At 45.9% G+C, this 57,671-nt stretch carries 56 protein-coding genes, 16 tRNA genes, 1 riboswitch and 1 other annotated feature (1 of these 74 running past the window's edge); of the genes, 53 read left to right on the plus strand and 19 right to left on the minus strand.

What is annotated here, in order from left to right; translation table 11 throughout:
* The first annotated feature begins 1 nt into the window (after position 1).
* The 16 genes from QP775_RS23375 (at position 2) to QP775_RS23450 (ending at position 1,523) form a co-directional block, all read left to right on the plus strand.
* A tRNA-Asn gene (locus QP775_RS23375) sits at positions 2-77 on the plus strand.
* A gap of 3 nt (positions 78-80) precedes the next feature.
* Positions 81-173 (plus strand) — tRNA-Ser (locus QP775_RS23380).
* 7 nt (positions 174-180) lie between these two features.
* A tRNA-Glu gene (locus tag QP775_RS23385) sits at positions 181-255 on the plus strand.
* Positions 256-343: 88 nt separating this feature from the next.
* Positions 344-419, plus strand: a tRNA-Val gene (locus tag QP775_RS23390).
* Positions 420-425: 6 nt separating this feature from the next.
* A tRNA-Met gene (locus QP775_RS23395) sits at positions 426-502 on the plus strand.
* A gap of 10 nt (positions 503-512) precedes the next feature.
* A tRNA-Asp gene (locus QP775_RS23400) sits at positions 513-589 on the plus strand.
* 39 nt (positions 590-628) lie between these two features.
* Positions 629-704: transfer RNA gene (locus tag QP775_RS23405), tRNA-Phe, on the plus strand.
* Positions 705-716: 12 nt separating this feature from the next.
* Positions 717-792 (plus strand) — tRNA-Thr (locus tag QP775_RS23410).
* Positions 793-796: 4 nt separating this feature from the next.
* Positions 797-882 (plus strand) — tRNA-Tyr (locus QP775_RS23415).
* A gap of 4 nt (positions 883-886) precedes the next feature.
* Positions 887-960: transfer RNA gene (locus QP775_RS23420), tRNA-Trp, on the plus strand.
* A gap of 38 nt (positions 961-998) precedes the next feature.
* A tRNA-His gene (locus tag QP775_RS23425) sits at positions 999-1,074 on the plus strand.
* 8 nt (positions 1,075-1,082) lie between these two features.
* Positions 1,083-1,157 (plus strand) — tRNA-Gln (locus QP775_RS23430).
* 3 nt (positions 1,158-1,160) lie between these two features.
* Positions 1,161-1,235 (plus strand) — tRNA-Gly (locus QP775_RS23435).
* 4 nt (positions 1,236-1,239) lie between these two features.
* Positions 1,240-1,314: transfer RNA gene (locus QP775_RS23440), tRNA-Cys, on the plus strand.
* 36 nt (positions 1,315-1,350) lie between these two features.
* Positions 1,351-1,427: transfer RNA gene (locus QP775_RS23445), tRNA-Arg, on the plus strand.
* A 14-nt stretch (positions 1,428-1,441) separates the two neighbouring features.
* A tRNA-Leu gene (locus QP775_RS23450) sits at positions 1,442-1,523 on the plus strand.
* Between the two features lie 336 nt (positions 1,524-1,859).
* Here QP775_RS23450 and QP775_RS23455 read toward each other — a convergent pair.
* Positions 1,860-3,377: a flotillin lipid rafts scaffold protein FloT gene (locus tag QP775_RS23455; protein ID WP_239333115.1), complete on the minus strand. Its 1,518-nt coding sequence runs from the start codon at positions 3,375-3,377 to the stop codon at positions 1,860-1,862.
* 116 nt (positions 3,378-3,493) lie between these two features.
* A complete protein-coding gene (locus QP775_RS23460; protein WP_285109149.1) occupies positions 3,494-4,009 on the minus strand; it encodes an NfeD family membrane protein in 516 nt (171 codons plus the stop codon).
* Positions 4,010-4,268: 259 nt separating this feature from the next.
* Between QP775_RS23460 and QP775_RS23465 the strand changes: the two genes are divergently transcribed.
* The 7 genes from QP775_RS23465 (at position 4,269) to QP775_RS23495 (ending at position 8,974) form a co-directional block, all read left to right on the plus strand.
* Positions 4,269-4,571 (plus strand): LiaF transmembrane domain-containing protein, encoded by a 303-nt coding sequence (locus tag QP775_RS23465; protein ID WP_239333119.1) that lies wholly within the window; start codon positions 4,269-4,271, stop codon positions 4,569-4,571.
* Positions 4,572-4,612: 41 nt separating this feature from the next.
* Positions 4,613-5,281, plus strand: a complete 669-nt coding sequence (locus QP775_RS23470; RefSeq protein ID WP_239333121.1) for a PspA/IM30 family protein — start codon at positions 4,613-4,615, stop codon at positions 5,279-5,281.
* A 7-nt stretch (positions 5,282-5,288) separates the two neighbouring features.
* Entirely contained in the window at positions 5,289-5,780 is a 492-nt protein-coding gene (locus tag QP775_RS23475) for a PspC domain-containing protein (RefSeq protein ID WP_239333123.1), read from the plus strand.
* Position 5,781: 1 nt separating this feature from the next.
* On the plus strand, positions 5,782-6,459 hold the full coding sequence (locus QP775_RS23480) for a PspA/IM30 family protein (protein ID WP_239333125.1): 678 nt from the start codon (positions 5,782-5,784) through the stop codon (positions 6,457-6,459).
* A 112-nt stretch (positions 6,460-6,571) separates the two neighbouring features.
* Entirely contained in the window at positions 6,572-7,219 is a 648-nt protein-coding gene (gene liaF, locus QP775_RS23485; RefSeq protein WP_239333127.1) for a cell wall-active antibiotics response protein LiaF, read from the plus strand.
* Between the two features lie 26 nt (positions 7,220-7,245).
* On the plus strand, positions 7,246-8,364 hold the full coding sequence (locus tag QP775_RS23490) for a sensor histidine kinase (protein WP_239333129.1): 1,119 nt from the start codon (positions 7,246-7,248) through the stop codon (positions 8,362-8,364).
* Positions 8,312-8,974, plus strand: a complete 663-nt coding sequence (locus QP775_RS23495) for a response regulator transcription factor (protein WP_425414253.1) — start codon at positions 8,312-8,314, stop codon at positions 8,972-8,974. The genes QP775_RS23490 and QP775_RS23495 overlap by 53 nt, the downstream gene beginning before the upstream one ends.
* A gap of 284 nt (positions 8,975-9,258) precedes the next feature.
* On the opposite strand, the gene QP775_RS23500 is transcribed toward QP775_RS23495, so the two are convergent.
* Positions 9,259-9,633 carry a hypothetical protein gene (locus tag QP775_RS23500; RefSeq protein WP_239333131.1) on the minus strand — a complete coding sequence of 125 codons (375 nt, stop codon included), beginning with the start codon at positions 9,631-9,633 and terminating at the stop codon, positions 9,259-9,261.
* Between the two features lie 137 nt (positions 9,634-9,770).
* On the opposite strand from QP775_RS23500, the gene QP775_RS23505 reads away from it, so the two are divergent.
* From QP775_RS23505 to QP775_RS23525, 5 genes are all read left to right on the plus strand, one after another.
* Positions 9,771-10,559 (plus strand): YwmB family TATA-box binding protein, encoded by a 789-nt coding sequence (locus QP775_RS23505; RefSeq protein WP_285109150.1) that lies wholly within the window; start codon positions 9,771-9,773, stop codon positions 10,557-10,559.
* 112 nt (positions 10,560-10,671) lie between these two features.
* Positions 10,672-12,213 (plus strand): glucose-6-phosphate dehydrogenase, encoded by a 1,542-nt coding sequence (gene zwf, locus QP775_RS23510; RefSeq protein WP_239333135.1) that lies wholly within the window; start codon positions 10,672-10,674, stop codon positions 12,211-12,213.
* A gap of 30 nt (positions 12,214-12,243) precedes the next feature.
* Positions 12,244-12,867, plus strand: coding sequence for a cyclase family protein (locus QP775_RS23515; protein ID WP_285109151.1), 624 nt, complete (start codon positions 12,244-12,246; stop codon positions 12,865-12,867).
* A gap of 174 nt (positions 12,868-13,041) precedes the next feature.
* Positions 13,042-13,494: a hypothetical protein gene (locus QP775_RS23520; protein WP_285109152.1), complete on the plus strand. Its 453-nt coding sequence runs from the start codon at positions 13,042-13,044 to the stop codon at positions 13,492-13,494.
* Positions 13,495-13,554: 60 nt separating this feature from the next.
* The gene (locus QP775_RS23525) at positions 13,555-15,141 is read left to right on the plus strand and encodes a peptide chain release factor 3 (protein WP_239333139.1); all 1,587 of its coding nucleotides are present in this window, start codon (positions 13,555-13,557) and stop codon (positions 15,139-15,141) included.
* A 184-nt stretch (positions 15,142-15,325) separates the two neighbouring features.
* Here the strand turns inward: QP775_RS23525 and mgtA are convergent, their stop codons facing one another.
* Positions 15,326-17,974, minus strand: a complete 2,649-nt coding sequence (gene mgtA, locus QP775_RS23530) for a magnesium-translocating P-type ATPase (protein ID WP_285109153.1) — start codon at positions 17,972-17,974, stop codon at positions 15,326-15,328.
* A gap of 354 nt (positions 17,975-18,328) precedes the next feature.
* Positions 18,329-18,497: riboswitch (M-box (ykoK) riboswitch) on the minus strand.
* Positions 18,498-18,677: 180 nt separating this feature from the next.
* Here mgtA and QP775_RS23535 point away from each other — a divergent pair.
* Entirely contained in the window at positions 18,678-19,736 is a 1,059-nt protein-coding gene (locus QP775_RS23535) for a methyltransferase domain-containing protein (protein WP_285109154.1), read from the plus strand.
* A 70-nt stretch (positions 19,737-19,806) separates the two neighbouring features.
* Here the strand turns inward: QP775_RS23535 and sspI are convergent, their stop codons facing one another.
* Positions 19,807-20,025 carry a small acid-soluble spore protein SspI gene (sspI, locus tag QP775_RS23540; RefSeq protein WP_239333145.1) on the minus strand — a complete coding sequence of 73 codons (219 nt, stop codon included), beginning with the start codon at positions 20,023-20,025 and terminating at the stop codon, positions 19,807-19,809.
* 153 nt (positions 20,026-20,178) lie between these two features.
* Here sspI and QP775_RS23545 point away from each other — a divergent pair, with 153 nt between their 5' ends.
* Together QP775_RS23545 and QP775_RS23550 are read left to right on the plus strand one after the other, a co-directional pair.
* Entirely contained in the window at positions 20,179-20,847 is a 669-nt protein-coding gene (locus QP775_RS23545) for a potassium channel family protein (RefSeq protein WP_239333147.1), read from the plus strand.
* An 8-nt stretch (positions 20,848-20,855) separates the two neighbouring features.
* Positions 20,856-21,659, plus strand: a complete 804-nt coding sequence (locus QP775_RS23550; protein ID WP_239333149.1) for a TrmH family RNA methyltransferase — start codon at positions 20,856-20,858, stop codon at positions 21,657-21,659.
* A 180-nt stretch (positions 21,660-21,839) separates the two neighbouring features.
* On the opposite strand, the gene QP775_RS23555 is transcribed toward QP775_RS23550, so the two are convergent.
* Positions 21,840-22,115 carry a hypothetical protein gene (locus QP775_RS23555; RefSeq protein WP_285109155.1) on the minus strand — a complete coding sequence of 92 codons (276 nt, stop codon included), beginning with the start codon at positions 22,113-22,115 and terminating at the stop codon, positions 21,840-21,842.
* A 350-nt stretch (positions 22,116-22,465) separates the two neighbouring features.
* On the opposite strand from QP775_RS23555, the gene QP775_RS23565 reads away from it, so the two are divergent.
* From QP775_RS23565 to bshB2, 6 genes are all read left to right on the plus strand, one after another.
* On the plus strand, positions 22,466-22,933 hold the full coding sequence (locus QP775_RS23565; protein WP_285109156.1) for a hypothetical protein: 468 nt from the start codon (positions 22,466-22,468) through the stop codon (positions 22,931-22,933).
* A 152-nt stretch (positions 22,934-23,085) separates the two neighbouring features.
* Positions 23,086-23,679, plus strand: coding sequence for a hypothetical protein (locus QP775_RS23570; RefSeq protein ID WP_285109157.1), 594 nt, complete (start codon positions 23,086-23,088; stop codon positions 23,677-23,679).
* Positions 23,680-23,774: 95 nt separating this feature from the next.
* A complete protein-coding gene (locus tag QP775_RS23575) occupies positions 23,775-24,383 on the plus strand; it encodes a DUF1349 domain-containing protein (RefSeq protein WP_285109158.1) in 609 nt (202 codons plus the stop codon).
* A gap of 312 nt (positions 24,384-24,695) precedes the next feature.
* Positions 24,696-26,759: a methyl-accepting chemotaxis protein gene (locus QP775_RS23580; RefSeq protein ID WP_239333159.1), complete on the plus strand. Its 2,064-nt coding sequence runs from the start codon at positions 24,696-24,698 to the stop codon at positions 26,757-26,759.
* Positions 26,760-26,885: 126 nt separating this feature from the next.
* The gene (locus tag QP775_RS23585; RefSeq protein WP_285109159.1) at positions 26,886-27,245 is read left to right on the plus strand and encodes a YojF family protein; all 360 of its coding nucleotides are present in this window, start codon (positions 26,886-26,888) and stop codon (positions 27,243-27,245) included.
* 84 nt (positions 27,246-27,329) lie between these two features.
* Positions 27,330-27,980: a bacillithiol biosynthesis deacetylase BshB2 gene (bshB2, locus tag QP775_RS23590; RefSeq protein WP_285109160.1), complete on the plus strand. Its 651-nt coding sequence runs from the start codon at positions 27,330-27,332 to the stop codon at positions 27,978-27,980.
* A gap of 169 nt (positions 27,981-28,149) precedes the next feature.
* Here bshB2 and QP775_RS23595 read toward each other — a convergent pair whose 3' ends face one another.
* A complete protein-coding gene (locus tag QP775_RS23595; RefSeq protein WP_285109209.1) occupies positions 28,150-29,076 on the minus strand; it encodes a DMT family transporter in 927 nt (308 codons plus the stop codon).
* Positions 29,077-29,328: 252 nt separating this feature from the next.
* Here QP775_RS23595 and yunB point away from each other — a divergent pair, with 252 nt between their 5' ends.
* Entirely contained in the window at positions 29,329-30,408 is a 1,080-nt protein-coding gene (gene yunB / locus QP775_RS23600) for a sporulation protein YunB (RefSeq protein WP_239333165.1), read from the plus strand.
* Positions 30,409-30,500: 92 nt separating this feature from the next.
* Here the strand turns inward: yunB and QP775_RS23605 are convergent, their stop codons facing one another.
* Positions 30,501-31,622 carry a M23 family metallopeptidase gene (locus QP775_RS23605; protein ID WP_285109161.1) on the minus strand — a complete coding sequence of 374 codons (1,122 nt, stop codon included), beginning with the start codon at positions 31,620-31,622 and terminating at the stop codon, positions 30,501-30,503.
* 130 nt (positions 31,623-31,752) lie between these two features.
* Here QP775_RS23605 and lipA point away from each other — a divergent pair, with 130 nt between their 5' ends.
* Together lipA and QP775_RS23615 are read left to right on the plus strand one after the other, a co-directional pair.
* Positions 31,753-32,682 carry a lipoyl synthase gene (gene lipA / locus QP775_RS23610; protein WP_285109210.1) on the plus strand — a complete coding sequence of 310 codons (930 nt, stop codon included), beginning with the start codon at positions 31,753-31,755 and terminating at the stop codon, positions 32,680-32,682.
* Between the two features lie 91 nt (positions 32,683-32,773).
* Positions 32,774-33,580 (plus strand): YutD family protein, encoded by an 807-nt coding sequence (locus QP775_RS23615; protein ID WP_239333171.1) that lies wholly within the window; start codon positions 32,774-32,776, stop codon positions 33,578-33,580.
* 82 nt (positions 33,581-33,662) lie between these two features.
* Here QP775_RS23615 and QP775_RS23620 read toward each other — a convergent pair whose 3' ends face one another.
* Both QP775_RS23620 and ylbJ read right to left on the minus strand, forming a co-directional pair.
* Positions 33,663-34,484, minus strand: coding sequence for an NAD kinase (locus tag QP775_RS23620; RefSeq protein WP_239333173.1), 822 nt, complete (start codon positions 34,482-34,484; stop codon positions 33,663-33,665).
* 84 nt (positions 34,485-34,568) lie between these two features.
* On the minus strand, positions 34,569-35,816 hold the full coding sequence (gene ylbJ, locus QP775_RS23625) for a sporulation integral membrane protein YlbJ (RefSeq protein ID WP_239333175.1): 1,248 nt from the start codon (positions 35,814-35,816) through the stop codon (positions 34,569-34,571).
* Between the two features lie 484 nt (positions 35,817-36,300).
* Here ylbJ and QP775_RS23630 point away from each other — a divergent pair, with 484 nt between their 5' ends.
* Together QP775_RS23630 and QP775_RS23635 are read left to right on the plus strand one after the other, a co-directional pair.
* Positions 36,301-36,684 carry a globin domain-containing protein gene (locus QP775_RS23630; protein WP_239333177.1) on the plus strand — a complete coding sequence of 128 codons (384 nt, stop codon included), beginning with the start codon at positions 36,301-36,303 and terminating at the stop codon, positions 36,682-36,684.
* Positions 36,685-36,735: 51 nt separating this feature from the next.
* The gene (locus QP775_RS23635) at positions 36,736-37,467 is read left to right on the plus strand and encodes a DUF2225 domain-containing protein (protein WP_239333179.1); all 732 of its coding nucleotides are present in this window, start codon (positions 36,736-36,738) and stop codon (positions 37,465-37,467) included.
* Positions 37,468-37,565: 98 nt separating this feature from the next.
* On the opposite strand, the gene QP775_RS23640 is transcribed toward QP775_RS23635, so the two are convergent.
* Both QP775_RS23640 and QP775_RS23645 read right to left on the minus strand, forming a co-directional pair.
* Positions 37,566-37,802, minus strand: coding sequence for a hypothetical protein (locus QP775_RS23640; RefSeq protein ID WP_239333181.1), 237 nt, complete (start codon positions 37,800-37,802; stop codon positions 37,566-37,568).
* Complete coding sequence (locus tag QP775_RS23645; RefSeq protein ID WP_239333183.1) at positions 37,799-37,978, minus strand: YycC family protein; 180 nt, start codon at positions 37,976-37,978, stop codon at positions 37,799-37,801. The genes QP775_RS23640 and QP775_RS23645 overlap by 4 nt, the downstream gene beginning before the upstream one ends.
* 212 nt (positions 37,979-38,190) lie before the next feature.
* Here QP775_RS23645 and QP775_RS23650 point away from each other — a divergent pair, with 212 nt between their 5' ends.
* Together QP775_RS23650 and QP775_RS23655 are read left to right on the plus strand one after the other, a co-directional pair.
* Positions 38,191-39,981, plus strand: coding sequence for a M3 family oligoendopeptidase (locus tag QP775_RS23650; RefSeq protein ID WP_285109162.1), 1,791 nt, complete (start codon positions 38,191-38,193; stop codon positions 39,979-39,981).
* A 30-nt stretch (positions 39,982-40,011) separates the two neighbouring features.
* Positions 40,012-41,208, plus strand: a complete 1,197-nt coding sequence (locus QP775_RS23655) for an MFS transporter (protein ID WP_285109163.1) — start codon at positions 40,012-40,014, stop codon at positions 41,206-41,208.
* Between the two features lie 98 nt (positions 41,209-41,306).
* Here QP775_RS23655 and QP775_RS23660 read toward each other — a convergent pair whose 3' ends face one another.
* From QP775_RS23660 to QP775_RS23670, 3 genes are all read right to left on the minus strand, one after another.
* Complete coding sequence (locus tag QP775_RS23660) at positions 41,307-42,563, minus strand: methyl-accepting chemotaxis protein (protein ID WP_239333191.1); 1,257 nt, start codon at positions 42,561-42,563, stop codon at positions 41,307-41,309.
* A gap of 210 nt (positions 42,564-42,773) precedes the next feature.
* Positions 42,774-42,998, minus strand: a complete 225-nt coding sequence (locus QP775_RS23665) for an alpha/beta-type small acid-soluble spore protein (protein WP_239333193.1) — start codon at positions 42,996-42,998, stop codon at positions 42,774-42,776.
* A gap of 138 nt (positions 42,999-43,136) precedes the next feature.
* The gene (locus tag QP775_RS23670) at positions 43,137-44,102 is read right to left on the minus strand and encodes an aldose 1-epimerase (RefSeq protein WP_285109164.1); all 966 of its coding nucleotides are present in this window, start codon (positions 44,100-44,102) and stop codon (positions 43,137-43,139) included.
* Positions 44,103-44,295: 193 nt separating this feature from the next.
* Positions 44,296-44,565: a binding site (T-box leader), on the plus strand.
* Positions 44,566-44,633: 68 nt separating this feature from the next.
* Here QP775_RS23670 and trpS point away from each other — a divergent pair.
* Positions 44,634-45,623 (plus strand): tryptophan--tRNA ligase, encoded by a 990-nt coding sequence (gene trpS / locus QP775_RS23675; protein WP_285109165.1) that lies wholly within the window; start codon positions 44,634-44,636, stop codon positions 45,621-45,623.
* A 64-nt stretch (positions 45,624-45,687) separates the two neighbouring features.
* Here trpS and QP775_RS23680 read toward each other — a convergent pair whose 3' ends face one another.
* Positions 45,688-45,879: a hypothetical protein gene (locus QP775_RS23680; RefSeq protein WP_239333199.1), complete on the minus strand. Its 192-nt coding sequence runs from the start codon at positions 45,877-45,879 to the stop codon at positions 45,688-45,690.
* 138 nt (positions 45,880-46,017) lie between these two features.
* On the opposite strand from QP775_RS23680, the gene QP775_RS23685 reads away from it, so the two are divergent.
* Complete coding sequence (locus QP775_RS23685) at positions 46,018-46,242, plus strand: alpha/beta-type small acid-soluble spore protein (protein ID WP_028546849.1); 225 nt, start codon at positions 46,018-46,020, stop codon at positions 46,240-46,242.
* 300 nt (positions 46,243-46,542) lie between these two features.
* Here QP775_RS23685 and QP775_RS23690 read toward each other — a convergent pair whose 3' ends face one another.
* On the minus strand, positions 46,543-47,520 hold the full coding sequence (locus tag QP775_RS23690) for a metal-dependent hydrolase (RefSeq protein WP_285109166.1): 978 nt from the start codon (positions 47,518-47,520) through the stop codon (positions 46,543-46,545).
* A gap of 27 nt (positions 47,521-47,547) precedes the next feature.
* On the opposite strand from QP775_RS23690, the gene QP775_RS23695 reads away from it, so the two are divergent.
* From QP775_RS23695 to QP775_RS23705, 3 genes are all read left to right on the plus strand, one after another.
* Positions 47,548-47,901 (plus strand): hypothetical protein, encoded by a 354-nt coding sequence (locus QP775_RS23695; protein WP_285109167.1) that lies wholly within the window; start codon positions 47,548-47,550, stop codon positions 47,899-47,901.
* Between the two features lie 139 nt (positions 47,902-48,040).
* Positions 48,041-48,970, plus strand: a complete 930-nt coding sequence (cyoE, locus tag QP775_RS23700) for a heme o synthase (protein WP_239333205.1) — start codon at positions 48,041-48,043, stop codon at positions 48,968-48,970.
* Between the two features lie 34 nt (positions 48,971-49,004).
* Positions 49,005-49,616, plus strand: coding sequence for an SCO family protein (locus QP775_RS23705; RefSeq protein ID WP_239333207.1), 612 nt, complete (start codon positions 49,005-49,007; stop codon positions 49,614-49,616).
* A gap of 6 nt (positions 49,617-49,622) precedes the next feature.
* Here the strand turns inward: QP775_RS23705 and QP775_RS23710 are convergent, their stop codons facing one another.
* Positions 49,623-49,979 (minus strand): toprim domain-containing protein, encoded by a 357-nt coding sequence (locus QP775_RS23710; RefSeq protein ID WP_239333209.1) that lies wholly within the window; start codon positions 49,977-49,979, stop codon positions 49,623-49,625.
* Positions 49,980-50,475: 496 nt separating this feature from the next.
* Entirely contained in the window at positions 50,476-51,717 is a 1,242-nt protein-coding gene (locus tag QP775_RS23715) for an MFS transporter (RefSeq protein ID WP_285109168.1), read from the minus strand.
* A 313-nt stretch (positions 51,718-52,030) separates the two neighbouring features.
* Here QP775_RS23715 and QP775_RS23720 point away from each other — a divergent pair, with 313 nt between their 5' ends.
* From QP775_RS23720 to QP775_RS23735, 4 genes are all read left to right on the plus strand, one after another.
* Complete coding sequence (locus QP775_RS23720; RefSeq protein WP_483312042.1) at positions 52,031-52,480, plus strand: ATPase; 450 nt, start codon at positions 52,031-52,033, stop codon at positions 52,478-52,480.
* Positions 52,480-53,700 carry a transglutaminase-like domain-containing protein gene (locus QP775_RS23725; protein WP_285109169.1) on the plus strand — a complete coding sequence of 407 codons (1,221 nt, stop codon included), beginning with the start codon at positions 52,480-52,482 and terminating at the stop codon, positions 53,698-53,700. The genes QP775_RS23720 and QP775_RS23725 overlap by 1 nt, the downstream gene beginning before the upstream one ends.
* Before the next feature lie 99 nt (positions 53,701-53,799).
* Positions 53,800-55,842, plus strand: a complete 2,043-nt coding sequence (locus QP775_RS23730; RefSeq protein WP_285109170.1) for a peptidoglycan D,D-transpeptidase FtsI family protein — start codon at positions 53,800-53,802, stop codon at positions 55,840-55,842.
* Between the two features lie 341 nt (positions 55,843-56,183).
* Positions 56,184-57,671, plus strand: partial view of an endo-beta-N-acetylglucosaminidase gene (locus tag QP775_RS23735; protein ID WP_285109171.1) — the 5' portion only. 921 nt of this gene lie beyond the right edge of the window; only the first 1,488 of its 2,409 coding nucleotides appear in the window; it begins with the start codon at positions 56,184-56,186; its stop codon lies off the right edge, out of view.

Consider the following 57,671-nt stretch of genomic DNA (forward strand, 5'->3'; position numbering starts at 1 on the left):
TTCCCTGATAGCTCAGTTGGTAGAGCACTCGACTGTTAATCGAGTTGTCACAGGTTCGAGTCCTGTTCGGGGAGCCATATGGAGAGATGTCCGAGTTTGGTCGAAGGAGCACGATTGGAAATCGTGTAGGCGCCACAAGCGTCTCGGGGGTTCGAATCCCCCTCTCTCCGCCAGTAGCATGGCCCGTTGGTCAAGGGGTTAAGACACCTCCCTTTCACGGAGGTAACAGGGGTTCGAATCCCCTACGGGTCACCATTACAACTTCTCAACTGGTAATAATTGAGGGTTGAATAAGCTTTGAAGATTTGATATGATATAAAAGTCGCTGATGAAACAACAACATGGACGCTTAGCTCAGCTGGGAGAGCATCTGCCTTACAAGCAGAGGGTCGGCGGTTCGATCCCGTCAGCGTCCACCATAATATCGCGGGGTGGAGCAGTTCGGTAGCTCGTCGGGCTCATAACCCGAAGGTCGTAGGTTCAAATCCTGCCCCCGCAACCAAATAAATCGTGGAGCTGTGGTGTAGAGGCCTAACATGCCTGCCTGTCACGCAGGAGACCGCGGGTTCGAATCCCGTCAGCTCCGCCATTTAATTAATATTGGTTAGGGCGATTAAGTACGAAATTAGGCTCGGTAGCTCAGTCGGTAGAGCAAAGGACTGAAAATCCTTGTGTCGGCGGTTCGATTCCGTCCCGAGCCACCATATAAGTTTTGCGCCGGTGTAGCTCAGTTGGTAGAGCGGCTGACTTGTAATCAGTAGGTCGAGGGTTCGACTCCTTTCGCCGGCACCATCTTGGAGGATTAGCGAAGTGGCCAAACGCAGCAGACTGTAAATCTGTTCCCGTCCGGGTTCGGTGGTTCGAATCCATCATCCTCCACCATTATAGGGGCATAGTTTAAAGGTAGAACAACGGTCTCCAAAACCGTTGGTGTGGGTTCAATTCCTGCTGCCCCTGCCAAGAAGATCTTGGCGAAAATGAATATTTTTAGGAATGTGGCGGTCGTGGCGAAGGGGTTAACGCACCGGATTGTGGCTCCGGCACTCGGGGGTTCAAGTCCCCTCGATCGCCCCATATACCTTTGGGGATTAGCCAAGCGGTAAGGCAACGGACTTTGACTCCGTCATGCATAGGTTCAAATCCTATATCCCCAGCCATTTGCGGACATAGCTCAGTGGTAGAGTATCGCCTTGCCAAGGCGAGGGTCGCGGGTTCGAATCCCGTTGTCCGCTCCATTATGGCGCCATAGCCAAGTGGTAAGGCAAAGCTCTGCAAAAGCTTTATTCCCCAGTTCAAATCTGGGTGGCGCCTCCAAAATTTTTAAAAGATTTGATTGAAATGGCTTCATATGTGCCCTTAGCTCAGCTGGATAGAGTATTTGACTACGAATCAAAAGGTCGGGAGTTCGAATCTCTCAGGGCACGCCACTTAAATTTAATATGCCGGTGTGGCGGAATGGCAGACGCGCGCGACTCAAAATCGTGAGGGAAACCGTGGAGGTTCGAGTCCTCTCACCGGCACCATTTCAAAATTCAGACCCAAGATGATCTTGGGTTTTTTTATTGCTTTAAAAGAATAATTTATAGACAGAATAACTTATAGATAGGGAAAGCATACAACAATATTCGTTAATAACTAATTAAGACTTGTTGACTGCATATGCGCAGCATCTAAAATCGTATGGGCCTTGTTTGTATGGCATGCTTGTTTAGTAAATGGATTGCTATTGTATGCAACTACCGAGAATGTAGGACAGCTTATCCAACAACAGAATCGATACGATTGTCTATATTCTAATACAAAAGCCAAGCAGTGAAGCTTATGCTCGCGTCTGCTTGGCTCTTTATAATTATAATATTTTATTGCGTATCACTGTTAGTAACTGGTATATCTGCAGTTGGAGCAATCACTGCACGGCTAGGTTCGCTTCCTGCGCCATCGGTCAATCTTTTGATCATTTTCTCAATGTCGAGTCCTGAGACATCTTTGAGCATTTGTGGCGCTGTCGCCATAAGTTGGGTGACATAGTTGCTGACGCGGGCTGCTCCTTCACCATGCCCTGTATCTACTACCGTCAATTTGTCAATCGACTTAATTGGTTCAGCTACTTTACCTGCTAATTCAGGAAGCATCTTTACGACAATGTCGAGCACTGCTGCTTCGCCAAACTTTTCGAATGCTTCAGCTAGCTTCTGCTTGGCTTCTGCTTCAGCTAGACCTCGCAAGCGGATAACATCGGCTTCAGCTGTACCACGAGCGCGTTCTGCGTCTGCAATTGCAAGACCTTCAAGCCGCTTCTGCTCGGCTAATGCCTTCGCTTCGGCTTCGATGCGGTATTGCAGCGCATCCGCTTCAAGAACTTTGCGGGATTTTTCCGCTTCCGCAGCTTGAACGACGGAATAACGCTCTGCATCGGCCTTCTTCTTCACTTCAGAATCATATTGCTTCTCGCGGCGCAGTATTTCTTTGCCCTCGAGATCGATTTCACGTTCTTTTCTAACCAGTTCAACACGCATTTGCTCTTCAACTACACTTTGCTTGGAACGTGCTTCCTGGATATGATATGCCTGATCCGCTTCGGCTCTTGCTTGATCCTGTTCTTTCTTAAAGGAAGCGATCTTCAGTTCTTTCTCTTTACCGGCTTCAGCAATATTCGTATCACGAAGGAGCTCAGCCTTCATACCTTCTTCCTCCGCCTTCGCCTTCTGAATTCGAGAATCACGAATTGCTTCTGCCTCAGCAATATCCGCGTCTCGTTTTACAGCTGCAATCCGAGGCTTCCCGAGTGCTTCTAGGTAACCATGCTTGTCGCGAACGTCTTTGATGGTAAAAGAGACAATTAACAATCCCATCTTCTTGAGATCTTTAGCGGCAACGGATTGAACCTCCTGCGCGAAGCGATCACGGTTGCGGTATACTTCTTCGACGGTCATCGATCCAAGAATGGCCCGAAGATGACCTTCTAATACTTCTTGGGCTTCACTCTGCAATGCCACCGTAGGCTTCCCAAGAAACTGCTCCGCAGCTGTTGCCACATCTTCCACAGATCCTCCGATTTTAATGATAGCAACGGCGTCTGTCAGGACTGGAACCCCTTGCTCGGTGTACACTTCAGGTGTTGTGACATCGAGCTTGTGTGAAAGCAAAGATAAAAACTGTGATTGCTGGAAAATAGGAAGTATAAAGGCACCGCCACCGCGGACGATTTTCATCTTGCGGCCGGTTTCATCTGAGGACACATTACGGCTGCCTAGATATGAACCAGTCACAATCATTGCTTCGTCTGGGCTTACGGTTTTGTATCGTGCCCAAAATGCCAAGCCTAGTACAACGATCACACCCACTAGGATAAGGGGTATCAATAAATAATCTTCCATCCCATTCTCTCCTTTTTATTCATATATGTATGAGAAAAACTTCGGAATGAAGCTTTTCACAACAAACGAACATATGGATTGATTTGTGTGGTAAAGAATATGATTTAACTAAGAGATTATTCAAGGATGGATACAAATACCGTATGTTCTCTCACCTCGATAACAACTACCCGACTATCTTGAGCTATAGCAATTCCATCAAAAGAGGCCGCGATCTGATTCGTATTGCTTACCCCAACTTTAATCAGCACTTCACCATAGCCCTGGGCGGGTATCGCAATACTGACATCCCCAATTGAGCCTACTAATTCATGGATGGAATAACCAATAGAATTCTCACTGTTCTCCATCGGTTTTATATAGAGGAAGTAAACGAGCACAGCTATCAAAATAGCTCCTGCAACCGCGATGGTGACTATAAAACCAGTGTGAAGCAAGGAGTATCGGGTAAGCAAAATGCCGATGGCGCCAATTGAAGTTAAGCCGCTGACTAGTACAGTGGGCTGTAAAAATTGAACATGGGTATCACCGACTACAAAGTGAAAGGCATGTTCCAATAAATCGCTAAATATTAGCGTAACAAGCGCATAAATAACACCAAACACGAGTAAACCCCAATATAAAGCTTCCATCGCATCACTCCTCACATGAAAGCTGCCTCATCTGCTTTCCATTTGGTAATGAAATCACTCTAATGGGCAGTTATGGAATTATATACGTTTGAATCAGGTGTTAGTTTCAATGGGCGAGGGGCATGCAGAACTGGAGTCTATGGAGGCCCCCGACTTCAGTCTAGGTTTAAATACCGTCCACAGCCTGTTTTGAGATGACAAGAAACAACCTAGAATAAAGACATAAGCAAACGACATATGAAAGGTGGTGACGAACACAATGCAAAAGAAAGGAAATACTCTAGCATTACTGTTGATCGGACTTGGGGCATTCCTCTTGTTGAGTAAGCTTGGTTTAAGCTTTGGAGGATTGTTCGGATACCTGATACCAGTTGCAATGATTGCACTTGGATATTACGGCATTAAAGCAGGAAATTCGTTCTTTGGTTGGATATTCATTATCATCGGTGCCATTTCCTTAATTGGCAAGTTGTCCTGGATTATCGGCTTACTTATTGCAATCGGCATGATATGTTTTGGAGTGTCTATGCTGGTAGGCAAACGTAAAGGGTATCCAAATTAAACATAGGCTACTGAAATTCGAAATAAGGAGGGTTAAACAGCATGAGCAATATATTCCGGCGAGTACGAGATATTACACTCGCCTCACTAAACGAACATTTAGAGAAGTCGGAAGACCCGATTCGCCTCATTGACCAGTTTCTGATGCGTACTCGTCAAGAAATTACGGAAGCGGAGCGGTTGTATCAACAGTATGTCATGCATGCGAACCAGATGAAGCAGCAGCTTAATCAAGCAGCGGAACTTCGCGATCGTAGAGAGCAGCAAGCTCTGCTGGCTCTTAAAGCTAATGAGGAATATGCAGCTAAGCTAGCCCTTCAAGAGAAATTGATGCATGAAGAGAAAGTGTTAAATTACACAGATTTATATGATAAAAGCAAGCAGGCGATTCTCGATCTGGAAGAACAACTGCACACTTTAAAAAGCGAATTCCAAACGGTGTATGACAAACGTCAAATGTTCATCGCCCGTATGCAGACGATTCGTTTGCAGCAGCGTATGAACGAACGGGGATTGGGGAATCCAAACCAGGTTGATGGCATGTTCCGTCGATTGGACGATCGTGTGACTGATATGGAGTGGGAATCCCAAAGCTTGCGCGACGTTCGCCGTATGAATGAAGCCAGCTATAGAGGCTCTTATGAAAAGGATGCCCAAGTGCAGCAGGAGATGGAGCGCTTGAAGCAGAAGCTGAACACACCTAAGGAGTGATAGAAGGATGAACAAGAAGCTGTATCGTTCCACACGTGATTCTAAAATGTGCGGACTGTGTGGCGGACTTGCGGAATGGCTGAATATCGATGCAACACTCATCCGTGTGTTGTTTGTGATCGGGGTCATATTTTCCGGATTCACCCTGCTCGTTGTCTACTTTGTCATAGCACTTGTAGTTCCGAAAGAGCCTCGGCCGCATGGCCCGATGGGATTTAACGGTTCGAACGGATATGGTCCAAACAATTACTATGACCAACAAGGCTATAATGGCGGCTATGCAGGTGGAGGATACTCACATGACCGCGATGCCCAATACCATCGCAATGACTATCGCAGCCGCAACGATTATCGCTCACAGCAGCAATATAACAGTTCGTACGATAACAACAGTTCGAATATCGACTCCATGATGGGTGATATTGAGAAGAAAGCTATGATGAACGAATTACAACAATTGCGCGAGAAACTCGCAAAGTACGAGAAAGGGGATAAGTAAAATGGGAGTATTTAAACGTATTAAGGACATGACAAAGGCATCTGTACATGATTTGTTGGATAAGGTTGAGGATCCGGTAGTAATGTTGAATCAATACCTGCGTGATATGGAGCAAGAAATTCGTGAGGCTGAAGTAACAGTCGCTAAGCAAATGGCTAACGAGCGCCGTATGAAACAACGTTACGAGGAAGCAGTACGCGTTTCGGGTGAACGTGAAGCACAAGCAGGACGTGCATTGACTTCAGGCCAAGAGGAATTGGCAAGAAAATTGCTGGAAGAAAAATTGTACTATGATCAAAAGATAGTAGAATTCGGCGATCTCCATGCTCAGGCGAAAGCACAGGCAGAAGAGTTGATGCATCAAATGCACGTCATGAAGGATGAGTTCTACAAGCTTCGTAACAAACGTAATGAATTGGCTGCACGTGCTCAAATGGCACAAGCCCGTAAGCAAATGTCATCCATCAATACGCTGCATACAATTGAAAGCGGAAGTGCATCGCTTGGTTTCCACCGTATGGAGGAGAAAATTATGCAGCTAGAAGCAGAAGCTGATGTCCTGCGAGTGCCATATAGCTCAACCGCATCTGTTTATCAACCGCCGGTTGATCCTGAAAAGCAATTAAAAGTAGAAGAACAACTTGCAGCATTAAAGCAAAAGCTCGGCAAAACGGAATAACCTCTTGGGGTTTAATGATAGAGTATGATATGCTAATCATTGGGCTAAATACGGCGATGCATCCTGCATCGCCGTTAGTGCCTTTGTACAATGACAGAACAGGAGGTGCGACATGTTGTCGAATAACCGAATACTTGCTTATATTCTTATTGTGCTGGGGCTGTTTATATTAATCGGAAAATGGCTAAGCTTCGGGACGTTTGTCGCCCTTGTGCTGATCGTTGTCGGCATGCGTAAAGTGCAGTCGATGGAAACCAAGATCGGATATGTGCTGCTCGGTGTTGGTGGAGCCATACTTCTGTTGGAGCATCTGCCGTTGTTTATTGGCATCGTTCTTATCTCATTAGGCTTATTTTATGTCAGATCGCGTAAGGTGCAGCCGAATGAGCAAGTCATAAAGCGTCAGAATTTATCGACTAGCTTAAAGTGGGATCGTGAGCCTTATCATCTGTATAGTCAAAGCTTATGGCATCTTGTCGGGGAAAGTGATATTGACTTGTCACTTGCGATTCTGGAGGAACCAGAGACAACGCTTCTCTTCCAAGGAGTTATTGGTGATATTGATATTATAATTCCAGACCATATCGGTGTTGAGATCGAAGCAACTGTTTTATTTGGACAAATCGATGTGGGCCATGACAGAGACACGGGATTTTTTAATAAATGGACGTGGCGATCTCCAAATTATGAGAAAATGGATCAAAGAGTGAAACTGTATCTTTCGTATATCGTAGGAGATATTGACATTAAATTGCACTAAGTCAGGTGAAAGGAGAAGCTTTCCGCATGAATAGCAAGAAGAATGCAAATATGGTAATACGATTTATGGGGGAAACGCTGCTCCTTTCCTTTGCTTTGTTTTTTATCATCGTATACATGCTGCAATCAGCGGGTTATGTTCAGCCCTTTGAAACATGGGCAGCTGGAGTAAAGGCAACGTTATCAGCTCTACTGGTCGTTGCTGTTATTGCGACGTTATTTGGTTTTTATCAAGGCTATAAGATCAAGCGCAGAATTGAGCTGCTGCGCGAATCGATGGTGCTCTTAGAGAAGGGCAACCTGTCCAGACCGATGCCGGAGCTCGGCAATGACGAACTTGGACAGCTTGCGGAACAATTAGGTCGGGTCAGTAAGCGTTGGGAGGAGCAAGTGACCTCCCTGCAGCGTCTATCGACCAATAATGCGCAGCTTGCGGAACAAGCGCGAATTACGGCTATAATTGAAGAGCGGCAGCGATTGGCGCGGGAGTTGCATGATGCGGTCAGTCAGCAATTGTTTGCGATCTCAATGACCGCAACTGCAGTCAAACGTACGTTAGGCCGTGATTTTGATCGGGCAGAGCGTCAGGTCGAACTGATCGAAGAGATGGCATCGGTAGCGCAATCGGAAATGAGGGCGCTGCTGCTGCACTTGCGGCCGGTACACCTGGAAGGCAAGGGGTTAGTTCAAGGGTTGCGGGAACTGGTGCATGAACTGCAGTCCAAAGTCCCGATTGATATTCATTGTGAAGTGGATGAGGATATTCAACTGCTTAAGGGTGTGGAGAATCATCTGTTCCGCATTATTCAAGAAGCACTATCGAATACGTTACGGCATTCCAAGGCTGAGCGTATGGAGATTAGGCTGCAGAATCGTGAGGATGCTGTAAGACTGATGATTCGTGATAATGGAGTTGGTTTTCATTGGGAGGATCATAAGCAGGCAAGTTACGGTCTGCGTACAATGCAGGAGCGTGTTAACGAGATTGGAGGCTCTATTCAATTTATTACGGCCCCTGATAAAGGAACACGTATTGAGATTCGGGTACCAGTGTTAAAAGACGAACCGGCTTGGAAGGAGGAAGAGGTTAGCGATGGCGATAGAAATGGATATCGAGACATCGATTCGGGTGCTGCTCGTGGATGACCATGAGATGGTCCGAATCGGTCTTGCTGCTGTATTAAGTACGGAAGATGGCATTGAAGTTGTTGGGGAAGCAAGCAATGGTGAAGAAGGGATCAGGCTTGCCCAGGAATATAAGCCGGATGTTGTTCTTATGGATCTTGTCATGGATGGCATGGACGGTATCGAATCTACACGTAAGTTGCTGCAGCTTTATCCGGAATGCAAAGTAATCGTACTGACCAGCTACCTGGATGACGAGAAGATGTATCCCGTTATTGAAGCGGGGGCTTTCAGTTACTTGCTGAAGACGTCACGTGCGACGGAGATCGCAGAGGCGATCCGTGCGGCGGCAAGAGGTCAGTCTGTACTAGAGTCGCAAGTGGCGTCCAAGATGATGAACCGTTTTCGTCAGCCAAAGCCGACCCAAGCTGCTCACGAACATCTGACAGAGCGCGAGATGGACGTACTGCGATTGCTGGCACAAGGCAAATCCAATCAAGATATTGCGGATGATTTGTTCATCGGAATAAAAACTGTAAAATTTCATGTGACAAATATATTGGCGAAGCTTGGTGTAGAAGATCGAACGCAAGCAGCTATATATGCGTATAAGAACGGCTTAAGCGAATAAATGACAAGGCAGCTCCACGTACTGTGTATACAGTATGGGGGCTGCCTTTTCTTTTTGTCTGCTAGAACGAGTAGGCAGTCGGAATCGCTTTCTCGCCTTGTAGGACAAGCTATACGTAAGTTCACAAGTACATAAATAACTCTATCCGACATAACTTAACATAGTCAAATCATAGGATAAGTACGTGTGAGCCTATGCAAAATTTACCGAAATATATAGGTCGATTATCGTAGGAAATGCTCGATAAAGCTTGATGGAATCAGCATTTACAGAAAGCAGGAGTCTTACAAAACAAGCAGAAACAATAAAGAGACCAGTGCTAAGTCCAAGTCTACCCGGGGGCCGTAATTAAATGGCCGATAAGGATATGAATACCGAGCTGCGGCGTAGGGATCTGCAATATAATTTGCTGCGACTGCAGTTGGACTAGTATCGGGGGAGGTTTTAGCTTTTGATTTTTTCCCCTTCTTTTTACTCGGTGCAGTCTCCTTCGTCTCCCCGGATAAATGTGCTGGAGAGGAATCAGCGTTTAAAATGAGCTTGCCGTTCTCACAATGACTCAGACGTCCGATATACTCTCGACCATCTTTGGTCACAACACCAACTGAACGTCCACAAAATTGTGATATCGTTCTTTCATCCAATGGTATAGGGATCATTCTCACCAGTCTCCTTTCAACAAACGTTTTGTTATTTAATGTATTCAAGACGTGACAGTCGCGTATGGACGTTCACCTAACGGTCTTCAGCCTATTTTGCTAGTAAAAGACACTATTTTGTAATGGAGGTCGACGACATGATGAAACGACAAGGAAGATGGATTGCAGTGCTTAGCTTGACTTTGTTTGCGATGTGTGGAGCTGCGGCATCCTGGGGCGGTCCTATGCTCAGCAGTGCTGCTGCAACGGTAGCAAAAGCGGATCAGAAGCAGGTACCATCCATTTCGGAACGGGTAAGCATGTTGTGGGTATTGGCTGAGCTTAGCGGCGAACGCAAATTTAACACCACCATTACGGTGCAGGGAAGCTTTCATACGGCGGAAGAAAACTGGGGGAAGGAACGGAACGAGTGGTCGCTTGTCATTAAACACAAGGAGCCATTTGCCGAAGTTACAGAGCACGGGCGTACCGTGTATCGTTCTCATTATGGCGCTTCCTCTTGGGAAGGCGATATCCTTTTATTTCGCGAAAAGGATGGACGTGCCTATTATGTCGTGACGATAAAAGGGGCTGCGAATGGCGGGATGAAGCAGAGCGTGGAAGAAGCTGATCGTCTTCGCAGTCTGTTAACGGGTGGGGACTATGAGAACGATTGGAATGCGACTGTACAGACGGAAACGAGCTTAAGACGTGATGCAGCATGGGCAAAGGCAGAGCAGGCAATCAAAGAATGGGGCAGCGCTAATCCGTTGGATATATACGAAGATGACAGGACAATCAGTGCTTCTTACGAGACTAGTTATATGGGTGAAGGGGTTGCGATGAAGGATGGGCACGCGAACCTTCAGGTTGCCGTACAGGAGAACGGCAGTACGGGAATAACACGAATCTCATTTGGTACTCCATTAATCTCTGGAGAATACTAGGAATGATTTGTCTAGAAAGATGGAATCCTGCAGATTTATGTGCTAAAATGGCATCACATTCGAAATAAAAATGTTGAAGTTCTATAAACGAGTGTAAGGATGATGGAGAGAGATGACTGAGATGCATAATCAAGAATCGATATTGTCCGATGGCGCCGTCTTTTTCATTTTTGGTGCTACCGGAGACCTTGCGCGCCGTAAGCTGTTTCCTGCCATATACAGCTTATATCGTGAAGGCAAGCTTGGCGAGCGCTTTGCCGTTGTAGGACTTGCGCGTCGCCCGCGCACGAACGATGAGTTCCGTGTAGATGTTCGTGCATCGATTGATGAATTTTGTCGATACGATGTGAAGGATAATGGAGAGTGGGAACGATTTGCTGAGCATTTCGAATACAAACCTCTCGATATCAACAATGTGGACGGTTTCCGCGAGCTGACTGTGCAGACGGAAGAGATTGAACGTAAGTTCGACGTTCCAGGCAATCGCTTATTTTATATGGCGCTTGCGCCAGAATTGTTCGGCAGCGTTTCACATAACTTGCGTGATGGTGGAATGCTGGATACAACAGGCTGGACTCGGCTTGTCATTGAGAAGCCATTCGGGTATGACCTGGAGTCGGCAGAACGCTTGAATGAGCAGCTTAGCTCTGTCTTTAAGGAAGAACAGATTTATCGTATTGATCACTATCTCGGCAAAGAGATGGTTCAAAATATTGAAGTGATTCGCTTTGCGAATGCCTTCTTCGAGCCGCTCTGGAACAACAAGCACATTGCCAATATTCAGATTTCCTTATCTGAGACCGTAGGCGTGGAAGAACGCGGCGGTTATTATGACCATGCTGGCGCTTTACGCGATATGGCTCAGAATCATATGCTGCAAATGCTGACGATGATCGCCATGGAGCCACCAAGCCGTCTCCATCCGGAGGATATTCGTGATGAGAAGGTTAAGGTGCTTCGTTCCTTGCGTCAATATCATACTGCAGAGGAAGTACATGATCATGTGATTCGCGGTCAGTACTCCGCTGGTGCTATGAAAGGCAAAGAACTGCCTGGTTATCGCGAAGAAGAGAAGGTGAACCCTGCATCCGTAACGGAGACTTATTTTGCGGCACGGGTATTTGTGGACAACTTCCGCTGGGCGGGAGTACCGTTCTACATTCGTACAGGCAAACGCCTCCCTGTGAAGACCACCGAAGTGGTCGTGGAGTTCAAGAGTATGCCATCTAACGTTTATTTGGGTCGTAAGCATAAGCTTGAGCCGAATCTCCTTGTTATTCGGGTTAATCCGATGGAAGGGATCTATGTCCGTATCAATGGCAAGAAGCCTGGAGCTGAAGGCGGCATTCAACCGCTTGCTATGGACTTCTGCCAGAGCTGCATGATCGGCATTAACACGCCGGAAGCATACGAGCGTTTGATCTTTGACGCAGCACGCGGCGATTCAACGTACTTTACCCGTTGGGATGAAGTGGCTGCAGCGTGGTCCTTCGTGGATAAGATCGCTGAAGCTTGGCGCGAATCGAACGATGATCTTCACCAATATCCAGCCGGATCATGGGGGCCACAGGCTGCTAATGAACTGTTGGAGCAAGACGGTTATCGCTGGTGGCCTGTGAACGGCCAAGAAGAAGATACCGTTGTGTGGAAATAACGATCGACGACCGACTAGGAGGCGAAAGCGTTGTTTAAGATTTACGATATCTCGATGACGATTCAAGACGGTATGCAGGTCTACAAGAATAAAGATGAGAAGAAGCCAGTTATTCGCAACGTACAGAATTTCTCGAACGCTAAGGCATATGAATCGCGGATCGATATTGATGTACATTGCGGCACGCACGTAGATGCGCCGTTACATATGTTGGAGAATGGCGATACGATTGAATCGATTGGACTCGATCAACTTGTTGGACATGCACGTGTTCTGGACTTAACACATTTACAGGATAGCATCGGTCGCGAAGATTTGGAGCCATTTGGCTTGCAGCGCGGAGACTGGGTTTTGTTTAAGACACGTAACTCTTCTTCGGAAGAGTTTGACTTCGAATTTGTATTTCTGAATGAGACGGGAGCTGAGTACTTAATTGAGCTTGGTGTAAAAGGTGTAGGTACGGATGGGCTCGGCATTGAGCGTGCGCAGCCGAACTATACGACACACCGACCGCTTTTCCAGAATGATATCATTATTGTAGAAGGCTTACGCCTAAAAGAAGTGGAGCAGGGAACCTATTTTATGGTGATTGCTCCGCTTAAGCTGACGGGTATCGAGGCGGCTCCAGCACGCGCGTTCCTGATTGGCTCCTAAGCTAAGATATAGGCGGATGAATGACTGGACTGTGCTCTCTTTTAGAGGCACAGTCTTTTCCGTACTAGAGCTGAGACTGTGTTACAGAGTAAGAGGCGCAATCTGAGCTGCAGCAGGTATAAAGCGTGTTATCGATAGATATAACAAGAATATGATGGAAAAGGATGATGATACATGACAACTCCGGTACGAATTTCCCAAAATAGCGCTGTACTGCTAGAAAAAGCACGTCGGTTCGGTCTGTCTGATGAACAGCTGCTTCAAGTGATTCAGCATAACGATGTTGCTTTATTATGTGAAGCGGGCAACTACACGGAATGGGTAACTTATGCTCGTGAGCATGGCGAAGATCTTGAATCAGCAGTGACACACGGCTACAAGATGACATTTAATACGGTGTACGGCCTGAAAAATTGGGTGCGGGAACGCTTAGGCTTCGAAGCAGGCTCTGATTATACCGAAAGTGAAGGGCGTATGGATGGCCTTCAAGTAAGCGCGGAGGATGCAGCTATGCTGGAATCAACACTAGCGACGAATTGGGTTGTCGTAGATCAAAGCGGAGATGCCGAAATTCATGATGTCACATTGGTTATGCGGGCATTTTACCAACCAGAATCCCGTTTCTAAGATACCCTCTTTTATGTTAGAATAGATGTTATGTGATTTTGAGATGAGAGGGCTAATGTGATGAGTAAATCGTTAACAGACCAATTGATTAAAGAGGTCGATAAGCGTCGTACGTTTGCAATTATTTCTCACCCGGATGCAGGTAAGACTACGCTTACAGAGAAGCTGCTTCTATTTGGGGGAGCTATCCGTCTCGCAGGGACGGTAAAGGCACGGAAGGCGAGCAAGCATGCGACGAGTGACTGGATGGAGATTGAGAAGCAGCGCGGAATCTCGGTAACCTCATCCGTCATGCAATTCGATTATAATGGGCATCGAATTAACATTTTGGATACACCAGGTCACCAAGACTTCAGTGAAGATACGTATCGCACATTAACAGCAGCGGATAGTGCTGTGATGTTGATCGACGTTGCCAAAGGCGTCGAGGCACAGACAATCAAGCTGTTCCAAGTATGCGCGAAGCGGGGCATTCCGATCTTTACGTTTATTAACAAATTGGATCGTGAAGGCCGCAGTCCTTTTGAACTGATGGAAGAGCTGGAAAATGTGCTTGGTATCCGTTCTGTTCCGATGAACTGGCCAATCGGTATGGGCCGCGGTTTATGCGGCGTGTATGATCGGATGAAGAAACAGGTTGAGCTGTTCCAAGGCGATGATCACTCTACGATCAAAGTCCAGAAGGTTGAAGATTATAGAGATCCGGTAATACGCGAGATGGCGGGGGACTACTTGCACGATCAGTTGTGCGAGGAATTGGAACTGCTGGATGTTGCCGGGGATGAATTTGACTATGAAAAAGTAATGAATGGTGAGCTGACACCAGTATTTTTCGGTAGTGCGATCAATAATTTCGGCTTGCAGACGTTCCTGGAGAACTTTTTGCAGCTGGCACCTAAGCCATCTTCCCGTCATACGACAGAAGGCGAGATTGAGCCGACCAATGAGAAGTTCTCTGGTTATGTCTTTAAGATTCAAGCCAATATGAACCCTGCTCACAGGGATCGGATTGCTTTCCTGCGTATTTGCTCAGGCAAGTTCGAACGCGGCATGAGCGTAAAGCATGTTCGTGTAGGCAAAGACATTAAGCTGGCTCAACCGCAGCAATTCCTTGCCCAGGACCGAGATATCGTGGATGAGGCATTCCCTGGAGATATCATTGGTTTGTTTGATCCAGGCATATTCCGAATCGGAGACAGCTTGAGCCAAGGCATGTCAGTCAAGTTTGATGAGCTTCCAACTTTCTCTCCAGAAATCTTTGCGCGTGTAACGGTAAAAAATGCGCTTAAGCATAAGCAGTACCAGAAAGGCGTAGACCAATTAACTGAAGAAGGTACGATTCAAGTGTTCCATAATGCTGGAGTATTTGATGAGACGATTCTTGGTGTTGTCGGTCAGCTCCAATTCGAAGTATTTGAATACCGAATGAAAGCGGAATACGGAGTTGATGTACAGCTTCAGCGTTTGTCTTTCCAATTCGCACGTTGGGTTGTCGCTGATAATATCGATCCAACGAAGTTCCGTATTAATTCACAGTTGGTGAAGGATAAGAACGGCAATTTTGTTGCTCTATTTGAGAACGAATACGCGATGCGTACAGCTATGGAAAAAATGCCGGAAGCCAAGTTCTTGGAGATGGCCCCTTAGTCTTAGTAAGTAGGAGTGAGAAGACGCATCCTATTGGGGTAACTCATGGAGAACTTTTAAACAGATGAACAGAACCTTCAGTTCCGCTGCGTAAGCGAGACTGAAGGTCTTTGTTATTATATGAACAAACATATGAGCTATGATGATAACATTATTCTTCTAAACAGAATAAATAGATATGAGATCACAACCACTCGTTAAACTTGCGAATGTACCAAGTTTTAACTAATTGGGTTAAAAGACAATACCCCATTAAAATACCGATCAGCCATGGGAAATAAGATAACGGCAGCGGTTGCAAACCAATCTCCTCACCTAGCAGCGTAAAGGGAATGCAGATACCCGCAACCATGATGAGTACGGTCAGCAGCAGGACAGGCCAACTGGCACGGCTTTGGAAAAACGGTATTTTTTGAGTTCGTATCATATGAACGATTAACGTTTGTGAGAGCAGACCCTCTATAAACCATCCCGATTGAAACAGTGACTGTTCCCCAATCGTATTGGCAGCAAATACGTAATACATTACAAAGAACGTCGAGTAATCAAAGATCGAGCTGATTGGGCCGATGCAAAGCATAAAACGACCGATTGATTTGGCATCCCATTTGCGGGGCTTGGACAAGAACTCTTTATCCATGTTGTCCCATGGGATTGAAAGTTGGGAAATATCGTAGAATAGGTTTTGTATGAGCAAATGTATGGGCAGCATAGGCATAAATGGCAGAAAGACGCTTGCACCAAGCACACTAAATACGTTGCCAAAATTAGAACTGGCTGTCATTTTAATGTACTTTATTATATTGCCGAATGTTTTTCTCCCCTCAATAACACCTTCTTCCAAAACCATGAGACTCTTCTCCAACAAAATAATGTCTGCTGATTCTTTGGCGATATCTACCGCTGTATCGACAGATATCCCGACATCTGCTTCCCGCAGCGATGCAGCATCGTTAATCCCGTCCCCCATAAATCCAACGGTGTGTCCCTTGCTCTGTAAGGCGCTTACAATCCGCGCCTTTTGCAGTGGATTTAGCTTCGCAAATACGGAAGTTTGTTCTGCTAGATCAGCCAGATGATGATCTGGCATGTCGTCGATCTCACTGCCAAGCACGATACGCTCCACATGTAGGCCTACATCTCGGCACACTTTGCGGGCTACGGCTTCATTGTCACCTGTTAGCACTTTCACTGTTACACCATTATCATGCAGCGCTTGGATGGCTGGTGCTGCACTTTCTTTGGCAGGATCAAGGAAGCAGATGTAACCTATGAGTGTGAGGTCGGATTCATCGTGAACTGTATATTGATCGCTCTGTGTGCGAAGCTCTTTAGTCGCAACCGCCACAACACGCAGGCCATCGCTGTTTAACGACTGCACGATCTGCTCTATGTCTACACTTATTTCATCTGTCATCGGAACGAGCTGCCCCTGATCAGAGACATGGGAACATATACGGAGCAGTTCTTCCATTGCCCCCTTGCAAATGAGCAGATGCTGATTGTCCTTTTCTAAGATGACAGACATGCGGCGACGGTTAAAATCAAATGGGATCTCGTCCACTTTCTGGTATAAGAGCTCCGCGCCAAGTATATCTTGGAGTTCGGCATGCTCAAGCACTGCAACGTCTAATAAATTTTTCAGACCAGTCTGATGAAAGCTGTTTAAATAAGCATACCGCAGCACGTTTTCGTCTTCATGGCCATGAATGTCCAGATGCCGTTTTAGTACAATTTTATCCTGAGTCAGCGTGCCCGTCTTATCTGTACATAAGATGTTCATCGCGCCAAAATTCTGAATGGCGTTTAGACGCTTAACAACAACTTTATTGCGGGCCATCGTATTTGCACCTTTTGCGAGATTAGAAGTTACAATGACGGGAAGCATTTCAGGTGTTAAGCCAACAGCTACGGATAGGCCAAAGAAAAAAGCATCGAGCCAATCTCCCTTTGTGAAGCCGTTTAGGAAGAAGATGATCGGAACCATAATGAGCATAAAGCGGATCAGCAAGAAGCTTACACTGTTGACGCCTTTATCAAAGCTTGTCATAGGACGAGAGCCGACTAAGGTCTTCGCCATCGCGCCGAAATAAGTGCGGCAGCCTGTAGACACAACGATACCTGTGGCAGAACCACTTATGATGTTGGTGCCCATATAACACATGTTGGGCAACTCAATGGCGCTGTGGCGCAGCTGACGCTTGTGCGTCGAGAATTGGGCATGACGCGGCAGTGTATCTTGTTTCTCCACAGGCAGCGCCTCGCCAGTAAGTGATGATTCACTGGCGAACAGGTCCTTAGACGTTAGTAATCTAATATCTGCAGGAACCAAGTCCCCAGCAGACAGATGAATGATATCCCCCGGAACCAGCGCCTCCATATCGATCTCGTAAGGAGCGGATTGCCTGATGACAGAGGCGGTAGACTTGACCATTTCCTTTAATTTCTCTGCCGTGCGCTGAGAGCGGTATTCTTGTGTAAAGGAAATAAGGACACTAATCGTTACCATCACGCTAATGATGATGGCAGCTTCCGTATCTTTGGTGATGATCGAGAATAAGTCCAGTCCGAGCAAAATCAAAATAAACGGATTCTTAAAGCAGGCAAGCAGCTGCATGTACCAGGCTGGTGCCTTGTCTTGAATAATACGATTGCTCCCGTGTTGTGCTTGTCGAAGTGTGGCTTCTGCATTTGAAAGCCCTAGTAAAGTCGTGTCGTATTCCTCAAGCACGTCATCGTAATGCCAGGAAGAGATTTCAATTAGGCGGGATGAGATTTGCTTGATCGTGTCGTCTTGATTCGTGTGTTTGTTTTTGAATCTGTTTGTAAACATAGTGATACTCCTCCTTCGAGTGGAAGCAATGCGAAGGAGCTCCATAAAAAAACAGCCCCCGGATAGGAGAGCTGTTCGTTCAATTCTTGAAAGCTGGTGGAACAGGTGACAGCTTTAAATACACCTGCTTATGTATAAGAGGTGGGAAAAGTTGACAATATCCTCTCCGCAGCTGCAAGAGTTGATCCTCTCCGCAATGCTTTTTGCATAAAAAATTTGTAAATAGGTTGAAAAACATAAAAGGTCGCCAACTACTGCTGCCGTCCATCAGACTTTTCCCTCCTCCGACTCATAAAAATAGGCCCCCTAGAGATAGGGGGCCATGGTGAATGCGCACGCGCAAATAAAATACCATCTAGAGCCCCCTGGTCGAGTTTTGGCACTATACAACGTAAAGACATTTGTCTTAGCCACCTTATGAAAAGCCTTAATCCGGCAATTCCTGTTCTACCCATGGGCATCTTTCGATATTTCTGGGCAGTGGCCTGTGTTTGTATAGGAGCCTCACCTAACGAGGTCATTTGACACCCCTAATAGTAGTCTGGACATTTGTCTTTGTCAACTGTTTTCAAACCGATTAAAATTGTAATTACTGGATGTTATTTTGTTTCTTTCTTTTTAGTCCTTTACTTTAACGCTGCGTTAACGTTTAGAATGAGAGTATCACGTGAGAACTATTTGGACTTAAAGAGGTGACGTCACCATGAAAATACAGGAAGCTTCCCGATTATTGGGCATGACCCCACGATCAATTCGTTACTATGAAGAACGAGGGCTGCTCGCTCCCTTTAAAAAAGAGAACAACGGGTATCGTGTGCTTACCAATGACGATATGGAACGACTGAGGATGATTGGCAGGCTGCGGGAATTAGATCTGCCCATAGATGATATTCAACACTGCTTGAACGATGCCATGGCGGGAGAATTGTCTAAGCTGCGTCCTTTCTTGTTACGTAAACGCAATGCGCTGGCAGAAGAATATGTGCAAATGAGAACATTGATGAAACTGATGGATCATATGATACACGCCTCAGACGATATGGAAGGAGAACAGGCGATTATGGAATTGGAACAAGTGACAGAGCAAGCGAAGCGGGTAAGAGAGCTGCGATTAAATTGGCAGGACAGATGGAACTTTGATAAGCAGGCAAAAGGGTATGACGCAGCCGTAAATCGCATTCACGGGAATTCCGATGTTCATGCCGACTATGAGAGGGTACTGCAGCGGACAAGTGGAATAATACAAGTAAAACCAGGAGAACGCGGACTCGATCTGGGAATTGGAACAGGCAATCTATCTGCTCGCTGTTGGGAGCAAGGGGCGCTTATGACCGGTGTTGATCAATCGGAGGAGATGTTAAAGCAATGCCGGGCCAAGTGGCCAGAGTTCAGGCTGTATTTGGGTAATATGATGTCTTTGCCTTTGGCAGATGAGAAGTTCGATTTTATTATGTCGACGTATGCACTGCATCATTTGACAGAAGAACAAAAGTGTATAGCGCTGGATGAGATGGATCGAGTCCTCGTGCCAGGTGGCCGGATTGCAATTGGTGATCTGATGTTTGAAACAGAACAGCACCGTAATGAATATATGATTCGTCTGAAGAAAGAAGGAAAGTTTGAGGAAATTACAGGGATTTTGGATGAGTATTATGCAGATCGTTCCCGACTGCTGGCATGGTGGGAGAAGCACGGATATGAAGTCCATGCAGAACAGCTTGGCTTGTTGGTTCACTTGGTATATGCGCGGAAAAAATGTTAGGACAATTACACGAGGGACGCGGTTATGCTAAGCATAACCGCGTCTTTTGTTAGAAATTCTATCATGGAAGCTAACTGTTTTTGGATAAGTGTTGCTGGATAATCGTAATGTATTGCTGCTGCTGCTCAGGACTGCTTTCTTTCCATATCAGTTCAAACAGGACACCAAGACCAGGCAATGCGCGCTCATCGCCGTCAACCGAACCAACGATCATATCCTCTACATCTGCATCGGTTTTGTTCGAGATTTTCTGAATGATGGCCTGACGCAAGTTAATTAGTACGCTCATTCGTATGCCCTCCTTCTGTCATCGCTTTCATCCATTAGCGTAACCATGGTGAGAAAGAACCATGCATGTGGATTATGGAGTTGGTTAGGACAAGCAGGTTGAGCTATGATATAATATTTCACAAAACGTGACGGGAAACGGGAAGGTGAACCCATGGCAAATAAGAAGCAGTATGCAATTATAGGTATGGGGCGATTCGGCTCCAGTATTGCTCGCAGCTTAAGTAATCTTGGCTTTGAAGTGCTGGCGATTGACTCAAGTGAGCAGCGAATTCAGGAAATTGTCAACATGGTAACACATGCTGTATCTGCGGATTCTACCGAAGAAGAGGCATTAAAAGCGCTTGGCGTTCGGAACTTTGATGTCGTGGTTGTAGCAATTGGTCAAGATATTCAAGCGAGCATTCTAACTACGCTTATTCTTAAAGATCTAGGTGTACCCATGATTGTTGCTAAGGCGCAAAATGAGCTGCACGGAAAAGTATTGAGCAAAATCGGTGCGGATAAAGTCGTATTCCCAGAACGCGATATGGGGACACGTGTCGCTCACAATTTGATATCGCCTAACATATTGGATTACATCGAGTTGTCTGATGATCACAGTATTGTCGAGGTTCGTGCAACCGGCAGTATGCTAGGACAGAACTTGATTGAGTTGGATATTCGCGCGCGGTTTGGCTGCAACGTAATGGCGATTAAAAATAATGGACATATTAACATCTCACCATTGGCGGATTACCGATTACGTGAAGAGGATGTATTGGTCATTGTCGGTCAGAACGACAATCTGAAAAAGTTGGAGTTGGCATATTCGGGAGCATGAGAAACAACATGAGTATAAATTCAATTACATCTTTGCATAATCCGCGTGTTAAGCAATGGACGCAGCTGCAAGAGCGGAAGCATCGCAGCCGCGAGGGACGCTTTATTGCTGAAGGCGTACATCTCGTTCAGGAAGCATTGCGTTCCCAAAGTACAGTGGAATGTGTTGTTTATGATATGGATAAGGGAATTCCTAACGAGTTACGATTGGCTGCTGCGAATGAGGGGGAGGTCGAATGGATCGGTGTGACAGATGCGATTATTCGCAAATGTACGGATACGGAGACCCCGCAGCCCTTATTTGCGGTCATGAAGAAACCTGCAACGGACTGGCGTTACTTATTCGAAGACAAGCAGGCACTGGTTGTAGCTGTTGATGGTGTGCAGGACCCGGGAAATCTGGGCACGATAATACGTACAGCAGACGCAGTAGGTGCAACTGGTGTTGTTGTCGGTAGAGGGACGGTTGATCTGTATAACAGTAAGACGGTTCGCTCCACAATGGGTTCTTTGTTCCATCTTCCTGTAGTTGAGGGAGATCTTGAGGAACTTATTCCAGAGGCGAAGCGGCACCATGTGCGTGTAGTTAGCACAAGCTTGCAGGCCGAAGCGAATTGCTATGAGCACAGCTTTACCGGCCCGACCTGGCTGGTCGTAGGTAATGAAGGTAAAGGGGTGTCTGCGCAGGTACAGGCACTGGTCGATGACGCCGTCATTATCCCGATGCGCGGGCAGGCTGAATCGCTTAATGTGGCGATGGCAACCTCGGTGCTGCTGTATGAGGCGATGCGTCAGCGGTATTTTTACAAGTAAATTAACCGTTCCGCGGTGTTTTATGCTGTCTTTTTTGAGGCAGATTATATGTTATTGTAGGAGATAAATTTATTACAGAAAACCCTTATAGTGTAAGGGTTTTCTGTATATTCAAATCCTTCAATCTATAGATAAATATAGAAATGGTCCTGTTAAAACTTGCTGTTGATTTACTGATTATTATCTCGCTTGTGAAATGGATTTCTGTTTTTGCCATTCGGAGGAACCAACCTTTTCCCAATAATCACTAGTTTGCTTATCGAAAATGATAAAGTAATCATTTGCTATCTTGATGAATTCAAACCTGTTCTGTACGTTTTGTGCTGAAGATTGCTTACTCGGTGTCTCGACATAATCAACGTGTTTTGTTTTTAAAGATTGTGATATCAACCATGAGCTTAAAAGAAGACATATACCTAAAAATAATATCGATATAAATTGATGATTCTTACTCATTATATAACCTCCAAAAGTAGTGAATTTCATATATTACCAAATGTAAGGACGAAAGAACAAAAAAACAAACATATATTTCTTATTAGACATTGTGTTCTCGTATTCCTAGCTGTCTAAATAACGAAACCAAGCCAGACAATGTTGCGAATATTTAGCGTCGACACGATTAAAGCGTTCCATCTGACGTTTCAAACGAGCATCCTAAACCAGACAGGGACTGGAAAGTTTCGAATCTATCTCGATCAATTTCCATTCTCTCGCTCCTCCCCTCCGATTACAAACTTATCCGCAGCAATAGCTCACCCTTATGCCGTATTATCCGTTCGTATTGAATATTAGGAGGATTTAAGATGGCATTTCAAAGGACTGCCTATTTCATGATTTGTCTTGGAATACTTCTCTCTTCGTGTACGAGTCCATCATTATCCAATAAACCTGACCAAGCCAGTAATGCTCCAACTTTTCAAACAGGTGTTCTTTTTCAAAGTTCAAGTTTTAACGATCCGGCGGAACGTGAAATAGCCGAAATCCTTGAAGAGAACTTAACGGCTGTTCTGGACAAAGATAAACAAAAGTTTGATGATACGTTTGTCATGCCAAAAGATGGCGAGATTTATTATTATGTCATGGATCCACCTTATCAAAGGTTTGAAAAATTAATGTTTATTCCTTATCACAAACCCAATAGAGCACAGGTAGTAGTGACATTTACAGTTAAAGAAAAAAACAATGGGCAGTGGGAAGAGAATACTAGAAATCGGACTTATACCTTAGAGAAGGTCAGAAAGAAAGTGTGGAAGATTATTACATTGGATTGAGCGCGCATTTTGGTCATCATTTTCTGGCCACTAATGTCCTCCTTTAATTGGAACTGACATTTATAAAGTTTAAAATTTATGCAATAATTATCATGTTTTTAAAACTAAATGCTTCTCTCATGCATCTATTTAATTAGATAAAGAGGGGAGAATTGGGGAAATTGGAATCGAGGTATGGAGTCACGACGGCGATCTGCATTCTATGCGGCATGTTAATGATGGCAGGTTTTCTATTTTTATGGCCAACCTATCAGCAGAGTGGCAATTTGTCTGCATTAAGCGATACTTGGTCCGAGAAAAGCGTTCATATTGGTTTCCCTGAAGCAATGGAACCACAGTTATATGATGGGGATGCGGGGACTTTTTTAACAAATACGCTAGGTAACATTCTAGAACCTGACAAACCTTTTACAGGGCAAACTTTTGCACTTGACTCGGATATATATGGAATGCAGCTAGATACAATAAAGGCAGGCTTACAAGAGGGTAGCATTCTACGAACCTGCGTGCAGGAGGCGCCTCCAATATTGCTCGAAGCGAATGCCTCTTATGAACTACATAAGGAAAATAGCCATTGGACGATTGTATTCCGAACAACTGGCATACAGCAGTTTAAGCTATATAGCCCGATGCCGGTCAGGATAGAAGGAGAAGGAGTTACAGTAGTCCATCAGGAGGAAGCGCAGGTAGTTATCGTCACACGTGTCGGCAACTATAGCCCCATCGACCTGTATTGGTCATCCTAATAGGTGCTGCATTGAGTATCTTAGAAATGATAAAGTTATGAATAGAGGTTATAGACCTAAAGACATCAAGATTTAGCTGGGAGGTTGTTATCGGTATGAGAAAAGTATCTTATGTTCCCGAAGCTGTTGATCAGTTGAAAATATGGAATGAGCCGCCTATGTGGAAAGTGGAAGGTCAAGATTTGCTGGTGCGGTCAGCAGGAGAGAGTGATTTTTGGCTCAAGACCCACTACGGTTTTGAGGTTATGAATGGACATGTATTTTACGATGAATATGATACAGACTTTACAGCAGAGGTATCGTTAAGCATCAATCCAGAGTCAACATACGATCAAGCGGGACTTTTTGTGATGCTGTCCGAAAACTGCTGGTTAAAGACCTCCCTTGAATATATACCAGAAGGGCCCTCTCATTTGGGCGCAGTTGTGACCAATAATGGGTACTCGGATTGGTCTACCCGTAATTACCCCAATGATCTTAACACTGAACGGTTAGCATTTCGAATCGAACGGAGAAATGACGATTACACGATATATGCTGCTACTAGTCAAAGTGATGGCAAATGGGAGCAGCTGCGTATCGCTCATCTCCATGCTGAGGAGCCTGGCAAGTCTGTACAGATTGGACTTTATTGCTGTAGTCCGACACCGAATAACGGCTGCGAGACTAGGTTTCATTCATTTACAGTAGAGTGCGAAAACTAGTAATAAATATAGGATTTGCTCCAGATCCGAAGCCGTCCATCCCCCATAGTATGTTTGATGGGGATGGACGGCTTTAGTTTGTTTAAAGGTGATGATCGAAGTGATGTATCAGATAACTAGACATCATTCAGATCATATACACAACGATTGACAGGATATGTTCGCAGTAATTCTATGCGGATTACGGTCTTTTTTGCATTTGGAAAGAAGTAGTTCGTTATTACTTATAACGAAAGTCCTAAATTGTTCCGATATATGAACTGAAGAATGTTTGAACAGCATTCGACTAGATTACTGGGGGGTTACACCACGATGCAAATAAAAGTAAAAAACCCATTTAAGTTTTATTCGCAATTGTCTCTGCGAATAAAATTGCCTGTACTTATTAGTGCATTAGTCGTATGTACGTTAGTCAGTGCAAGTATATTTATGTATTCGTTTGGATCAGGCTTGCTCATGGACAAAAGCAAGGATGAAATGCAGGCCAATGCTGACCGGATAGGGGAAAACCTACTATCTATGGTTCAAATGGAGCAGCAGACAACCTATTTGGTGGCTGTACACGATACCTTTAAAGAGTTATTAGAGCTTCGAAACAATAACAGCATGACAGATAAGCAATTTTTCTCTCCACAAAATGAACTTTACACAAAAGCAAATGATATTTTAGCCAAAAGTTTGTTAGGCGCAGAAGAGAAACAATCACTGACGCTTATTGATACGAACGGTGTTATTGTGGCAAGCAGCAATGTAGAATCGGTCAGAGACGATCGTGCAGACAGAGATTATTTCAGACAGGCGATTAAGGGAGAGTTCTTTGTAAGCGATGTGCTAGTATCCAAAAGCACTGATTCATTAATTGTGGTGACAGCTGAACCAGTGAAAAATGACGCTGGCGACGTCCTTGGGGTGTATATCAGTACGATAGATACGGCTGCTGTAGTTGAGATGCTGCAGGATATCCAAATAAATGACGAAGGTTTAATCTACATCGCCAGCCGTACGGGAACTCTTGTTTACCATTCAAAAGACCCTTCTAAAGTAGGCAAGCCGTCAGAGGCGGATTACTTAAACGAGCTTATGCTGGAGCATACGGAGGGCAAAATATTACGCGGTGATATTGATCATCCGGACAAATATATTCGTTATTCCAAAATCCCGATTGCCGATTGGACCGTGGTAGTGGAGGATAGTTATCAAGATATCAAGAAACCGTTGGACGTGCTTATGGGCAACATTATGGTCATTACGTTAATTGCGATCGTTATTGCTGTCGTAGCCGGCATTGTATTGTCGAGAGCGATAACATCACCTATCGTCAGATTGATGAATTTATTTAAGCAAATGGCGTCAGGAGACTTGACCGTAAGTGCAGACGGAAAGTATAACAGTGAGTTTAAGGAACTGGCAAACAGCTTCAACGTGATGGCTTATCAAAATAAGAAGCTGATCTATAACATGAACAAATCGATCGAAGTGTTAAATAACAGTACAAACGAATTGGATCAATCATCGAAAACGGCCGCACGCTCCATGCAGGAAACATCGGTAACCACGATGGAAATTGCTAAGGCGATGGAATCCCAATCGAATGATACGGAGCACATTGTGGCCAAGTTTGTCGGATTAGGCGATAAAATTGTTTATATTAATAATCGCTCCCAGTCAGTTAAAGAACGTGCGGAAGCGATTATTGAAATATTTAATGTGAACAACGAGATCATTAATCAATTGCTCCAAATTAACAATCGCAATGAGCAAGAAGTGAAGAAAATTTCGATGACTACTCAAATGTTGGCGGAAAGCTCCAATCACATCCGAGCAATTACGGGAGCGATCTCAAATATTGCAAGCCAAACCAATCTGTTGGCATTAAACGCTTCTATTGAAGCGGCGCGAGCTGGTGAGCATGGCCGCGGCTTCAGTGTTGTTGCAGGTGAGATTCGTAAGTTGGCTGAGCAGAGCTCAAAGCAATCAAATGAGATTAACGCGATTATTGAACAGACGCTAGTTCAGGTAGAAGAGAACAATCAAAGCGTAAGCGATATCCAGCAGATTGCCGTAGTTCAGGACGAATACGTAGGCAAAACACAGCAATCGTTTAAAGACATATTGGAATACGTAGTAGATATTACGGATCAAATTAAGTCTATGGCGTTGGAAGTAGCCAGTATGGAGAAAGATAAAGACGAGGTGCTTGATTCTGCGCAAAGCTTGTCCGCATCGGGAGAAGAAGTGTCTGCATCGGTAGAGGAAGTAACGGCGACTGTGCAAGATCAATCGGCTATGGTGCAGCAATTGGCAGGAATGATTGAAACAATCGACAACCTGACACAAGAACTGGCTAGCACCGCTGCTCGATTTAAAGTCGAGTAAGTATACTTGGGGTACTTTTCATTTATAACTAATTCCTTTAAGATAAATAAAGAACATGTATAGCTATGAACAGCCCCTTTTGCTTATGAGCAAGGGGGCTGAATTTGTTTGTCGGAGGTAGGCAACATGAAATCAATCCATACTGAAGTTGTACAACGTCGTCTTGATGCATATAAGGGACAAGATATTTATCTCCATCTGGAAATGACAACGGGGGCTTATGCCTCTCATCAAGATAGCACTAAGCTTACGGCGTCTACTTTTATAAGTAATGCGATTATTCGTTATTCTCATGGCCTGATTACGGGAAATGGACCTTATCGAGTGGGATTGAAGACAGAGCAAGGCTGGGTGTATTCGGAAGGTTTGACTCACTGGGATGATAGCGATAACGAGCAATTGATTATGGCCGGGCACGATCAAGAAGGTAAGCTCGTGGTCGGATTGCAATTAAGCACAAAGCCATTCGGAACAGCAACTGAATGACAGTAAAAAACACTGCATATGACACAGTAAACGAACTGCCACTGAGTTCGAACACTATCAAAAATGAAGTAAAGGAGTGTTAACATGGAGTCATACCAACACATTTTAGTCGTGCTCCCGCATCCAGATGATGAGGGGATCGTAGCAGGAACTTTGGCTGCCTATATCGCGCAAGGGGCCCGTGTAACCTATATATGTCTTACTTTAGGGGAGATGGGACGTAATATGGGCACACCGCATTTTGCCAACAGAGTGTCACTTCCATCGATTCGAAAGCAGGAACTGGTAGAAGCTTGCCGGAACATTGGCATACAAGATCTGCGTATGTGGGGACTACATGACAAAACGGTTGAATTCGAAGATCAGGAGCGTCTGGATGAACGACTGCTGGCGACTATTGAGGAACTGGGGCCGGAGCTGATTATTACGTTCTATCCGGGGTACAGCGTACATCCCGATCATGATGCTACAGGTGCGGCTGTTGTTCGTACCGTGGCGCGTATAGCAGCGGACACTCGGCCTATTGTACAATGTATAGCGTTGTCCAAAGGCTGTAAGGAGATCATTGGCCAGCCGGATATCACAAATGATGTCAGCCAATATATGTCGCAGAAGCAGGCGGCGATCAGATCCCATAGGTCGCAATTTCATCACTTGGTAGGCGATTCCTTTGATAAGCCCGAAAAGCTGGCTAGATTTACGAGGGAGCGGCTTTGGACTTACAAGCTGTGCTGAACAAGCTCACTGATTGTTAAATGGACTAATGGAAGTTGTTTATGAAGCGCGATCGCTTTCCAGTACATAACGGGAGAGCGATCGCCGATTTATTAAGGGAAGCGTTCATATTAATCATCATTCGTATCTCAATGACTGCATAATCACATTTCGTACAGGATTACTGCCCTTACATGGATGCTGTCTTTTTGGAAGTAGGGAGTTGTGTCTTGCTGCCAAGCAAGTTAGTACCTAATACACCTGCCAAGATCATAATAGCGCCGATGATATGATAGTAAAATAACGGTTCCCCCAAGAAAATGACTCCGGCAATGATCGTCACGAGCGTACCCAGGTTTCCAAATACACTCATCTTGGAAGCTTCCATCTTGGAAAGAGCATAATTGGTTGTCAGTGCTGTGACAAGGGAAGACAAGATGCCAAGGTAAGCAATGGACAATAAAAAGGTCGGGTTTGCTAGTGGTTCGATAAATTGTGACCATGTTCCGCTGATGGCGTGGTTGCCGAGCGCAGCTGCATTAAAGCTGACAAAGCCAATAGCTAGCATAATAAAAGTAATATCCATCGGCTTGTATTTCTTTGCAAGCGGCCTCGCCATGACACTGTACCCTGCCATGGATAGGGTAGACAATAAGAGCAGCAGCAATCCAGACAGATGAGTGAGATCAATGGATGCCCCCTGCATTACAAATATAAAAATTACACCCGCTACCGAGACGGACACAGATAATTTTTGCCACGCATTCGTTCGTTCCTTGAGAAACACGGAAGCCAGAAATAACGTAAAGATCGGCACGGCAGCCATTAATATGCCCCCTTCCGACGAGGAGGCGTGTAACAATCCGAAGCTTTGGAAGCCGAAGAATAAAGCAGGGTATAACAAACCGAGCGGTAAAATGGCTAAAATATCACGCAGACGGATATTCACCGTTATAACGCGGCAAACGATGAGCAGAATGGCTGCTGCAAAAGAGATCGTAAAGCGGTGGGCCAGCGTATCAAGTGGACTTGCAAACTCTAGCGCCAGCTTTACGAACATAAATGACAGTCCGATAATTAGAGCGTTAAGTACAGCTGCAGTGTAAGCTTTCCCCATATGTGTATTAGATTTCAATTCGCTCACTCCTTGAGGTTAAGTATTTCAATTCGTATTAGGGCAGCTACGATATAGATTTTACTCTACATGGGTTAGTTGGAAGTAGCAATCGCTTCCTATACTAACTGTACCGATACAGTTGAATTTCAACTTCCGACCCTCCCATGAAATGAATGGTACAACCTGTGCAAGCATACATATTAAACGTACAGGCCATGCATGACTGAACGGACGGGGATGGGAGGAATGCTCATGCGATGGGGACAAAGTTCCGGCTTACGGCGCTTGCTGCAAGGTTTGCCAGGGACGAAGCGGCCACGCAAGTGGGGACGGGCGGGTGGCAGTTGGTTAAATGGTACTGCTTGGACGCAGCCGCGTGCCAAGCGGGTGCGTTGGCACTCGCAATCGTTTAGCCGTGCCGCCGCGCATGAAAAGGCAGATCCACCGCAAGGAGAGCGCTCGGCACGTCATGGAGGTGCTGGTTGGAAATCTCACCCGCCAAAGCCGAAGCGTCGCAGACGGATATGGTTTATTGCGTTTCTCATTTTTATCGTACTGACTGTTCAATTATTTGTATACGTAGACCGCCATCTTCGCCCTCCACTTATGCATCTCGCAAAAATACGAGTTAAACAGATGGCGACCCAAGCCATTAATAAAGCAATCTCTGATCAGGTAACGCAAGGACGTCAGTTGGATAAGCTTGTGGAGTGGAAGACCGATAATCGAGGGAAAGTGACGAGTTTTATCCTGAATTATAACGAGCATATGCGCATTACCTCGGAGACAGTTAGCATTGTACAGAACGCTCTGCATGAGGTAGAGGAGTTCCGTGATCATATTCCGTTGGGTCAAGCGCTTGGAAGTACGCTCATTGCCTCCTTTGGCCCCCGCATACCGATCAAGATGGAACCGCAGGGTGCCGTTAAGGTGGAACTGAATACAAGGCCAATGAATGTGGGCATTAATATGGTGCTTGTTGAGGTATTTATTAAGGTGGTGGAGGAAGTCGCAATCGTAATACCGTTTGACTCAGAGCCTGAGGTGGTAGAAACGGAAATTCCGATCTCATACTTACTCGTCGTCGGTGATGTTCCTATGTATTATTATGATGGCAAAGGCCAGCCTGTTGGTCAGAATAAAGATCAGGCTCCATCGCTCGCACTGCCGCCTTTGAATCCGGATTCAGATGCTTCCAACGGGACGCAAGAACAAAGTGGGAGACAAGGTGTCAGCGTGCAGCCGAACAACTCACAGCCCGTGAACAAACAGGATCGAGTCACAGATGGGACGATCTCGTCAGGGAGCGGTGAGGGTGATGTTAATCATTAACCTATAATAGTAAAAGGCTAACTCACCGTCCATGACATGGACTGGGGAGTTAGCCTTTTTGATGATTCGCTGCGGCAAAAGTGTAGGCTCTATCAGGAGGATTTTCCTTTAACAGAATGCTTACGAGCCGCGCGCTCCTTGCGTTTGTCATCTTGTTCCCATTTTTTCAGGGAAGGGTAAGGATCAAATGCATACTCCATCAATCCACGGTCGCGATAGACCCCAAAATGCAGATGGGGAGGAAACTTGCCCGAGGTGCCAGGCTTGCCATAACCGGAACTTCCCACCCACCCGATGATTTGCCCGGGACTTACAATATCGCCTTGCTTTATTTGCTTTTCATATCCTGACAAATGGGCGTAATAGTGATATAGATTGTTGATATCGCGAATACCAATGCGCCATCCGCCTAAACGATTCCAACCTTTTACTTCAATGATACCATAGCAAGTACTTCGTACGGGAACACCATGACCAGCGAAGATGTCCGTCCCTTCGTGAATACGGAATCCCCCATAGTGGCGACCCATCCCCCATGTACTCCGGTAAGCATATGTGGCGGTTACAGGTAATGGAAAAGCGCGTTCATTAATTTGAATGCGGTCAAAATGTTCGTACAGTCGTGAAAATTGAATTATACGTTGGACAGCCCTGCTGTTCTCGTAGTAATTCCAAAGACCGATAGCAAAGTCGTCATTATGCGGTCCGAACGAACCAATAAAAGATGCGACACTGTACAATAAGTCAGTATCGTCGTTCAGATTTGCACGGTCATCCCCTGAACCATCTTTGCCGATTCCTTTAAACAATTGGATGGATTTAGGGTTATCATCTTCCAGATCAGGGTTCAACATGCCGACCCACTTTGGTGGTTCAACGACGACGCCAATGACAGGATTACTTGCTGTTTTTCTTTTTTTTGGATTGGCAATTGTCATCGTACGCTCATATTGATCGATGGCAGCCAGACGATACCAAGGGATGCCAGTTACTGTGCTTAACTTGTCATAGATGTGCCGCCGTGCCTGATATGGGTTAGCCGATACTTCGCTTGAATGTGGGCCTTGTTCCTGAAGCCTTGCTCCGTGCGGATTACTGTGGCTATCCTGCGATTTTTGTTCATCTAAGTTTGCATGGCTACTGGCTGCTGCTAATGCTGAAGAAGAGCCCCATACAAGAAAATACACGGTTAAAAGGACAATAAAGCGTTTCAAGATCTGTACCACCCTTCCAGAAAATATGTGCTCTTATCGTTAGGATGTGCGGTTATTTCATTCTTATCCGAACAAGAACAGTTTGTTCAAGAGAGGTATGGATTTTTAACCATTCATGATATAATACTGAATTAGGTCAAGGTTAAGCGAACAGAGAAAGAAGGTAGACTTCATGAAGAAACAAGGGGAGAAAAAACCCGACTGGATACGCATCAAACTGACCACTGGCGAGAACTACACAGAAATTAAAGATATGATGCGCTCTAAGACATTACACACGGTCTGCGAAGAAGCGCGCTGTCCGAACATATACGAATGCTGGGCGAATCGCACGGCGACGTTCATGATTCTTGGGGACATTTGTACTCGCGCTTGTCGTTTTTGCGCCGTGAATACAGGCATGCCAACTGAATTGGACCTCCAAGAGCCTGAACGCGTTGCCGATGCTGCTGAGAAGATGGGCTTGAAGCATGCGGTTATTACTTCGGTTGCCCGCGATGATTTAGGGGATGGCGGAGCTTCTATCTTTGCTGCTACAGTAAAGGCAGTTCGCAAGCGGTTGCCTTTCTGCTCCGTGGAAGTTCTAATTCCTGACTTTATGGGAAATCGAGACGCTTTGCAAGTTGTCATGGATGCAAAGCCTGATATTTTGAACCATAATGTGGAGACAGTAGAACGGATGTCGGATCGTGTTCGGGCTAGAGCAAAGTATAGCCGCACGTTGGAATTGCTTCGTCGTGCGAAGGAAATGCAGCCGAAGATCCCAACAAAGTCCAGCATTATGCTTGGTGTAGGCGAAGAGTGGGACGAGATCTTAAAGACGATGGATGATTTACGTGCACATGATGTCGATATTTTAACGCTTGGGCAATATTTGCAGCCGACACCTAAGCATCTAGTTGTTGAGAAATATTACACACCAGAACAATTCGCCCAATTAAAAGAAGAAGGGCTCAAGCGCGGATTCAGCCACGTTGAATCGGGACCGCTTGTCCGCAGCTCTTATCATGCGCATGAGCAGGTCAAGTCTGCAAATGATAAGTTGGCTGCAAGAGCGTAACGAGCAGTCAATTGTGCAGCAAGATTGAAGGGACGCGCTTCGCCGTTGTTCACCTAGAGGTTGAATGAACGGGGAAGGAGGAATAGCGGCAGTGATTCATATCAGTGGGAAGACTTACGAGCTTGTCCATGAACATCGGACAGCATGGAACCCGGAGATGTTCCGGGATCGTTACAGTGAAGTGCTGGAACGTTATGATTATATTCTGGGTGATTGGGGATACAATCAGCTTCGCCTAAAGGGATTTTTTAAAGAGGGACATCCAAAGTCAACAAAGGAATCGTCTGTATCCAGCATGATGGATTACATTAACGAATACTGTAACTTTGGGTGTGCTTATTTCATCATTGAGAAGACAGCACATAAAGAAGGTACAAGCATTCCACCTCAAGAATGGGAGTCAGAGGCGGAACTGGAAGGGGCGGCGACAGCTGAGGATACTGGTGCACCTGCTCAGCAGCGGCAAGGTATTGCTTTGCAGTCGCGACAGTCGGCTCAAGGCTCTGGGGCATCCGCTCCTGCAGATGAGCGTGAAGAAGGTCGTACAGAGCGTCAAGCTCGTCCGGAACGAGCAGAACGCCACGGTCAAGGCCAAGCTCGCCAAGGGCGTCCAGATCGTCAAGGACGTCCCGGTCAGCAGCGCCCAGACCGACCTCAGCGTCCTGAACGTACGGATCGTCAGGCGCGCGGCGAACGGCCTGATAAAGCCGAACGTCCAGAGCAGCCGGATCGTCAGAAGCCGTTCCGTCAGCGCAACCGGACGAAGCCAAATAAGTTTAATCCGGGTGCACAGTCTGATGCAGGCCAACAGCCCAATGCGAACTCGAGCAAGCAAGGGAATGATCAACTTACACGACCTGCTGATGCAACGCGACCAGTTGAGGAAGTACGGACATAATCTCGTATTCAATACAGCAACAGCCCTGTTCACGCCTAATGGCGCGATGCAGGGCTGTTGCCGTATGAACACGTATACATAATTATAGCTGCTCGTCATATCCCAGAAAGGCGCCACGTACCCGATTCCAGAATGGGAATGGCCGGTACCGTACAAAGGTGACTTTCTGATCAGCAACTTGGCAGCGTACGGATCTTAAGTTCTCTAATGGCACATTGACATGATCAATCGTCAGCAGCAAACGTTGCTGTTTGCGGGAATAAATATCAAAATGATGATGTTTGGGCAGCACTATCGAGGATCCTAACGTACGGAATACTCGGTTATTAATCGAAGCAATCTCAGCAAGCTGGATGGACTCGATGGACGGGTGGACCATTGCGCCACCCAAGCTCTTGTTATAGGCAGTACTTCCCGAAGGCGTAGAAATGCAAATACCATCTCCTCGAAACATTTCAAACAGTTGATCGTTAATATCGATCTGTGCGACAACTGTACCATCTACACCCTTTATTGTAAATTCATTAAGTGCGATATAAGTCTGTGAAATGCCTTCATCGACATTAATGCTAAGTTCGATCAACGGGTACTTCACGATGCGTGGACCGATTACGTCCTTTACTGCATGCTCAGACATGAGCTTTACGAGCAATTCAATCTCATTAGCCTTCCAATCGGCATAGAAGCCAAGATGCCCGGTATGGACCCCGACAAAAGCGATGGAATCAAGTTGGTTCATATAACGGTGGAACGCTTGAAGCATCGTGCCGTCTCCTCCGATGGAGATGACGATCTCAGGCTGGATGTCATCCGGAACTAAACGATGTTCGGAAGCGAGTTGGTGGAACTTGTCTGATAATTGCTTAGATAGTTCATCTCCACGATGTAACACTGCGTATTTCAAGGTATGAGCTCCTTTATGGCATTGTTCCTTGCATGACATATCAATACCATCTTAATCGTTCCGCCATCGGAAAACAATCGCCATCTATGATCGAATCAAGCGAATGGCGCGAAGGATAATGCCTAACAAGGCCAAAAGGATGCAGATGACAGCAGCCGTTATTATCCCATACGATATCGAACTGACAGTGTTATTCCAACCTCCACTGGTATGTTGGAATGCGGGAGGAAGCCATGATGTAGTGGCGACACTGGCATCATATAACCATGGGTACAGCAAGTATGCCCCGGCAGCCGCCATCATACTATGAATGAGACGAGCAGCGAGAAAGGGCATATACCGTAAATCTGTCTGATTTAAAATACTTGCAATCTGCGCATGAACGGATAATCCTGCCCATGATAATATCCATGCAGCGGCAACGGCTTGCATATGCAGACCTGCTGAATATGCTGAACCTGCTCCTTTGGCGCCTAGGGTAACTTCAAACAGCCCACCAGAAAAAGCCGGAGCTAACGAATCGGGAAGCTGCACGGCATGAAGCACGACTCCTAGCAGGGAATCCCATACTTTCATCACGCCTGCTGACGTTAAAAGTTCCAGTACAACCGAGAAGAAGACCACGAGGCCGCCTACAACAATCATCAGTTTTAGAGATGACTCAACTGCATCTCGCAGCAACAGCCCAAGGGGGCGTCCATCTTGCACCCTTGCTGTATGCATAGCTTGAAACGCTCGTATCAGCCTGCCCCTAATACCTTTATTTAAGGGGCTGTTAACCGTATTGGTGGCACCTTCTGGCGTAGATGGCGCTTGATGACGGTAGAAGCGCATAATAACGCCTAAAATCAATCCTGAACCATAGTGCGCGGCTGCCAAAGTAAGCGCAAGCCCGGGGTTACCGAAAAAGCCTACCGATACTGCCCCGATCAAGAAGATCGGATCAGAGGTAGTAGTAAATGCAACAAGTCGTTCTCCTTCTTCTCTTGTGATCATGCCTTGGGACCGTAAGCGGGTTGTTAACTTAGCACCTACCGGATAACCGGCTGCGTAACCCATGGCAACAACAAAACCGCCTACACCTGGCACACGGAATAACGGGCGCATGATGGGGTCCAGCAGTGCTCCGATAAAATGGACGATACCGAACCCAAGCAGTGCTTCGGATATAATAAAGAACGGTAAGAGGGAGGGAAACAATACATCCCACCATATGGCCAAGCCACGAACGGCGGCTGAAAGAACCGAACCGGGAAATCGAAGCATTAACAATAAAAACAAGGTAAATAAAGCTGCCGTCAGCAGTAGATTAATGCGACGCCATCCCGACATGATCGTTCCTCCCTTTTGTCACGTTGGACGAGGATGGTTAAGGACAAGGGTCCATAATCATCGTATGAGCCAGAGTGATTAAACATGCTTGTCTAGCTCGGGAACGGGAACGGACATGCACAGTTTCTTAATGTTTGTAATATAAATGTAAAGAAACCGTTTGCATCTTTTCATGTTATTACGTCTATCCTTATGATACAATTGTGCTATAGAAAGCTTAGCGCGTATCCATGAGTAGGGGTGATTCGGATGAGTATTATTGCTGGCATCCTAGTTTGCGCTTTCGTCTATGTCATTCGAGAGTCGTTAATGGGTCCACCAGAAGATCATTGGGAAACATAATTATATTACGTCATGGCGCTGAACACGATTCGGCGTCTTTTTGTGTTCTGCTCCGAGTTATAACGTGACGGATGCAGTATTTTTATTGATTAGAAACCGTTATAATCAGTAATGGAGATATCACATCAGACAGGAGATTCATATGGAACGATACCATCAGACAATTTATGAGGCGATTGGCGGCGAGCAGACTGTGCGCCGCATGGTTGAGGCATTTTATCCGCGTGTGCAGGCCGAACCGCTGCTCGCTCCATTGTTTCCCGAAGATATCACGCCGGTCATGGAGAAGCAGTTTATGTTCTTAACTCAATTTTTTGGTGGCCCTGCTTTATTTTCCGATGCCTATGGACATCCGATGATGCGGGCTCGCCACATGCCGTTTCCCATTACACCGGAAAGAGCAGAGGCATGGCTTAACTGTATGAGACAAGCGATGCAAGATATTGAGATGGAGCCTGAAATCCGCGAGGTGGTTATTCAGCGCTTATCCGGACCGGCACATCATTTTGTGAACCAACCTTCCTGACATCTCCGTTCAGATCTTCGTATAGATATAGATAGAAGGAGGATGACGTAGATGGAATTGGAACCGTTGTACGAATTGAAGGCAACGTGTCCTGCGTGTGACCACATGTTTGTTACCTCAAGGGTTCGTCCACGCTACAAGCATGCGACACAAGTTGACAGTGATTTTTGTCCGCATTATGCAGAAGAGAGCCTGAACCCTGATTATTATGTTGTTCAAGTGTGTGATGCATGTGGATGTGCGACGACCGAGCATGCACTCAAACGTTGGAATGATAAACAGTTGTCATTGTTCAAGAGCAAAGTAGCGAGTCAATGGCAAGGCAAAGATTACAGTGGTGAGCGTTCATGGGAAATAGCGCTGGAAACTTATCAGTTGGCACTCTTAACGGCCCAGACCATTGGTGAGAGCAAGCGTGTTGTAGCGGGACTGCTGCATCATGTCGCTTGGTTGTATCGATACCAACAAGATGAAGTGCAGGAACAGCGTTATTTACGTTTTGCGCTCCAAGCCTACATTGCGGTGTTTGAGGGTGATGGCAGCGAGCTAAATGATGCGCGGCTTATTTATATCATGGGAGAGCTGCATCGTCGTCTTGGTGAATATAATGAAGCGGCCAAATGTTTTGCTCGATTAATTCATGACAAGCGGATTATGGATGCGGCTATGATCCGTGCTGCGCGTGAGCAATGGGCCGTTATGCGAGAAGAGATGACGAATCAGAAGCTGGAGACGCCTGATCATATGTTTGAAGAGAAGCGAACCAAGCTTAAACGTACATAAGCATCCATGAAAATAAGCCCTTATTCTGTGATAGAATAAGGGCTTTGTTGTCTGTACTAGGTGGCTGTGATTGCCAGCCAAGTGCACGTGCCAAGCGATTAAGTGGAGCGTATTGCGACATCTGCCAGCAAATAGTCCTGATCAGCATCTACAATGGTGATGCGGCTGCTGCAGCAGGGAAAGACGAGCAGTCGCTTCTTGCCATCGTGGATGAGCGAAAGCTCTTTTGGTTTAATCGGGATCAGCACGTTCTCCTGCTTGCAAAATGGACACTGCTGCGCGAACAGATCGCCCATGATTTCGTCATACGGTAATGTGTTTTTAAAAGGTATCATGACGGTTCTCCGGTTGAATCCGCTTGGGCTGTTTCGTTGTCTGCTGGCTTGTCAGCCAGTTCAGCCAGTTTCTTCAGCAAAATATGCTGGGGCATATGCATCAACTGCTCCAAGGGGACGCCCATCGCTTTGGACAGCTTTACTGCGGTATCCGCAGATATCGGTAATGGTCTCATTGTTGAACCTCCTCAGGTGCACAGTGTAAGATGAAGTATAGTATAGTTATACACGTTCAGTACGAAAATGACAAACGAAATGCAATTCCATTCTGTCTTTAAAGGGATCATTTCTGCTGTTCTGCTGCAAGGTGTCATTCATTTGACGTTATGCGTACAAGATTACTCCTGTTTTTCAAGACAGGAAATGAAGAAGAAGGGTGGGCTCAACTGTGAAACAACCGCTACGTACGACATGGGACTTGGACATTATTTTTCCCGGAGGATCGGAATCAAAGGAATTGGACATGTGTCTGGCTCAAGTAGAGCAGGATATCGTGGGTTTGACTCACATCTTAAAGCAGATGCCAGAGCTTGAAACTTCATCACATGTACATACGCTGGCTGAGAAGATAGATGAGTATCAGACGCTGTCACAACGTGTAAGAGAAGCGAGTGCATTTATCGGATGCTTAACTGCACAAAATACGAAAGATAAAAAAGCATTACAACTGACAGGACGATCATTTGCCATAGCAGCTAAAATGAACACGCTCTCCACCCTGCTGGACCAGAAGCTGGAACAGATGTCAGACGAATTGTGGAGCACTTTTGTCGCGCTACCTAATATGTCAACAGTAGAATTTAATTTGAATGAGAGCCGCAAGCTGGCAAAAGAAAAGCTTCCTCCTGAGCAAGAAGCCCTTTTAGGCGACTTGTCTACGGACGGATACAAGGCGTGGGGATCGTTATACGATACGATCGTATCCCACATTCGTATGGAAACCGAAGAAAATGGTAAATGTGTAAAGTTATCAGCAGGTCAGGCGCACAACAAGCTCTCTGATCCGAAGCGTGATGTTCGGGAGCAAACGTTCAAGCTGTGGGAAGAGGCTTGGGGAGAAAAGGCGGACTTCTTTGCGGATGCGCTTAACCATCTAGCGGGCTTCCGTCTGAAGATGTATGAGCACCGCGGCTGGGATAACGTGTTAAAGGAGCCGCTTGCCATCAACCGAATGTCACAAGAAACACTTGATGTGATGTGGGCGACGATTGTCAAAAACAAACCTGTCTTTGTCCAATATTTGGAGCGCAAAGCCAAGCTGTTAGGAGTAGAGAAGCTCACCTGGTGCGATGTAGAGGCCCCAATCGGGGAAAGCCAATCCAAGATTTCCTATGATGAAGGTGCGGCTGTTATCGTGGAGCAGTTCCGCAAGTTTAGCCCGGATATGGCTGATTTTGCTGTACGAGCCTTTGAGAACAATTGGATCGAGGCAGAAGACCGTGATGGCAAACGTCCGGGGGGCTTCTGTACATCATTGCCGGTAAGTCGTCAGACACGGATCTTTATGACCTATGCAGGGACGCCGTCTAACGTATCCACCTTGGCTCATGAACTAGGTCATGGTTATCATCAATTTGTGATGGACGGGCTCCCAGCGTTTGCGCAGCGCTATGCAATGAATGTAGCAGAGACCGCCTCTACTTTTGCGGAGATGATCGTGGCTGATTCTGCTGTGAAGCAAGCGAAGGATGAGCAGGAGAAATTGGCGCTTCTCGAAGATAAGATTGCACGTTCGGTTACCTTTTATATGAATATTCATGCTCGATTTTTGTTTGAGACTCGTTTTTATGAAGCGCGCAAGGATGGACTTCTGGCTACCGAGCAACTGTGTGAGCTAATGGTTGAAGCGCAGAAGGAAGCTTTTTGTGACTCCTTGTCGTCTTACCATCCGCACTTTTGGGCATCGAAGCTGCATTTTTACAAGACGGCAGTACCCTTTTACAATTTCCCTTATACGTTTGGTTATTTGTTCAGTACAGGGATTTATGCCCGTGCGCTTGAAGAGGGAGAGACCTTTGCAGCAAAGTATGATGCCTTATTACGTGACACAGCTAGTATGACCGTGGAAGATTTGGCTCGCAAACATTTGGATGTCGATTTGACCAAGCCAGATTTCTGGCAAAAAGCAATTGACGTCACTTTGGAAGACGTGAAAGAATTTATGGCAATGACGGAATAAAGCGCATTATGAAAGTAGAGGGATTCCAGTGTGGGGCGGTTATTAAAGTTTTTGCAAGCTTTGTTTTATTCCACAAATGCAATTTTGATTCCATATCTTCCGCTCTTGTTACAGGAGCGGGGGTTTAATTCAATTGAGACAGGGACACTGCTTATGCTGGGTCCTTTTCTCGCCATGTTCGCGCAGCCATTAGCCGGTATTATTAGCGATAAGCTAAAGGCTGCACGACCCATCCTCATCGTATGTTGGATTGCGACGGGTGTAAGCTCGTACGTATTATTTACGTCTCATCATCATGGGACAATGGTAGCTAGCTTGCTATCCTTGTATATATTTTTGATGCCTACTGTTTCATTGCTTGATGCGTTAGTGGTAAAGAATGCTTCGCGACTGGGTGAATCCTACAGTTCCCTTCGTATGTGGGGTTCTGTCGGTTTTATGATTACATTGCTTGTTCTTAGCCAGTATTTTGAAATTTGGGGTGGAGTCTACTCCTTGACGTGGATATTTGCGCCGATCTGGATTGGTGTATTTCTAATTCTGTGGGTACTCCAAGAGTCTCAGCCTCTGTCTGAGCCGAAAGACAATGGAGGTGCTGCGGCTGAATCGAATCTGAACCTGACGGCGATACGTAAGCTGCTAGCTGATCCTAGACTGCTCGTTTTCTTGGTGTTTATTTTTATTTTGGCGATGCCGCACCGTATGAACGATGCTTTGTTATCCATTCATATGCAGAATTTGGGTGCTACATCAGGTCAGATCTCTTGGGCATGGGCGGTAGCTGGCGGCAGTGAGATTATTGGGTTTTTCGTCATGGCAAAATTAATACGTGCTGAGCGGATTCTCGGAATGTTAGCGGTAAGTGCATTGTTGTACACGGTTCGCTGGGTATTGTACATGTATATTACAGACCCATGGGCAATCGTCTTTCTACAGGCGACGCATGCGCTTACTTATGTAGCAGTATGGGTATTGGCGATTGAATATGTAACGATGATATTGCCGCGAAGCATGGTCGGCACTGGTCAAGCGATCTTAAGTATGGTGTTCCTCGGATTAGGAGGATTGGCAGGTGGATCGCTTGGTGGGGCGCTGCAGCAGCATGTTGGTGAGTCAGCTATGTATGCGATGGGCGTTGTATGTGCGGGAATTGCCGCACTTGGCTTCTATATTTGGACGGTGCGCAATAGGCGTACTGTTAAGGAAATAACAACGTCAGAGCCTTAATCCTTGAATACAACAAGACATGATGCTTTCCTCTGCAGTACAAAAGGATTGTCATCATGTCTTGTTTTGTTATGTGCTACTCCGGGTCAATTCATAAATTAAATCTTAAACACTTGTATGGTGCGTTGGAGTTGGAGCACTTTCTGCTGCATCATCTCTGTAGACTCAACCATGTTCTGCACAAGGGCGATCTGCTCATTCATAGAGGCAGATACTTGCTCAGTCCCGGCAGCAGACTCTTGTGTGATAGCGGATATGTTCTCGATTGATCCGGATATTGCTTGGGCATTATCCAGCATCAGGTCGCTTTCAGTAGCAAATGCAGCAATCTGCTGTGTTATGAACTGGATGCTATCCACGATTTCTTTGAAAATGCGCTCTGTCTCTCGAATCATCTCGCTTTGCGTGCGTACGACCTCTTCATTGGTCTGAATATTGCTTATCGCCTGCTTGATCCCTGATTCAATACCTTTGACTAGCGCAAATACTTCCTTCGTGGAAGCTGATGATTCTTCAGCGAGCTTACGAACTTCTTGCGCAACGACGGCAAAGCCGAGTCCATGCTCACCTGCGCGTGCTGCCTCTATGGAAGCGTTCAGTGAGAGCAGGTTCGTCTGCTCGGCGAGCTCGGAGATGGTACGCGTAATCTTAGAAATACCGGCTGTCTGGTGGGCCAGGTCATCGATCGTCTTGGCGACATGATCAGTCGCTTCGATATTACGTTTCATGCCCTCAGATTGCGTTTCAACCGCTGTACGGCCCTTGTCAACCAATTGGATCGTTAGTGCTGACCGTACATTCATTTCTTTGGTTGAATGTGCATAGGATTCCACCTTTTGCTCGATTTGTTTAATGGAATCGGACATGGAACCGATATCTTCGGAGATTTCGGTCGCACCGATCGCCAGCTCATTAGAAGAGGCGGCTACTTGTTCCATGACCATTTTCATGTTCTGATTCTTGTGGTACATATCACGTCCTGCATCAGAGACGTGCTTCGAGATATCAGTTGTCTGCTGCAGAATCTCACGCAGCTTTTCAATCATTCGGTTAAAAGAATGACCGAGTTCTCCCAGTGCATCGTCAGTTGTTACCGTGATTGTTGTAGAAAAATCACCTTTGGCGACTTGTAAGGCGGAACGAGACATTTCCATAATAGGTTCGCTTATTGAACGTTCAAGCATATTGATAATGGGGTAACTAATGCCAATGAGGATGACAAGCGTAATCAGACCGGATACTACATTTGCGTTGGAAGTTAGCAGCACAATTGTTGTTAGCGCAAACAGTCCCACAATGCTGTAGCACCCGATAAGCATTTTCCGCTTAAAGCTTAGCGAGTTGAACCAGTTCATATAACCGCCCCTTTTTAGTTGAGAAATACCATAATAATGAAATAATTATAGCATCGTATAGTAAACGGGGTCTATGGAAATGTATATTCTTACAAAATATTCGCGAAAAAAGACATATGATGTCTACAAATGAAAAAGCCTTCAACGCATCAGCGTTGAAAGCTTATTGTGTCGTAATTAAGTATAGTTAGAGAAACAAGCGGAACAAAATTAGCGAGAGGAATGACCAGCCAATTGTTGTTCTGCGATTTGAACCAAACGTTTTGTGATGTAACCACCGATAGATCCTGTATCACGGGACGTATAGTTGCCATAGTAACCATCTTGCGGAATTGGAATACCTAATTCGTTTGCAATTTCCAGCTTCAATTGTTGCAAGGCTGCTGTAGCTTGTGGTACTACCAAGTTGTTAGTGCGGCTTTGTTGGTTTGCCAAGTGAATCACCTCCTTGTGAATGTTATTATGGTGAACTTGAGGAGAATTATGCGAGGCAGCTCAAAAAAATATGGATGAAAAAAATGCCAAACGGATTAATCCGTTTGGCATCAGGAGTATAGTATTCAGTTTATTGGTTTAAGGTTGAATAACTTCTAGGTCAAGCACCAATTCTACAGGGGTTTGTGGCTGCAAATCGATCAAGCCTGTTTTTGCTTGATCAAATGGAAGATTCGGTGCATCGGGCAGCCACGTATACGGTTCAACACAAATAATCTCATCTGCTTCACCGCGGGTATACAGCACCCAGTGCTTAAAGTAAGGCTCGTTGCCTGTATACCGGATCCGATAACCGTCATCACGAGTCAGCCATGCTTCTGGCTGATGGTTGCCGATGCTGAATACAGTGTCAAACTGGCTTCCTTTCAAGTTAAGACCATGATTTAGCGCATCATGCTCGTGCAAAGGCAGTGTACGTCCTGTCATAATAAGCTCTTCGTCCAACTCGTATACGCCTGTGACAGGAACGGTCAGCGACCACCGTTCTGGTTGGTTGTCTAGCATTAACCACGTATGCGTACCAAAGCCAAAAGGTGCGGCTTTGTCGCCTAGATTCGTAACGCTGAGTTTCTGCGTCAGTATGCCGCCAGCAAGCTTAAGCTTCATGCTGAATTCGAGCGGGGTCGGGTACTGACGCATCCAATTCGGATCATCTGCTGTGCGGAATGTTGCTGTAACGCTGCAGCATGTATCACAGCTGTGCTGGTCGACAACAGTCCAAGCCTGCGTGCGGTGCAAGCCATGTATATGGTTCTCATTGGCAGTATTTTGATCGAATTGATAGTCCACTCCTGCATAGGAGAACCGTCCGCGTCTTATCCGTCCAGGAGGCATCAGCATTGGAATGCCAAAGTGATAGGGCTTGGTCAAATAATAATCAAGATCGCTTTCGGCGGGTGTACGGAGCACTTCTCGTTCGGAAGCTTTGTCCCATAAGCGAATGACATTGTTTCCAAGACTAGGGAGGAGTGTCGCCTCCATTGTGTCGCTATGTAAAATAAACGTTTCATGTCCATTCCATTTTCCTGTCGTGATATGGTGCATGTTTGTCCTCTCCTTTATGTATACATCATAATTAACACATGTCCTCATGATACCAAAACGAATGAATAAAGTCATACGTCAGCAAGCAGAAATAAGCTCTATACGTTGACAAATCGTGCCGCATTGATTATTCTAGTGTGTAACTTCGATGCTGAACAAAGAGAAGTTCAACATCCATATAATCCTATAGTCAGACAAATCGTTGATGAGGAGAAGTAAGCATCAGCAAGCGCTTCAGAGAGCCGATGGTTGGTGGAAATCGGTGCCGCTGCTATTGCCGAATGGACCTCAGAGAACCGGAAGGAAATTCTTGACTTTATTCAGGTAGTCGAGGACGTATGTCAGGTCGTTGCTCCGCGTTAAGGAGAAGAGGTCTAAGCAGATGTTTATCGTGTGTGATTATACGCGACTGAATGTTCGCATTAGACGAATTAGGGTGGTACCACGGTCTTTCGTCCCTTCGGGGAGACGATAGGCCTTTTTTGTTGTTTTTTTGTAGGGGAAATCCATAATTTTAAGGAGTGAATCCATATGAAACGCGTATTATCAGGTATCCAGCCAAGCGGCCAGCTCACGATTGGCAATTATATTGGAGCTATGCAGAACTTTGTAAAGCTGCAGCACGAACATCAATGCTTCTTTATGGTTGTTGATCTGCATGCGATCACGGTACCACAAGATCCAGCAGCGCTGCGCGAACAATCGGAGTCGGTGGCGGCATTGTATATCGCAGCAGGCATCGATCCAAGCAAGGCAGCCATCTTCTTGCAATCGCATGTGCCGCAGCATGCCGAACTGGGATGGTTGCTGACGACCCTCACTTACATGGGTGAATTGGAACGAATGACCCAATTTAAGGATAAATCAGAAGGCAAAGAATCCGTTGGAGCAGGCTTGTTTGTCTATCCATCTTTGATGGCAGCAGATATCTTGTTGTATAATGCCGATCTTGTTCCGGTAGGCGATGACCAGAAACAGCATTTGGAACTTACTCGTGATATCGCGGGTCGTTTCAACAGCCGTTATGGGGATTATTTTACGGTACCGCAGCCGTTTATCCCTGAAGTAGGTGCGCGGATTATGTCATTGGACGATGCGTCCAAGAAGATGAGTAAATCAAATGCAAATGCAGGCAGCAACATCTTCCTGTTAGATGACCCGGCTGTTATTCGTAAAAAAATAAGCCGTGCAAAGACTGATTCGGAAGCGATTGTGAAGTATGATCCGGTTAACAAGCCTGAGATTAGCAATCTGATGAGTATTTACTCGCATACAGCTAATGTCTCGATTGCTGATATTGAGGCAAAGTATGAAGGCCAGATGTATGGTCCTTTCAAGAAAGATCTTGCAGAACAAGTAGCAGCCTTTATCGAACCTCTGCAGACACGTTACCATGAGGTTCGCCGCTCTGGTGAAGTTTACGATGTGCTGCAAAAAGGTGCACAACAAGCGCAAGAAGTCGCTGAGCATACGCTGAATGAAGTCAAGAACCGTATGGGCTTTGTTCTTCCACGTCGATAACAACTTGAATATGGAGCGAGCCTCGGTACCACACTGTTGATGTGGAGCCGGGGCTCTTTTCGTGTTAAGAGGCCGTAGAAGCAGCTTGTTCTTTTCTACGAAGTCTGGCTTTGACAATAAAGCCGGCCCCCATATTAAATATCGACAACAAACCGAATAGTATAGCAAGCCAAGCGTTATAGCTTATGGCGATAGCAGTGGCCATCAACAATGCGATGGAAGAGCACGCAAACCACAACGATAATCCTTTGCTCATGTTAATCTCTCCTTTTTCAAGTAGCCGACATGATGAAATAACAATTCCTGTGTTGGCGTATAACATCTGTAGAAGCGGTTACAATAAGCTTGCAAGCTTGCAAAATAGAAACGCCATAGTGAAGGGAGATTTCATATTATGTCAGCACAATCTTCGAGTCGTACTAACAACTTGGTCGTTCCTCAAGCAACTGCAGCACTGCAACAAATGAAACTGGAAATTGCTAATGAATTAGGTATTCCAGTTGCACAAGACGGTTACTACGGCAATTATACGTCCCGCGACATGGGATCCATTGGTGGATACATGACGAAACGTCTGGTCCAAATCGCTGAGCAATCGCTGAGTGGCGGCAGCCGATAATATCGGTTAGACCGTAGATGGATGCTCAGCTCGAGCACACAGAGGCTGCCCCGGCGCGCGGGGCGGCTTTTTGTTATATGTGGTCGATAATTGCTCCAGTACACAACGTTTGTCTCTATAGTGGCACGTATTTACGCGAACAAGCCCTTTCCAATAAGAAAGGGCTTCGTCTGTATATCACGACGGCATCGATTCCATCGACTGCATGTAAGCGCATTTCCTTACTTCTAAATGTAGCACTTCTGACTTGCGCCGGAAAGGTCCAATTGTTATGAAGCTATTGGATTTCGTGCTGCACCATTACTCAAGCCCATATTGATGCTTCATTTGTTTTTCGCTTATCCAGCCTATATAGGTATCAAGTGGTTCAAAGTTGCTGTTCATCATCACAAGAGCTACAAAAGGATATTGTTTGCGATGCCGGTAGCGTACGTCTACCCACCTAACGACGTAACCATATCCTGTAGGCTGTACGGATGCACAGCCATACCGGGTAAAATACAGAAACGTTTTTACGGCGGATTGCGATTTTGATGCTTCAACGGCGGGGTGAGAATCACATCTGGCCGTCTCATTCCAAATTAAGCCGCTGCGGCGGAGATGACCAACTCGGAATGCACCGTCTAGTTGTTTCTTTACGACGTTCCAATTGGACCATGCTACTGTAGGAATGATCGTATACCGTTCACCGTCGCTATATTCAGGATCAAGCTGCGGCATGCGGCGGAGTATTCGCCGATGTACCAGGGTGCGCCATACAAAATAGCCGATTAGTACAACGTAGAGTACAGGAAAAATGAGTATCGGCGACAATATGTTAAAGCCCCACAAGGTTACAGCTACAAGGTGCGTAGTAAATATGAAAGGATCAAATAACGATATGATGTTCCACGAGATCCATTCTTCGGAAAAGGGGCGAACCGCCTGTGTACCGTATGTATTAAACAAATCGGTAAATACGTGCAGTACAACGGCAAAGCCCGTCCATGCAAAGGTATGCTGCCAATTCGAAGCAGGCATGCTCCAACTAAGCAATGCGGTAATAACTACGGTCCACACAAGCATCATTGGGATGGAATGAGAGAAGCCGCGATGATTGCGCACATAGGCTTCATTGCTTTTTAATTTCAAAATTGTATCCACATCAGGTGCTTGTGAGCCAAGCATAATCCCGATAAAAACAGCCGTGGCAGTTATACTGTGCTCTGCTACTAAAGGATCAAGCTGAGACAAGCCGGCCAAGCCCAAACCAATGGCAATATGGGATACAGTATCCATCGACATTCACCTCCTGATTGTTGTATTGTGGACGTTGACGGAACAAAATATGACTCCGCTCAAGCGGTTGAAGAAGGGATGTTAAGGATGGGAAGCATTATTTTTGTAGAATATCGCATCGAGCCTGAGAAGCGGGAACTCTATTTTACACATATTAACAAGCTGCTTCAATATAAAACGGATGTAACCTTATATGAGGGAACGGATCAACCTAACGTATTTGTCGAACAATGGCATGACACAACACCGCAGCAGTATGCTGACATGAAGCGTGTTCGATTGCAAGAACAAAGTGAGTGGGATGTTGTGACAGCCTGTATTCCAGGCGGAACCGCAAAACTGCATATCTGGGAGTTTGCAGCACGACAGGATACATTGTGAAATAATGTTCGTTGAATTGTCAAATTGATGAACGATTGCAAGGATCATTGTCATAGCTTGCGCATTTTTGCTATGATGAAAATTACAGCAGGCGAACTTTTTTTCTGCTGTTGGATTACAACAAGGAGGAACGGGGCGCGTGGATAAACCTATGACTTATCGGACCTCTTCTGACTCTGTCACGCTCAAGCCTGAGCAAGTGGGAGTCGGGATATGGAAAGAGTTCATTCAATTAACGAAGCCAGGTATTATTCGTTCAAATTTATTGGCTGCCTTTACGGGGTTCTGGGTTGCCGCACGTTGGGACATCCCTTGGATGATGATGTTATGGATGTTGCTCGGGACAACACTTGTCATGGCTTCTTCCTGTGTATTTAACAACTACTTCGATCGAGACTTCGATATGAAGATGGAACGTACGCGCGATCGGGCATTGCCAACGGGGAGGCTGCAGCCGCAGGTTGTGTTAATCTATGCGATAGCACTTGGTGTTGTCGGACTTACGGTGTTATTCTCGTTAGTTAATGTGCTGGCCGGCGTATTAGGTATTGTTGGCATGTTTGTTTATGTCGTCATTTATACGCTCTGGTTAAAAAGAACGTCCACATGGAGCACCTCTGTCGGGGGGATATCAGGAGCAATGCCTCCTGTCATCGGCTATGTGGCGATCACAGGCAAGATCGATGTAATTGCAGTTCTGTTATTTGCACTTATGTTTCTATGGCAACCGCCGCACTTCTGGGCACTTGGCATTCGCCGCGTGGAAGAGTACCGTGCAGCGGGCTATCCCTTGCTGCCTGTCGTAAAGGGGATTAAGCGTACCAAGTGGCAAATGATTCCTTACGTGCTGCTGCTTCTACCAGTACCTTGGCTCTTCTATTATTACGGTTATGCAGGTATTATCTACGCAGTAACTGGAACAGTTATTAATGCATTTTGGTTGTACGTATGTATTGCTGGATTTCGCACGAATAACGATGAGCAGTGGGCCAAGAAGAATTTCATCCTGTCAATCAACGTCCTAATGCTTCAATTCTTTATTCTTATCGCGGATACGATGGGCAAATAAAGACACTTATTATGACGTTACTGGAGGATGGACCATGGCACAATTTGCGAAGCGTTATTCATTGCAATTATTTTTATGCAGTCTCGTGCTTGTATTTGCTGTTGCCGCAGCTTGGATCTATTGGCCTAAAGGCAGCGATCTGCCTGTCGTAAAGGCGGCGCCTGAGTTCTCGATGGAGAACGTAGATGGCCAGACGGTGTCATTGGCTAGCACCAATGGCAAGGCTCGCTTGTTCTATTTCTTTTTCTCTCATTGTACAGACGTATGCCCACCTACAACCTACATGTTAAATGAGGTGCAGGACTTATTAAAAGAGAAGGGCGTGTTCGGAGACAAAGCGAACATCGTCTCCGTGACATTTGACCCGAAGCGTGACACTCGTGAACGCCTAATGAAATGGGCTACAGATATGAACAAAGCGGACCTGAAAGGCTGGTACTTCTTACGTGGCGACGAGGCCGGAACGGCAGAATTCATGAACAAGTTTGGTTCGGCCGTCGTGAAAGACAACGACGGGAACTTTACGCATACGAACCTTGTGACGCTCGTGGACCAAGATGGCAACGTGCGCAAATATTATAACGCAAATGACCTAGAGGTCACTCCGGAATTGATTGCTGACGATGTTATCTCGCTTACCCAATAGCATATATTACTCCGAAGCAAACGGGGCTGGATCGGGATATATAACATATTCCTCCAGCCCCGCTTTTTCTAACTGCTGGATGAGATATTCATCCGGCGTACCTTCTACGCCAGCATATCCTCTGCGTGTATATATATGTTCCGCATCCTGGAATGTATCTCTTAGCACGCCTCGTATTTTCTTGCCGGATGCATCATTGTCCATAAACAAATATACGTTCATGTCCCCAACCTCTTTACGTAGCGTCTCGGTCTTATTTGTATTTAATGTTCCATATGTACATAGGATTGTGATGTCATCACTTAGTAAGCGGCGAAGACGGCTGCGATCATTTTTTCCCTCTACGATTATTGCGATATCCATGAAGTTCACCTCAGCGCTGTATAAAGTAAGTGTGTTGTGTGACCGAAAAGGTCTCTCCATTATTATGTCGTTTCATTTATATAATAAGTCCTCTATTTACGTAGTGTACCACATGCAGATTCGAACTTTACACGTGACCTTAAGAATAAGGAGACTGATTTGCGAGGAAGCTCCTAAAAAAAACGAACGGCTTGCTCGAGAGCAAGCCGCATGAGGAGAGAGCGAGTTGGCATTAAAACACACCAGCGCGGAGGATGATAACTAATAAGATGTAAAGTACAAGAATTGTTCCAGTTGCTGTCCAGAGACCACCGCCGAAACCAGGTCCAATAGGTCCACCACATGGATCTACACAATGCGACATTCGGTTCACCCTCTTTCTGACTTTAAGTCGTGAGGCACAATGTATAGTATGTCGGAGGGTGGATGTCGTGCTGTGCAAACACCCAGAAAGTCCAAAGATAGGTATTCGCCTGCAATTTAAGCATTGGTGCATTTATGAAGCTTTAGATTCAGGAATGGATGGTGTTGATGCTGTAAAAGGTTGAAAAGGCTGCCTGGCAGGCATGATCGTAACTGCCGCCATCAAGACAAGGAACGCGATAAAAAACGGGGATACGACATTACGGAACTGACCAGCCAACAGCGGGCCTAGAAATGAACCAATAGAGAACGCAATTGACAAGTAGGAGAAGATTCGTCCGTACTTCACCCCGCCGCTTAACTGGAGTAAGTGGGCTGACATCGCAGGCAGAATGACACCTTTGGTCATGCCAATTAGAAATAACGATACAAACAAAGGCACGGGCCAATGAATGGCGATGACAAAGAACAGCAAGGACAGCACAAATGTCCCGATCCAAGTCCGGGCATAGGCTGGATAATGATTCAGGAACAGCATGCTTAGTGTACACAGGGCACCAAGACTGACAGCGGAGAACAGAATGCCAGAGTGCATGATCGATTGAAGTTGGTTCCCAACAAAAGGAAGTTCGAAGAACAAGATTCCTTGAGAGCATGAGATGGCAAACGGCATAATGTAGAAGGACCAGGGGACGCTCGCAGTATTTGCAGCCATAGCCGGCTTGGAGGCTGTTTTCTCGCCGCTGTTCGAATGTATAGGTGAGGATGCCTTTTGCCCTGCTGCGGCAGCTGGATATGACGCAGATGGCGGCGAGGCGGATATCGCTTCAGCCGGTACTCTAACCATAAAGATCGCAAGCAGGCCAATAATAAACAGACCGATGCCAAGCGCCTGGAAAGATGCGGTGAAGCCGAGCTGAGCAACAAGATAGGCACCAGCTGCTGGCGATACAACGGAAGCAAGTGTGTGCACGAGCCCATTGCCAGCCATCAGTTTACCTTGCTGCACTTGGTTGGTAGCAAAACGTGCCAGCAAGGCAAGACAGGCAGGGGACAAAAAGGCAAGCACAAATCCACTGATGGAGCGGACAACCAGCAGTTGCCACGGATTAACAACATGAGCTTGCAGCACAAGCAAAATACCTGCCCCAAGTAGGCTTAACACAATAAATATTCGGCTGCCAAACCGATCGACACTGAATCCTGCCAATAAATTACCAGGCAAATGAGTGAAGGAGTACATACCCATCATGAGTCCAATAAAGGAAGGGGCAGCTCCTAAAGAAACAGCGAAAGGAGTAAGGATAGGATATTGGGCATGCAGATCAAAGAATGCAATAAACAAAAATAAATAAAGCCATACGACTGAGCGCATGTGCCGTCACCTCCACAGTGCTATGGTATACTTGTACGTTGAAAGGGACGAACTTATGACCTTAATTACATGGGATACTGGATTCTATCTTTTTCAAATGTTCATCTAACGTAGATGTAAATCCTACTGTGTAATTGCATTCAAGTAGGTGGCAGATAAATCAAGCACATTTGTGACAAATAATTGCTGTATGCTACTGCTGCGAACTAGATTTCATATCTATCATATCTGGGCAGCTAGCTTATCCTTGATTATCGAAAAGGTATGACCTTACTGAACAATTGGTAATGATGTATAATATGGGTTGGAAAGGATGGTAGATAGAGAAATGGATATGAATCAGCTTTTTGAGTTTATGAAGCAGAATTGGTTAATCTTCCTGATTGCACTTATTGTATTATTTGTCATCGTGAGCTTTGTGAAGACGATGGTCAAATGGGCACTTGTACTTGTAATCGTGGCGGCTGTCGCGGTATACAGCGGCATTACGTGGAACGATATTGACAAAGTGGTTACTACGGTAAAGGATGAGACCGTGCAGCAATTGAAGGATCAAGCGATGAATGCGATGGTTCAGGAAGCCAAGAAAGCGACCTTTTCGGCAGGAGCAGATGGTACATATACGATCAAGTCCCCGAATGTAGAATTAAATGGTTCTACGAACAGCAGTAAGGTTAAGCTGGCGTTTAACGGTGTGTCGTTAGGCGAATGGGAGATTAACGACACAATTAAGTCGTTTATCGATGAGGCGAAGAAGAAATAATGGACACAGTTCGGCAGTTTGCGGAGTTTAACCTCGTGACGATTGTCCTGGCGTGTGTCATTCTTTTTAGCGTATGGCAAGGGGTGAGCAGAGGCGCTTCGGGGTCTGTGCGTCACCTCTTCTTTATTATACTGGAGACATGCTTGACGGTTATGTCCTTATTGTTGTCATATCTCGCTGCTCAGGCATTATCACCAACCGTTGCGACTTGGCTTCAGGAAATGGTGATTAAGATTCCCAGCCATGAGTTGTCCTGGTGGGAACGTATGTATTACACGACTGTAACGAGCATAAGGGACTTTGCGCTGCTGCGTTTCGCGCTATTATTTAGTGTATTGTATATTTTAATACGCTCTATCATCGGCGTGCTGGCTCGACTTGTAATGACGTTGCTTGCCCCTTCGTCAGCGGATGACATACCGTCAAGTCAGCGTCATTCTGATCAGGTGCTCAGACGTCAAGATCTGCATCAGACCCCAAATAAACCGCTTGTCATCCGTTTTCTGAGCCGTGTTGTGGGCGCTATGGTAGGAATCGTTACTGGATCAGTGCGTGCTTTCTTTATTGTGGTGCTTCTCTTTGGCTATGTAACCTTGCAGCAGGATACGGCTGTTAGTAGGATGGTACAATCATCTGCTGCATACCAAGCTGCAGCTAATCAAGTTATACAGCCGCTTGCAGGGGCGTGGGTAACCAAACAGCTGCCTGTATTTACAGCGCAAGTCGAGGAGCAGTTAAGTGACTTGATGCAGCGCAAATACGAGGTTATTGACTACCTTATTCCACAGGATATTGAGAAAGCTGCTCTTGAGGTGACAAAAGGAGCGCGATCTGACGAAGAGAAAGCGCGCAAATTGTATAACTGGGTTGGAACACGTGTGAAATATGACTGGAGCAAGGCGAATAATTATATCCAGCGTGGCGAGTGGAAGGAACAAACACCGGAGGAGACTTTTGATAGCAAATCAGGAGTTTGTATCGATTATGCGAGGCTGTATGCGGTAATGGCACGTACGGTAGGATTAGAGGTTCGTGTAGTGACGGGTAAGGGCTATGATGGGAAAGGTGGATATGGGCCTCATGCCTGGAATACGGTAAAGCTTGTAGACCGAGGTTGGATACCTCTAGATGCGACATGGGCGAGTACGGGCGACTGGTTTAATCCACCGAACTTTGATGCTACGCACATTCCAGATAAAGGAGCAATATCCAACAGTTAATCTGCTGTGTTTAGTCTTTGAGCGAGCCGTTCTAATGTGATAAACTAACATAATGAACATTACTCAACGAACATACTACGCAGGAAGGATGATGGTGCTTTGAGTCATCCGCATTCGGACGAACCACACAAGCGAGAACTATTAAACCGCCGCCACTTTTCATTTCGACTAAATACTTTTTTCTTTGTTACTTTTGCTGTCTTTACGGTGCTTATTGTGCGCCTAGCTATATTACAATTTGTAGAGGGACCTGGCTTAAAAGAGAAAGAAACAAGATTAGGCTATAAGACAACAGCCATTCCTCCGCTGCGAGGCACCATTTATGACGCTTCCAAGAAACGATTGGCTTACTCGACTTCTACGCAGTCCCTTTATTTTAACGTGGACAAGAATTATACGAAGGAAGAGAACATGGCAGATGCGAAGCAGCTTGCCAATACACTTGCTGACGTATTTAAGGAATACGGGGATGCCTCTAAGGAGAAACCGCTAACCGCTGAAGAAATCCTGAAGCGTATGGATTTAAAGGGCAAGTTGAATTATGTGTTTGTCCCACGTTTGATCAAGACTGGATTAACCCCTAAGGAGATTGCTTATTTCTTGGAGCATAAGCCGGAGTACAAAGGACTCGATATTGTTGAGGACAGTGTACGGAACTATGATGAGGATACGGTTGCGGTGCAGACAATCGGGTATCTGAAGAAATTTAAAGGTGTACGTGAATCATACGATTACTACAAAAATATTCAGAACAATAAAGATTCGCTGCCAGATGAGTTAAGATATCTTGATTATGAGGATGTTGGCGTAGACGGAATTGAATTTATGTTTCAAGAGGAATTGCGCGGAAAGAACGGCTTGAAGCGATTTCCTGTTAACGTCGCCGGTCGCATTATCGGTCAGATGGAGCTAACGAAGCCGGAGCGTGGGAACGATCTGCATCTGACGATTCATAAGGACATCCAGATGAAGACAGAAGAATCGATCATGAAGACGCTGGAGAAAGTGCGTAACTCTTCTGATTCGTTGGAAAGTGCCCCTAATGCACGAACAGGCTATGCGGTAGCCATGGAAGTAAAGACTGGCAACGTCGTTACAATGGCCAGCATGCCCGATTATAATACGAATGTCTGGAAGAACGGCTCTATTAGTCCTGAAGATTATGATAAGTATAAGTTCAATATGAACAATGGTACGATAAAGGCCGCTTACGGTCCTTATGATGATGATGAGATTAAGAAGCATCCGAACTCCATCGTGTATCTAGGTTCAACAATGAAGCCACTGTCCGTATTGATCGGTTTGCAGGAGAATTTGTTTGGTTTATATGACAATTATTTTGACGGAGGATATGCTGAATTTGGGCGTAAAGGTTATGAGACCAAGGTATGGAACTCTAGCCGGAAGTCATTCGGTTATATGGATGCGGCAGAAGCTTTGCGAGTATCCTCCAATGCTTTTATGGTTGACATGATCGGAAAGCGATTGTACTCCCGAACCGATATAAATGGCCTTGAGACGTGGGATAAGTACATGGAGATGTTTGGACTTGGGGTTAAAACGGGGAGTGGGCTCCCTGGTGAATTTGCCGGTCTGAGGGACTATCTTACGGAAGCGGAGAGAAATAATGCGCAGTCTGCACTCGTGTATGCGTCGTTTGGACAGCAAGGTAAATATACGACATTACAGCTAGCCCAATATGCAGCTACATTAGCTTCACACGGCAAGCGTATGAAGCCTCAATTCGTCAGCAAAATTACGGATGGTGAAGATAAAGTCGTCAAACAGTTCAAGCCGGAAGTGTTAAACGAAGTAAAGTTTGATGAATCGTATTGGAATATAGTTGAGCATGGGATGAGTCGAGTTAACGTTCACGGCTTTGATGGATTCCCTTATAAATTCTATCGCAAGACAGGTACGTCCCAGCAAGACGTTGGGGGAAGAACGATCGAGAACGGGGTGTTTATCGCTTACGCACCAGCTGAGAATCCGACTTTGGCTGTTGCGGTTGTCGTACCGGAGGGTGGCTATGGCTCCTACAGTGCGGCACCAATTGCACGTGCCATCTTTGATGCCTACGATGAAGCCGTAGGGCTTACAGGCACGCCTCGCAAAGCGACGCCACCAGCAACAACTGAATAAGAATACATGAAGCGGCTGTTCTCAGATGAGAACAGCCGCTTGTCTGTTACACGCTCCAGCGGAAAAGGTAATAAAGGGAAAATTTATGACTTATTTAAGCTTAAATGTAGGGATGGTGATAGGAGTCTATTATGCGCTGTTGGTTAGTATCCTGTGATCATCTTAATATAGATATTAGTAATATTTAGGTGAATAAAAGCGGTATTATATTTAATTTATACAACAAATCTAAATTTTGTCCATTATGAAAGCGTTTACCTTGTGCTTAAAATGAAGGTGTACGTCTCAGGACCAGCGCGCGGTGTGGGGCGATATATAACCGAACAAAATGAGGTGCTAGGATGAAGCAGAAACAAAAAAGAGCACGATGGGCGGCCATTCTTGGCTGGAGCATGTTGGCATTTGTACTATCGGCTGGCGCAGCCAATGCGGCACAGCCACATACCTCTTATTGGTTTCCAGACCAACTGCTGAAGTGGAGTCCGGCAGCGGACAAAGATGCGGAGTTTAACAAAGGGACGATTCGTCTGGCTGAACGCTTCGCAGGCGAAAAGGTTAACGGCAACGCAAGTACGCAGCCTAAGCTGATGGGGCTTGCTGCCATGAATCCGCATACGAGCAATGTGCCTTCTCAAGGATCGGATCAAGACAGTGTTGACGCTTTCAGCTTCTGGCAGTATGTAGATACGATGGTGCTATGGGGTGGATCTTCAGGTGAAGGGATTATCGTGCCGCCGAGTGCTGACATTATCGATGCCGCTCATAAAAATGGAGTCCCGATCGTGGGTACGGTATTCTTCCCACCAACTGCCTATGGCGGTACCTATCAATGGGTGCAGCAGACGCTGCAGCAGCGCCCTGACGGATCGTTTCCAGTAGCGGACAAATTAATTGAAGCAGCGGATTACTTTGGCTTTGACGGCTGGTTTATTAATCAGGAGACAGTGGGCGGCAATGCTGCGGATGCAACGAAGATGCAGCAGTTCCTCAAATATATGCAAGATCACAAGAAGCCAAACATGCAAGTGGTCTGGTATGATTCCATGACAAAAGGTGGCGGCATTAGCTGGCAGAATGCGCTGAACGCTCAGAATGAAATGTTCTTGCAAAGTGGGAATAGCAAAATATCGGACTCGATGTTTATCAACTTTAACTGGTCCGCAACTGGTCTGCAGAGTTCGGCTAGCAAGGCCTCCAGTCTTGGCCGCAGCCCTTATGACGCCTATGCAGGCATTGATGTTGAGGCCAATGGTACAGGCAGTTACGTAAACTGGTCGGCAATATTCCCGCAGGGGCAAAATGCACGTACATCTCTTGGCATATATCGGCCGGATTGGGCTTACCGCAGTGCGACTTCCATGAATCAATTCTATACAAAATCTAGTCAATTCTGGGTTGGGGCGAATGGAAACCCAAGCCAAACGAATGCCTCGGGCTGGCCAGGAATGGCACATTATTTTGCTGATAAATCCTCGATTAACTCTTTACCGTTTACAACTAACTTTAACACCGGTCATGGTAAGATGTTTGCTATTAATGGCAACGTTATGCGGACGAAGGAATGGAATAATCGCAGCTTGCAGGATGTACTGCCGACATGGCGCTGGATCACACAGAGCGCAGGCACGGCTCTAACGCCTAACTTTGACTGGGACCAAGCTTACTATGGCGGGAGCTCCCTTAAAGTAAGTGGCAACTTGAACGCACAAAACGCAACGCATTTACGATTGTACCGGACAGCCTTGCCTGTTGACGCAAATACGGTCATATCCGTTACGTATAAGGCGCCAACCGCTGGGACACAGATGAAGGTGGCACTTGTATTTGGA

Origin of the sequence: Paenibacillus sp. UMB4589-SE434 (genome assembly GCF_030226685.1) — a bacterium.
Lineage (GTDB): Bacteria > Bacillota > Bacilli > Paenibacillales > Paenibacillaceae > Paenibacillus_B.

Bases quoted from the DNA above. Each gene is read 5' to 3' on its own strand.
- QP775_RS23455 (WP_239333115.1), bottom strand. From the start codon at position 3,377: ATGGAAGATTATTTATTGATACCCCTTATCCTAGTGGGTGTGATCGTT.
- QP775_RS23460 (WP_285109149.1), bottom strand. From the start codon at position 4,009: ATGGAAGCTTTATATTGGGGTTTACTCGTGTTTGGTGTTATTTATGCG.
- QP775_RS23465 (WP_239333119.1), top strand. From the start codon at position 4,269: ATGCAAAAGAAAGGAAATACTCTAGCATTACTGTTGATCGGACTTGGG.
- QP775_RS23470 (WP_239333121.1), top strand. From the start codon at position 4,613: ATGAGCAATATATTCCGGCGAGTACGAGATATTACACTCGCCTCACTA.
- QP775_RS23475 (WP_239333123.1), top strand. From the start codon at position 5,289: ATGAACAAGAAGCTGTATCGTTCCACACGTGATTCTAAAATGTGCGGA.
- QP775_RS23480 (WP_239333125.1), top strand. From the start codon at position 5,782: ATGGGAGTATTTAAACGTATTAAGGACATGACAAAGGCATCTGTACAT.
- liaF (WP_239333127.1), top strand. From the start codon at position 6,572: ATGTTGTCGAATAACCGAATACTTGCTTATATTCTTATTGTGCTGGGG.
- QP775_RS23490 (WP_239333129.1), top strand. From the start codon at position 7,246: ATGAATAGCAAGAAGAATGCAAATATGGTAATACGATTTATGGGGGAA.
- QP775_RS23495 (WP_425414253.1), top strand. From the start codon at position 8,312: ATGGCGATAGAAATGGATATCGAGACATCGATTCGGGTGCTGCTCGTG.
- QP775_RS23500 (WP_239333131.1), bottom strand. From the start codon at position 9,633: ATGATCCCTATACCATTGGATGAAAGAACGATATCACAATTTTGTGGA.
- QP775_RS23505 (WP_285109150.1), top strand. From the start codon at position 9,771: ATGATGAAACGACAAGGAAGATGGATTGCAGTGCTTAGCTTGACTTTG.
- zwf (WP_239333135.1), top strand. From the start codon at position 10,672: ATGACTGAGATGCATAATCAAGAATCGATATTGTCCGATGGCGCCGTC.
- QP775_RS23520 (WP_285109152.1), top strand. From the start codon at position 13,042: ATGACAACTCCGGTACGAATTTCCCAAAATAGCGCTGTACTGCTAGAA.
- QP775_RS23525 (WP_239333139.1), top strand. From the start codon at position 13,555: ATGAGTAAATCGTTAACAGACCAATTGATTAAAGAGGTCGATAAGCGT.
- mgtA (WP_285109153.1), bottom strand. From the start codon at position 17,974: ATGTTTACAAACAGATTCAAAAACAAACACACGAATCAAGACGACACG.
- QP775_RS23535 (WP_285109154.1), top strand. From the start codon at position 18,678: ATGAAAATACAGGAAGCTTCCCGATTATTGGGCATGACCCCACGATCA.
- sspI (WP_239333145.1), bottom strand. From the start codon at position 20,025: ATGAGCGTACTAATTAACTTGCGTCAGGCCATCATTCAGAAAATCTCG.
- QP775_RS23545 (WP_239333147.1), top strand. From the start codon at position 20,179: ATGGCAAATAAGAAGCAGTATGCAATTATAGGTATGGGGCGATTCGGC.
- QP775_RS23550 (WP_239333149.1), top strand. From the start codon at position 20,856: ATGAGTATAAATTCAATTACATCTTTGCATAATCCGCGTGTTAAGCAA.
- QP775_RS23555 (WP_285109155.1), bottom strand. From the start codon at position 22,115: ATGAGTAAGAATCATCAATTTATATCGATATTATTTTTAGGTATATGT.
- QP775_RS23565 (WP_285109156.1), top strand. From the start codon at position 22,466: ATGGCATTTCAAAGGACTGCCTATTTCATGATTTGTCTTGGAATACTT.
- QP775_RS23575 (WP_285109158.1), top strand. From the start codon at position 23,775: ATGAGAAAAGTATCTTATGTTCCCGAAGCTGTTGATCAGTTGAAAATA.
- QP775_RS23580 (WP_239333159.1), top strand. From the start codon at position 24,696: ATGCAAATAAAAGTAAAAAACCCATTTAAGTTTTATTCGCAATTGTCT.
- QP775_RS23585 (WP_285109159.1), top strand. From the start codon at position 26,886: ATGAAATCAATCCATACTGAAGTTGTACAACGTCGTCTTGATGCATAT.
- bshB2 (WP_285109160.1), top strand. From the start codon at position 27,330: ATGGAGTCATACCAACACATTTTAGTCGTGCTCCCGCATCCAGATGAT.
- QP775_RS23595 (WP_285109209.1), bottom strand. From the start codon at position 29,076: ATGGGGAAAGCTTACACTGCAGCTGTACTTAACGCTCTAATTATCGGA.
- yunB (WP_239333165.1), top strand. From the start codon at position 29,329: ATGCGATGGGGACAAAGTTCCGGCTTACGGCGCTTGCTGCAAGGTTTG.
- ylbJ (WP_239333175.1), bottom strand. From the start codon at position 35,816: ATGTCGGGATGGCGTCGCATTAATCTACTGCTGACGGCAGCTTTATTT.
- QP775_RS23630 (WP_239333177.1), top strand. From the start codon at position 36,301: ATGGAACGATACCATCAGACAATTTATGAGGCGATTGGCGGCGAGCAG.
- QP775_RS23635 (WP_239333179.1), top strand. From the start codon at position 36,736: ATGGAATTGGAACCGTTGTACGAATTGAAGGCAACGTGTCCTGCGTGT.
- QP775_RS23640 (WP_239333181.1), bottom strand. From the start codon at position 37,802: ATGATACCTTTTAAAAACACATTACCGTATGACGAAATCATGGGCGAT.
- QP775_RS23645 (WP_239333183.1), bottom strand. From the start codon at position 37,978: ATGAGACCATTACCGATATCTGCGGATACCGCAGTAAAGCTGTCCAAA.
- QP775_RS23660 (WP_239333191.1), bottom strand. From the start codon at position 42,563: ATGAACTGGTTCAACTCGCTAAGCTTTAAGCGGAAAATGCTTATCGGG.
- QP775_RS23670 (WP_285109164.1), bottom strand. From the start codon at position 44,102: ATGCACCATATCACGACAGGAAAATGGAATGGACATGAAACGTTTATT.
- trpS (WP_285109165.1), top strand. From the start codon at position 44,634: ATGAAACGCGTATTATCAGGTATCCAGCCAAGCGGCCAGCTCACGATT.
- QP775_RS23680 (WP_239333199.1), bottom strand. From the start codon at position 45,879: ATGAGCAAAGGATTATCGTTGTGGTTTGCGTGCTCTTCCATCGCATTG.
- QP775_RS23685 (WP_028546849.1), top strand. From the start codon at position 46,018: ATGTCAGCACAATCTTCGAGTCGTACTAACAACTTGGTCGTTCCTCAA.
- QP775_RS23690 (WP_285109166.1), bottom strand. From the start codon at position 47,520: ATGGATACTGTATCCCATATTGCCATTGGTTTGGGCTTGGCCGGCTTG.
- QP775_RS23705 (WP_239333207.1), top strand. From the start codon at position 49,005: ATGGCACAATTTGCGAAGCGTTATTCATTGCAATTATTTTTATGCAGT.
- QP775_RS23710 (WP_239333209.1), bottom strand. From the start codon at position 49,979: ATGGATATCGCAATAATCGTAGAGGGAAAAAATGATCGCAGCCGTCTT.
- QP775_RS23715 (WP_285109168.1), bottom strand. From the start codon at position 51,717: ATGCGCTCAGTCGTATGGCTTTATTTATTTTTGTTTATTGCATTCTTT.
- QP775_RS23720 (WP_483312042.1), top strand. From the start codon at position 52,031: ATGGTAGATAGAGAAATGGATATGAATCAGCTTTTTGAGTTTATGAAG.
- QP775_RS23725 (WP_285109169.1), top strand. From the start codon at position 52,480: ATGGACACAGTTCGGCAGTTTGCGGAGTTTAACCTCGTGACGATTGTC.